The sequence below is a fragment of the Clostridium sp. HBUAS56017 genome, from assembly GCF_007115085.1.
Taxonomy (GTDB): Bacteria; Bacillota; Clostridia; order Clostridiales; family Clostridiaceae; genus Clostridium; species Clostridium cibarium.
This window is the reverse complement of sequence record NZ_SULK01000011.1, coordinates 1-42,284: the sequence shown is the minus strand read 5'-3', so window position 1 is coordinate 42,284 and position 42,284 is coordinate 1. Positions and strand designations below refer to the sequence as shown.

General features: G+C 29.8%; 38 protein-coding genes. 10 read left to right on the top strand and 28 right to left on the bottom strand.

What is annotated here, in order from left to right; translation table 11 throughout:
• Positions 1-786: sugar-binding domain-containing protein (locus tag FAY47_RS10745; RefSeq protein WP_185966797.1), on the top strand; the 786-nt coding region annotated here is incomplete at its 5' end.
• A 15-nt stretch (positions 787-801) separates the two neighbouring features.
• Positions 802-1,446, top strand: a complete 645-nt coding sequence (gene rpe / locus FAY47_RS10740; RefSeq protein ID WP_143316715.1) for a ribulose-phosphate 3-epimerase — start codon at positions 802-804, stop codon at positions 1,444-1,446.
• Between the two features lie 46 nt (positions 1,447-1,492).
• Here the strand turns inward: rpe and FAY47_RS10735 are convergent, their stop codons facing one another.
• The 7 genes from FAY47_RS10735 to ulaG form a co-directional block, all read right to left on the bottom strand.
• On the bottom strand, positions 1,493-2,347 hold the full coding sequence (locus tag FAY47_RS10735; protein ID WP_143316714.1) for an L-ribulose-5-phosphate 3-epimerase: 855 nt from the start codon (positions 2,345-2,347) through the stop codon (positions 1,493-1,495).
• Between the two features lie 14 nt (positions 2,348-2,361).
• On the bottom strand, positions 2,362-3,066 hold the full coding sequence (araD, locus tag FAY47_RS10730; protein ID WP_143316713.1) for an L-ribulose-5-phosphate 4-epimerase: 705 nt from the start codon (positions 3,064-3,066) through the stop codon (positions 2,362-2,364).
• A gap of 54 nt (positions 3,067-3,120) precedes the next feature.
• Positions 3,121-4,149: a hypothetical protein gene (locus tag FAY47_RS10725; protein ID WP_143316712.1), complete on the bottom strand. Its 1,029-nt coding sequence runs from the start codon at positions 4,147-4,149 to the stop codon at positions 3,121-3,123.
• Positions 4,150-4,227: 78 nt separating this feature from the next.
• Positions 4,228-4,521, bottom strand: a complete 294-nt coding sequence (locus FAY47_RS10720) for a PTS sugar transporter subunit IIB (RefSeq protein ID WP_143316711.1) — start codon at positions 4,519-4,521, stop codon at positions 4,228-4,230.
• A gap of 27 nt (positions 4,522-4,548) precedes the next feature.
• The gene (locus FAY47_RS10715) at positions 4,549-6,006 is read right to left on the bottom strand and encodes a PTS ascorbate transporter subunit IIC (protein ID WP_143316710.1); all 1,458 of its coding nucleotides are present in this window, start codon (positions 6,004-6,006) and stop codon (positions 4,549-4,551) included.
• Positions 6,007-6,142: 136 nt separating this feature from the next.
• On the bottom strand, positions 6,143-6,577 hold the full coding sequence (locus tag FAY47_RS10710) for a PTS sugar transporter subunit IIA (RefSeq protein ID WP_143316709.1): 435 nt from the start codon (positions 6,575-6,577) through the stop codon (positions 6,143-6,145).
• Positions 6,578-6,613: 36 nt separating this feature from the next.
• Complete coding sequence (gene ulaG / locus FAY47_RS10705; RefSeq protein ID WP_143316708.1) at positions 6,614-7,678, bottom strand: L-ascorbate 6-phosphate lactonase; 1,065 nt, start codon at positions 7,676-7,678, stop codon at positions 6,614-6,616.
• 364 nt (positions 7,679-8,042) lie between these two features.
• Between ulaG and FAY47_RS10700 the strand changes: the two genes are divergently transcribed.
• Positions 8,043-8,834, top strand: a complete 792-nt coding sequence (locus FAY47_RS10700; protein ID WP_143316707.1) for a DeoR/GlpR family DNA-binding transcription regulator — start codon at positions 8,043-8,045, stop codon at positions 8,832-8,834.
• A 76-nt stretch (positions 8,835-8,910) separates the two neighbouring features.
• Here the strand turns inward: FAY47_RS10700 and FAY47_RS10695 are convergent, their stop codons facing one another.
• Entirely contained in the window at positions 8,911-11,391 is a 2,481-nt protein-coding gene (locus FAY47_RS10695) for a CoA-disulfide reductase (protein WP_143316706.1), read from the bottom strand.
• A gap of 289 nt (positions 11,392-11,680) precedes the next feature.
• Between FAY47_RS10695 and FAY47_RS10690 the strand changes: the two genes are divergently transcribed.
• Positions 11,681-13,027, top strand: a complete 1,347-nt coding sequence (locus FAY47_RS10690; RefSeq protein ID WP_243129600.1) for a jacalin-like lectin — start codon at positions 11,681-11,683, stop codon at positions 13,025-13,027.
• A gap of 54 nt (positions 13,028-13,081) precedes the next feature.
• Here the strand turns inward: FAY47_RS10690 and FAY47_RS10685 are convergent, their stop codons facing one another.
• The 16 genes from FAY47_RS10685 to FAY47_RS10610 form a co-directional block, all read right to left on the bottom strand.
• Complete coding sequence (locus FAY47_RS10685) at positions 13,082-14,653, bottom strand: glycine betaine ABC transporter substrate-binding protein (RefSeq protein WP_143316705.1); 1,572 nt, start codon at positions 14,651-14,653, stop codon at positions 13,082-13,084.
• Position 14,654: 1 nt separating this feature from the next.
• The gene (locus FAY47_RS10680) at positions 14,655-15,779 is read right to left on the bottom strand and encodes an ABC transporter ATP-binding protein (RefSeq protein ID WP_143316704.1); all 1,125 of its coding nucleotides are present in this window, start codon (positions 15,777-15,779) and stop codon (positions 14,655-14,657) included.
• A 142-nt stretch (positions 15,780-15,921) separates the two neighbouring features.
• Entirely contained in the window at positions 15,922-16,554 is a 633-nt protein-coding gene (locus tag FAY47_RS10675) for a GntR family transcriptional regulator (RefSeq protein ID WP_143316703.1), read from the bottom strand.
• A 64-nt stretch (positions 16,555-16,618) separates the two neighbouring features.
• Positions 16,619-17,860, bottom strand: coding sequence for an MFS transporter (locus FAY47_RS10670; protein ID WP_143316702.1), 1,242 nt, complete (start codon positions 17,858-17,860; stop codon positions 16,619-16,621).
• Between the two features lie 28 nt (positions 17,861-17,888).
• Entirely contained in the window at positions 17,889-18,332 is a 444-nt protein-coding gene (locus tag FAY47_RS10665) for a GNAT family N-acetyltransferase (protein WP_143316701.1), read from the bottom strand.
• 257 nt (positions 18,333-18,589) lie between these two features.
• Positions 18,590-19,594, bottom strand: a complete 1,005-nt coding sequence (hypE, locus tag FAY47_RS10660; protein WP_143316700.1) for a hydrogenase expression/formation protein HypE — start codon at positions 19,592-19,594, stop codon at positions 18,590-18,592.
• 15 nt (positions 19,595-19,609) lie between these two features.
• Complete coding sequence (gene hypD, locus FAY47_RS10655) at positions 19,610-20,644, bottom strand: hydrogenase formation protein HypD (RefSeq protein ID WP_143316699.1); 1,035 nt, start codon at positions 20,642-20,644, stop codon at positions 19,610-19,612.
• Positions 20,632-20,874, bottom strand: coding sequence for a HypC/HybG/HupF family hydrogenase formation chaperone (locus tag FAY47_RS10650; protein ID WP_143316698.1), 243 nt, complete (start codon positions 20,872-20,874; stop codon positions 20,632-20,634). The genes hypD and FAY47_RS10650 overlap by 13 nt, the downstream gene beginning before the upstream one ends.
• Positions 20,875-23,127, bottom strand: coding sequence for a carbamoyltransferase HypF (gene hypF / locus FAY47_RS10645; RefSeq protein ID WP_143316697.1), 2,253 nt, complete (start codon positions 23,125-23,127; stop codon positions 20,875-20,877).
• 140 nt (positions 23,128-23,267) lie between these two features.
• Positions 23,268-23,927 carry a hydrogenase nickel incorporation protein HypB gene (gene hypB / locus FAY47_RS10640; RefSeq protein WP_143316696.1) on the bottom strand — a complete coding sequence of 220 codons (660 nt, stop codon included), beginning with the start codon at positions 23,925-23,927 and terminating at the stop codon, positions 23,268-23,270.
• Positions 23,887-24,171, bottom strand: coding sequence for a hydrogenase maturation nickel metallochaperone HypA (locus FAY47_RS10635; protein WP_143316695.1), 285 nt, complete (start codon positions 24,169-24,171; stop codon positions 23,887-23,889). The genes hypB and FAY47_RS10635 overlap by 41 nt, the downstream gene beginning before the upstream one ends.
• The gene (locus tag FAY47_RS10630; RefSeq protein ID WP_143316793.1) at positions 24,164-24,637 is read right to left on the bottom strand and encodes a hydrogenase maturation protease; all 474 of its coding nucleotides are present in this window, start codon (positions 24,635-24,637) and stop codon (positions 24,164-24,166) included. The genes FAY47_RS10635 and FAY47_RS10630 overlap by 8 nt, the downstream gene beginning before the upstream one ends.
• Complete coding sequence (locus FAY47_RS10625; protein ID WP_143316694.1) at positions 24,637-26,040, bottom strand: nickel-dependent hydrogenase large subunit; 1,404 nt, start codon at positions 26,038-26,040, stop codon at positions 24,637-24,639. Before FAY47_RS10625 ends, FAY47_RS10630 begins: the two co-directional genes overlap by 1 nt.
• 15 nt (positions 26,041-26,055) lie before the next feature.
• Positions 26,056-26,877 (bottom strand): hydrogenase small subunit, encoded by an 822-nt coding sequence (locus FAY47_RS10620; RefSeq protein WP_243129604.1) that lies wholly within the window; start codon positions 26,875-26,877, stop codon positions 26,056-26,058.
• Between the two features lie 341 nt (positions 26,878-27,218).
• Entirely contained in the window at positions 27,219-28,046 is an 828-nt protein-coding gene (locus FAY47_RS10615; RefSeq protein WP_143316692.1) for a PRD domain-containing protein, read from the bottom strand.
• A gap of 279 nt (positions 28,047-28,325) precedes the next feature.
• Positions 28,326-30,203, bottom strand: a complete 1,878-nt coding sequence (locus tag FAY47_RS10610) for a prolyl oligopeptidase family serine peptidase (RefSeq protein ID WP_143316691.1) — start codon at positions 30,201-30,203, stop codon at positions 28,326-28,328.
• A gap of 396 nt (positions 30,204-30,599) precedes the next feature.
• On the opposite strand from FAY47_RS10610, the gene FAY47_RS10605 reads away from it, so the two are divergent.
• Together FAY47_RS10605 and cooS are read left to right on the top strand one after the other, a co-directional pair.
• Positions 30,600-31,013, top strand: a complete 414-nt coding sequence (locus tag FAY47_RS10605; protein WP_143316690.1) for an Rrf2 family transcriptional regulator — start codon at positions 30,600-30,602, stop codon at positions 31,011-31,013.
• 157 nt (positions 31,014-31,170) lie between these two features.
• On the top strand, positions 31,171-33,045 hold the full coding sequence (cooS, locus tag FAY47_RS10600; protein WP_143316689.1) for an anaerobic carbon-monoxide dehydrogenase catalytic subunit: 1,875 nt from the start codon (positions 31,171-31,173) through the stop codon (positions 33,043-33,045).
• Positions 33,046-33,113: 68 nt separating this feature from the next.
• Here the strand turns inward: cooS and asnB are convergent, their stop codons facing one another.
• The 4 genes from asnB to FAY47_RS10580 all read right to left on the bottom strand — a co-directional run bounded on the left by asnB (position 33,114) and on the right by FAY47_RS10580 (position 38,546).
• The gene (asnB, locus tag FAY47_RS10595; protein WP_143316688.1) at positions 33,114-35,015 is read right to left on the bottom strand and encodes an asparagine synthase (glutamine-hydrolyzing); all 1,902 of its coding nucleotides are present in this window, start codon (positions 35,013-35,015) and stop codon (positions 33,114-33,116) included.
• Positions 35,016-35,072: 57 nt separating this feature from the next.
• Positions 35,073-36,323, bottom strand: a complete 1,251-nt coding sequence (locus FAY47_RS10590; protein ID WP_143316687.1) for a hypothetical protein — start codon at positions 36,321-36,323, stop codon at positions 35,073-35,075.
• Between the two features lie 80 nt (positions 36,324-36,403).
• The gene (locus tag FAY47_RS10585) at positions 36,404-37,861 is read right to left on the bottom strand and encodes an ATP-binding protein (RefSeq protein ID WP_143316686.1); all 1,458 of its coding nucleotides are present in this window, start codon (positions 37,859-37,861) and stop codon (positions 36,404-36,406) included.
• Positions 37,839-38,546 (bottom strand): response regulator transcription factor, encoded by a 708-nt coding sequence (locus tag FAY47_RS10580; RefSeq protein ID WP_143316685.1) that lies wholly within the window; start codon positions 38,544-38,546, stop codon positions 37,839-37,841. The genes FAY47_RS10585 and FAY47_RS10580 overlap by 23 nt, the downstream gene beginning before the upstream one ends.
• A gap of 178 nt (positions 38,547-38,724) precedes the next feature.
• On the opposite strand from FAY47_RS10580, the gene FAY47_RS10575 reads away from it, so the two are divergent.
• The 4 genes from FAY47_RS10575 to FAY47_RS10560 all read left to right on the top strand — a co-directional run bounded on the left by FAY47_RS10575 (position 38,725) and on the right by FAY47_RS10560 (position 42,203).
• On the top strand, positions 38,725-39,351 hold the full coding sequence (locus FAY47_RS10575; protein WP_143316684.1) for a DUF47 family protein: 627 nt from the start codon (positions 38,725-38,727) through the stop codon (positions 39,349-39,351).
• Positions 39,344-40,342 (top strand): inorganic phosphate transporter, encoded by a 999-nt coding sequence (locus FAY47_RS10570; protein WP_143316792.1) that lies wholly within the window; start codon positions 39,344-39,346, stop codon positions 40,340-40,342. Before FAY47_RS10575 ends, FAY47_RS10570 begins: the two co-directional genes overlap by 8 nt.
• A 249-nt stretch (positions 40,343-40,591) precedes the next feature.
• Positions 40,592-41,218 carry a DUF47 family protein gene (locus tag FAY47_RS10565; protein ID WP_143316683.1) on the top strand — a complete coding sequence of 209 codons (627 nt, stop codon included), beginning with the start codon at positions 40,592-40,594 and terminating at the stop codon, positions 41,216-41,218.
• Entirely contained in the window at positions 41,211-42,203 is a 993-nt protein-coding gene (locus tag FAY47_RS10560; protein ID WP_143316682.1) for an inorganic phosphate transporter, read from the top strand. Before FAY47_RS10565 ends, FAY47_RS10560 begins: the two co-directional genes overlap by 8 nt.
• The last annotated feature ends 81 nt before the right edge of the window (positions 42,204-42,284 follow it).

The following is a 42,284-nucleotide window of genomic DNA, read 5'->3' as shown; positions in this document are numbered from 1 at the left end:
TGGGAAAGAGATATTGATTTAGAAGATCAGATTACAAATATGTTTAATTTAAAAGATATTCGTGTCCTTAATACTAAAAACTCTTCTAGTAACGAAATTCTTTCTAAACTCGGAAGACTTGGAGCATACTACTTAGAAAATATTATAGATAAAGATACTATACTAGGAGTATCTTGGGGTAAAACTATTTTTAACACTATAAATTTCTTAAACAATAATAAAAATATTCCACTAACAGTTGTTCAAATTATGGGGGCTGCTTCTAAAAACAATCCTGAAATAGATGCAATAGATTTAACTAGAAGAATTGCCCAAACTTATGGCGGAAAATATCACTATTTGTATGCCCCTCTTTATGTTGAAGATATAACTTCTAAAGAAACCCTAATTAAAGATCCAATAATAGCTGATACATTAAACTTAGCTAAACACTCAAATATTGTACTTACCGGACTTGGCACTGTTGATAATGAATCAGAGACCACCTTATGGCGCGGCTATCTAAATAGCTATACTAGACATCATCTTCAATCAAAAGGTGCTGTAGGTCATATATGTGCACATTTTATTGACATAAACGGAAACAAGATTGATCTAGATATTGATAAAAAATTAATTGGTCTTGAACTAGATGATTTGAAAAATATTGAAAATGTAATATGTATAGCTAGTGGAGAAAATAAATCTAAAGCGCTTTTAGGAGCTTTAAGGGGTGGTTATATAAAAACTTTAATAACTGATGATAAAACAATACATAAACTACTTCAATATCAAAATAATTATTAAAAAGGAGTTTTAACTATGAAAAAAATTTTACCTTCTGTTCTCTCAGCTGATTTTTTAAATCTAGGTTCTCAAATACAAGAACTTGAAAACAATAATATAGAAACTATTCATATAGATATAATGGACGGCCAATTTGTTCCTAATATTTCTTTTGGTTTTCCCATTTTGCAAGCAATAAGATCTTCAACTAAACTAACTTTAGATGTACACCTTATGATTAATAATCCATCTAATTTTATTAAAGAATTTGTAGATTATGGAGCAGATATTATTACAGTACATTATGAGGGGAATCACCACTTACATAGATTAATACAACAGATAAAATCTTATAACATTAAAGCAGGTATCGCAATAAATCCAGCTACCCCAATAAGTTCACTTAAACATATAATTCATGATGTTGATTTAGTTCTAATTATGAGCGTTAATCCTGGATTTGGTGGACAATCATTTATTCCATTTACTTTAGATAAAATTAATGAACTTAAATCACTTAAAGAAGACTTAAATTTATCTTTTAATATCAGTGTAGATGGTGGTGTGAAATCTTCAAATTATAAAGATATTTTAAACGCTGGAGCAGATTTATTGGTTGTTGGCTCTGACCTATTTAAAAATAATGGTATTAGTAATAATATAAAAGCATTCAGCAAATAAAAAAATGACTGTAGATAACTTACTTTTCTACAGTCATTTTTTAATATTATTTCACATCCTTCAAAGATTCATAAAAATGCTTGTCCATAAATTTTCTTGCTTTAATTATTTCTTCTCTCCAATTATCGTTTCCAACATACCAAAACTCTGCAACATATTTTCTTACCCCAATTAACCATGCGGTTTTAATTATTTCTTCAAAATCCACATGCCCAGTTCCAAAAGGGATTTCTCTAAACTTTCCTGGAACAGTTTCTTTTAAATGCATTGCACTAATATGTCCTTCACCTTTTTTAATATCATCAGTAACACTTGTATTATATAAAAGTGAAGCATTTTTCATATTTCCACAATCAGGATAAACTTGAAGATAAGGAGATTTTATTGAATTAACATAATTCATTGCTTTTTCTACAGTATTCATAAATTCTGTTTCCATAGTTTCAAAGGCTAAAATCACTCCTTTTTTACCTGCAATTTTAACACATTCAGCTAAATTTCTTTTAAATAATTCTCTAGTTTCTCCTGTTGATTCTTCATAATACACATCATATCCTGCTATCTGAATTATTCTTACTCCTAAATCACAAGCTAAGTCGATTGCCTTTTCCATTATTTCAAGTCCACGATTTCTAACATTTTCATCACTACTACCTAAAGGATATTTTCTATGTCCACTAAGACACATAGTTCTTATAGGAAGGCTAGTTTCCATCATCGCCTTAACAATTTCAAGCCTTTCTTCTTTTGACATATCTAACCTACTAAGTTTCTCATCTGTTTCATCTACACTTATTTCAAGAAAATCAAAACCTGATTCTTTAGCGCATGATAATTTTTCTTTCCAAGTTAACTGGTTAGGCATTGATTTTTCATAAAGTCCTAACATATAATCCTTCATATTAATTACCTACCTTACCCTTCAATATTTTTTTGTCCATAATATGCGTTTGGTCCATGTTTTCTCATAAAGTGCTTATCTAATAAACTCTTAGGCATTGAATTTACTGAGGAATTTGTAATTATTTCCGTATTAAAAGCCATCATCGCTACTTCTTCTAATACAACCGCATTATGAACTGCATCAAAAGCATCTTTTCCCCATGTGAAAGGCCCATGATTTTTCACTAATACTGCTGGCATTTGATTGGGATTCAATCCTTTAAAAGTTTCACTAATTACAACTCCAGTATTATATTCATAATTATTTTCTATTTCCACTTTAGTCATATCTCTAGTGCAAGGAATCTGTCCATAGAAGTAGTCAGCTTGAGTAGTACCATAAGCACTTATTCCCTTTCCTGCCTGAGCAAAAATTGTTGCCCACCTAGAATGTGTATGCACTACTCCTCCTATATTTCTAAAATCTTTATATAATTTTACGTGAGTTGGTGTATCTGATGAAGGATTTAATTTTCCTTCAACCACTTTACCTTCAAGATCTACAACCACCATATTATCAGCAGTCATATCGTCATACTCAACACCTGAAGGCTTAATGACAATAAGTCCAGATTCTCTATCAATTGCTGAAACATTTCCCCAAGTAAATGTTATCAATTTATATTTTGGAAGAAGCTTATTTGCTTCATATACTTTTTTCTTTAAATCTTCTAACATATTATTCACTCCACTCTATAAATCTCTAAACTATTTGTTTTAAAAAGTTTAATTTTATTCTCTTGTTATTGTATACACTGCTGCTTTATTATCAGTATGATTAGCTGATACTATCAAATCACAATCCTCTAAATTTATTATGGCAACATTAGCTGGACCAACACCTTTTTCAATAATTGTCTCTTGGCATTTTCCATCAACCCACTGTATATAAAACAACTCCGCCTCTTTGCGTCTTACACCACCAACAAAACTTGGAATGCCACAAAGTGTTGTTCCTACTAATGTATGAGCAAAATCTATTTCATATGGATAAGAATAAATTTCAGTATATTTCCCATCTATAAGTTTATAAATCTTTATTGAATTTCCATGGAATGGTTCAATGGTCATCAATTCATCTTTACCATCATTATCTAAATCACACCAAGCAACTTCACTAACTTGTCCATCCATCAGATGCTTAACTTCCCATTCACTATCTTTGTGAGGAATAACTTCAAATACTCCTTGATCACATCCAAAAGTCCCACATGATTTACCATCAACCATATGACGAGTATATCCATGATTTTTAAACAATCCATCCTTAAGAACCTTAAGTTCCAATCCATCAGTTGGCACTTGTGATAACTTAGCATAATATATTGTTCCTGGATGGCTCCAGTCATCTTTTGAAGCTTTTTCATCAGCTATAGTTGCACATACAACATAAATTTCTCCATCAACATCCCACACATCAAAACGATGTAAATATGGTAACTTTGCAACTGTCTCAGTTACCCATTCTCCATCTACTAAATGTCCCCATACTAAGCGAGCACTACTTGGAGTTTCCTTTAAATAAAAATCACGAACAGCTAAAAATTCATTCTTTCGATTAGGAATTGGAATAATTGACATACATCCTCCACCATTATCCCAAACTGTATGTCGATGATTAAAATCTTTTCCACTATACGAATAGCAAGGATGTCCTTTTTCTTCAGATGCTACTAACAATTGTAATTGACCATCGATTTCTATTGAACTTGCTGCATATGCGCGGAACATTTCATCCAAATGTTTTTTTACTATTTTCATATATCCATTCACCTCATTAAATTTGTAGGATTTATTAAAATACATATATATTTCAATAAATCCTACAAAGTATCTTCTCTATTTTTTATCAACTATATTTTCAGCTATTTTTTGTTCAATTTCTTGTTCAGATAAAAGATTTTTAAGTCCAATAATTATTGTTCCTGATTTTTCTGCTTGGGCAAAATTATTTTTTAATGCTTCCGAACAAAATACCACATCGTAGCTAGATGCCTGAGTTTTTGCTTCTCCAACACTAGTATGATGAATTTGAACATCTATTTTTAACTTTTTGAATACCTTTTCAATTTTCATTTTAATTATTTGACTTGAACCCATTCCATTTCCACAAGCTGCAATTACCTTTAACATAACTAATCCCTCCTACATTTATTAATATTAATTTTCTTTAACCATATCATTTGCATATGCTTCATAATCTTCAGTAACTGTAAAGTAATGTTTTTTATTTTTTCTATATTGAAGTTGTGGTATAGCAAGCATTGCTAAAATAGCTGCAGCAACCCCAAAATATCCACCATATTTCATAAATACTCCAATTACTGGCCATACTGTATCCCAGTCAAAGTTTCCATGCCATCCACCAAATTGTGCTGTTTGGAAGAAGTATGCTGCAAATGCTCCTCCCGCAACTTGGATCATTCCTGATATGAATGGAATAATCATAGCTGCCTTTAGTCCACCTCTTTTATTTGCGAACACTGCAAAAGTTGCATTATCGAAGAACACTGGTACGAATCCAGTGATTATTAATACTGGGCTTTTGAATACAACAAGACCTAATATTATAAGTAGTTGCCCTAATGCTCCAAATATGAATCCAATTGTTATAGCATTAGCATGACCAAATCCATATACTGCTGCACAATCAACTGCTGGAACTGAACCTGGTAATATTTTATTAGAAATACCTTGGAATGATACAGTAAGTTCTGAAACGAACATTCTTACACCAAGCTGTAATATGCTTAAGTAAACTGCAAAGTTTAAAGATTTTTCCATTATGTAGAATCCAAAATTTCTATTTGCTGCAAATCCTTTATCTATTTCATGCATCAAATCTGTTCCTAGTATACCCATTATTACACCAAAGAAAACCATCATTAAAATACCTGTTGCTACAACGTTATCATTAAAGATTGAAAGAAATCCTGGAAGTTTTAAATCTTCTATTTTCTTTCCTTTATTCCCAAACTTTTTAGCAACTTTATCTGTTAACCAAACACCAAACATTTGTTGATGTCCAATTGCAAATCCACCGCCTTCAGTTAATTCTTGAGTTGCTTCAACTGTAAGGTTAGAAGAAATTGACCAATAAGTTCCAAGTAATAAACCTAATAATATTACTGCTTTCATATCTGGAATACCAGGGAAACAGAACAATACCATCCATAAAGCTGTAGAAGATTGTTGAACCATTATATGACCTGTTATAAATACAGTACGAACTTTAGTCCATTTTCTAAGTAGCACTAAGATAATGTTAAATATAAATGCTATAAGTAAAACTATCATCATAAGCGAAAATGATCTTCCTGCTTTTTCTATAGCAGTTTGTGCTGCCGTTTGACCAAAGTACGGGTCTATTACTGCTGCTGTTAAGTTGAACCTATCTTTAAGTCCTGCTAATATTGGTCTAAAGTTACTAACTAATCCTCCCGCTGCAACATTTAATATTAAATAACCAACTGTAGCTTTAATAAAACCTGCTATAGCATCATATATTGGCTTACCTAACAATAAATATCCAATTAATACTATAAATCCTATGAAAAATGCCGGTTGAGTAAGAATATTTGTCTGGAAAAAGTTCCAGCCCATTAATATTATATCCATGTTCACACCCTCCAATTTTTTAATTTTCTGATTATTTAAATAATGATATATTATGTGCTTTCAAAATTAACATCTGATACTATGCTACTACTTAATCTTTGAAAGCACATTTTTCCTTAATTAACGCTCTTTTATTTTAAACTAAGTCTTTAATATCATCATAACAATGTGATTCCAACAATCTTTTAACAATATTTTCATCTTCAATAAATTCAACTAATTGCATAAGATTTTTCATATGCTTTTCATTATCTGTTGAAGCTAATACAAAAAACAGTTGTGCATCATGTTCTGGATCATCGCTAAAATGAACTGGTTTATCTGTTTTCATAAAGCAAATTGCTGTATCATTAACACCTTTTCCTTCTTGTGCATGTGGTATACAGATATTTGGTGCTATAACAATATATGGCCCATGCTTTTTAACTGAATTAATAATTTCATCAACATACTCTGGTAAAGCTACCCCTTCCTCAATAAGAGGTTCTACTGCTGCTTTAACAGCATCTTCCCAATTATCAAATCCCTCATGAAAGGAATATCTTTTTTTCTCCAATAATTCTTTGAACAAAATCCTCACCTCCAAAAATAATAGGGTATCCTTTTATTATAGTAATGATCTAAATGGTAGATCTGGTTCTATTGCAAATGCATCATGGAATCCTCTATCATGATGATATTCCATATTATCTTTATCATTTGGATAAACAAACTTTCCTCCAACTTCCCAAATGAATGGTTTGAATTGATATTTTAGTCTATCCCTTTTCATATTCCACAATACAATTATTTCTTTTGGATCTGCCATGAAGTTTGTCCAAATATCATGATGAAATGGAATAACTACTTTTGTATTTAAACATTCAGCCATTCTTAACATATCTACAGAAGTCATTTTATCTGTCATTCCCCTTGGATTCTCTCCATATGAACCTAACGCAACATCTATTTTATGCTCATTCCCATGCTTTGCGTAATAATTTGAATAGTGAGAATCTCCACTATGATACAAATTTCCACCTGGAGTCTTTATAAGATAATTTACAGCTAGCTTGTCCATATCTTGTGGCATTCTATCCTTTAGAGTAACTCCTTGTGGTGCTGTAACAAGTTCTGTTCTATCAAAAGAATCAAGTGCTACTATTTCTGTATCCTTAATTTTTATAACATCACCTGGTTTCACAGCAATACACCTTTCAGCTGGAACTCCCCATTTTTTCCAAAGCTCAACACAAGCTTCTGGTCCTATAAATTTTACATCTGAAGAGCAATTTTGCATTACCGCAGCTGCAACATTTGCATCAATATGATCACTATGATCATGAGTTGCTAAAATAGCATCTACTTCTTTAATTGCAAAAGGATCAATTACACAAACTGAATTTCTTAAATTTGGCTGCATCGCTTTACAACCAATCATTCTTTGATGTTGATGTTGAGATTTCATTAGCGGATTCGCCTTTGTTTTCTTTCCACTATTAACCCATAAGTCTATACAAAAATTTGCATTTCCTTCAGATTTAACCCATATACCTGTACATCCTAACCACCACATTGCAAATGTACCTGGTTTAACCACTTCTTGTTCTATTTCTTCATTAAGCCATGTTCCCCATTCTGGAAATGTACTTAATATCCATGATTCTCTAGTAATTTCATTAATTTTTCCCATATTAAATTCCTCCTTAAAACTCAGTTGCTTTGTTTAATGTTTATTTAAACAACTCATTCAGCGAACGAATCGTTCATAAAATTAATTGTTATCGTTTTCTTTATGTTAATAATAACTTATTCCTGAACATTAATCAATAGTTTTTTATCAAAAAGCTCACTTTTTTCATAAAAAAGTTCATAAAATGAACATAAAAAGCCTTTTTAAGTTCATTGTTCTTTTAGTTAATCATTTTTTCGAGTCTTTTGATTGATTTTTTCCATATATATATATATAATATAAATAAAGAGACATTTTTAATGATAAATCACTGAAAATCAATTAATAAGTTTATCTTAAAAGTTAGGAGGATTTGTGAATAATTATGAAAAACAGTAATAGTTTGGTATCTAAAAGACAACAACTCATACTACAATATTTAAAAGATAATGAAACAGTGAAAATAGATGACCTTTCAAAAAAATTAGGAGTTTCTCCAATAACTATACGAAGAGATTTACAACTATTTGAACAAAATGGAATAGTTGAAAAGTTTTATGGAGGTGCAAAACTTATATCAAAAGAATTAGATGATGATCCTTCATTCAATCATTCTACTGAAGAATATTTATCACTTAAACATTCAATAGCTAAGCGTGCAGCTGAATTAATAGAAGATGGTGATATAATATTCATAAACTCTAGTTCTACAGCTCTTCTAATACTTGAATATTTAGAAGATAAACATGTTACTGTAGTCACTAATAATGGGAAAGCACTTCAAATATCAACTAGTCCCAATATTGATTTAATTCTAACTGGAGGTGAAGTTAGCAGAAAAAAACTTTGCATGGTTGGAGATTATGCTGCGCAACTGATATCTAAAATTTCCGCAGATAAATGTTTTCTTGGAGTTAGTGGCATAAGTGCTAACTTAGGAATTAGCACTTGTGTACTTCAAGAAACAACTATTAATTCAATGATGTTAAAAAAATGTACTGGTTCAACAATAATTTTGGCTGACAACTCAAAAGTAGGTAAAAATCACAACTTTCTAGTTGGTGAAATTAATAGAATATCTTATTTAGTTACTGATTCAAATGCTGACGAAAAAGAAATTAAACAAATAAAGGATAAAGGAATAAAAGTATTAACAGTAAATGCTTCAAGTGAATAGAATAACTTAATACACAAAAAATACCGTATTGCCTAAAAATACGGTATTTTTATAAATAAAAATTTACTTTTTAATATTAAATAAATAAGTTTAATCCTGAATCTTCAGTAGCTCCTAAATATGAAGCAACTCCACCAATTTCAACTCCATCAATAAATTCTTCTTCCTTAATTCCCATAAGTTCCATACTCATAGCACATGCAGCAACTTTAACTCCCATTTTAATAGCATTTTCTATTAATGTTTCTAAGTCATCAACATTATGCTTTTTCATTATTTGTTTTATCATAGCAGATCCCATTCCCATCATATTCATTTGAGATAATGGCAACTTACCAGGATGTGATGGTAACATCATATCAAACATCTTTTCCATGGAATCTTTGTTAACCTTTGGCTTATTTTTGCTTTTCAATATATTAAGACCCCAAAAAGTGAAGAACATAGTTACTTCTTTTCCCATAGAAGCAGCTCCTGTAGCAATTATAAATGAAGCTATAGCTTTATCTAAATCGCCGCTAAATACAACTAAGGTTGCACCATTTTTTTCAGCTGCTACTACTGCATTACCAGTTTCTTTTTTATTTGTTCCCTTTTGTACATAAGCTACAAAAGCTTTTTCATTCTTATTAAATTCTGATTTTAATAAGAAATTATTAGTTTTCTCACACCATGATTTAATATCCTTACTGAAACCAGGGTCACTAGCCTTAACTTCAAGAACTTCTCCATCTTCCATTTTATTTATTTCTTCAAAAACTCTCCTTATTGGCCCCGGACATTGAAGTCCACAAGCATTTAAACTTACCTTTGCATTTATCTCTGTTATATCTAAATCCTCTAAATCCATAACTGCTACCTCTTCATTTAGTTTTTTATTTTTTATCTGCTGATTTCCTATACTTTCTTCAGCTCTTTTTACATAGGAGTATGTTTTTATACCTCCATCCACATTAATAGCATTTATTCCATGTTGCTTCAATATTTGTGAAGCAACATATCCTCTTAAACCAACTTGACACGTAACATAAATATTTTTATCTTTTGGTATTTGATCTAACCTATCTCGAAGTTTTCCAAGAGGAATATGCATGGAGTTATCAATTTTCCCTGTAACAAGCTCAAATTCTTCTCTCACATCTAATATTATTGATTTTTCTTTATCAATTTTATCTACCTCATGCCACTGAATTGTCTCTACAAGACCTTCCATTATATTCGAAGCATAATATCCTAACATATTTACTGGATCTTTTGCTGAATTATATGGTGGTGCATAGCACACTTCAATATCTTGTAAATCATAAACATTAAGATTACCTTTTATTGCTGTAGCTATTATATCTATTCGCTTTTCAACTCCATCCATGCCTACCCCTTGGGCTCCAAATATATTCCCAGTCTTAGGATCAAATATCATTTTTAATGCTATAGGAAAAGAGCCTGGGTAATATCCTGCATGTGATCCTGGGTGAATATGAATAGTTTTATAATTAATTCCTAGTCTTTTTAGAGTTTTTTCATTGTTTCCAGTTGTAGCTACAGTATAATCAAATACTTTTGAAACTGATGAACCAAGAGTACCTTTATACTCAGAATTTCTTCCACAAATATTATCTGCAACTATTCTTCCTTGTCTGTTTGCAGGCCAAGCTAATGGAATCATTGTAGGTTTTTTGTTTACAAAATCCATAACTTCTACAGCATCACCTAATGCATAAATATTTTCATCAGATGTCTTCATATATTTATCAATTACAATAGCACCTCTATCATTTAACTTTAAATTAGCTTCCTTAGCTATTGTAATTTCAGGCCTTACTCCTATAGACAATACAATCATATCTGCACTTATTTCTTTACCACTATTTAATACCACTTTTCTACCTTTATTTTTAAATGCTTTTACTCCATCTTTTAAAATTAGCTCTACATTTTTGTCTATTAAATGCTCATGAATTATACTTACCATCTCTATATCTAAAGGAGCCATAACTTGTTCACTAGCTTCTACTAGAGTAACATCTATCCCTCTTTCATAGAGATTTTCAGCCATTTCAAGACCTATGAATCCTCCACCTATAACAACTGCATTTTTAGGTTTATGATTATCGACATAATCTTTTATCTTATCTGTATCTGGAATATTTCTAAGTGTAAATAAATTATCACATTCATCAATACCTGAAATTCCTGGTCTTATTGGACTTGCACCTGGTGATAGAACTAGCACATCATAATTTTCTTCATAAATATCTCCTGTTTTATAATTTTTTACAGTAACTTTTTTATTTTCTTTATCTATATTGATAACTTCACTTAGATTTCTTATATCTAAATTAAATTTCCCACTCATTTCTTCTACTGTCTGAACAATTAAATTATCTCTTTCCTTAATTGTCTCTCCTATATAATACGGAAGACCACAATTAGCAAAAGATATATATTCACCCTTTTCAAACATAATTATTTCTGCATTTTCATCTAATCTTCTAAGTCTTGCTGCAGTTGATGCTCCTCCTGCAACTCCACCTACTATAATAATTCTTTTAGCCATAGTAACTCTCCTTATTATTAAAACTTATATAATTAACTTTTTAACAATCTTTTTCTTCTTTTATTTTAGTTTAACCCATATATCTCTTTTCATCTGTGACTTTATCACATAGATAATAAGATAACTTTTTTAACTTTATTTTAAGATAAATTTACTACCATTTAACGATAAATTATCCAATATTGTATAGACTTAACTAAATAGATACTGTACTATTGTTTTATATTTCCAAATTTTAATACATATATGGATTAATATTGGATCAAAAATAATTTGAGGAGGAATTATAATGAATTTATTACGTAAAACAAAATTCACATCAATGCTAACAGCTGCAATTCTAGCTGTTACATTTATACTACCTATAACAAAAATAACTGCACAAGCTTATGAATCGGATAAAACATTTAAAGTTCTATCTCTAAATGTAGCTGGGTTGCCAGCGATGCTTTCTAGCAGTAATCCAAGTGCAAATACTCGTTTAATGAGTCCACTATTAAATAACTATGATCTCGTTAGTGTTCAAGAAGATTTTGCCTATCATAATGATTTAACATCAAAGATTACACTTCCTTACTTAACCCCTACAAGTGGTAATGTCCCAACGGGTGATGGGATGAACTTTATGTCTCGCTTCCCTCTTTATGAAACAACACGCTATAAGTGGAAAGACTCTTATGGGGTTATAACACATGGTGCAGATCAAATGACACCAAAAGGAATCTTATATTCTTCTATGGAAATTGAACCTGGTTACTTTGTTGATATTTATGATATTCACGCAGATGCTGACACTGATGAAGGTTCTCTTAAGGCTAGACGTTCAAACATGGAACAACTTGCTTCCCTTATAAACGAACGTTCAACTGGAAAAGCTGTTATTGTTATAGGTGACACTAACTCACGTTATACAAGAGCTGGTGATAACTTTGAGGATGCTGTTGTTAAAAAATGTAGATTAACAGATGCATGGATTCAACTCATTAGAAATGGTAACGTACCTCAAGATGGTGATGCTTTGATGGACACAGCTCACAGAAATGGCCCAAACAATGAGGTGGTTGATAAAATATTCTACAGAAGTGGTAAAAATGTTAACTTAACTGCTACAAGCTATGCACTTCTTGAAAAAGAATTTACTGATGCCAGTGGTAATCAACTTTCTGACCATTACCCTATTACTACAACATTTAAATACTCACTTAATAAAGAAATTCAAATGAGTGAAACCTTCGGCGGAGCAGGTGGTACTGGATTTAGCTTTAGTGAAAAGATGAAGAATAGTATGCCAACTAAAATTGCTATTAGAAGTGGATCACGTCTTGATTCCATAGCTTTTACCTACAATAACACTGTAGCTCAAGCTGGTGGAACAGGTGGTACTTATAAAGAACTTGTTCTAGGTAAAAATGAATATATAACATCAATGGAACTTTCTAAAGCTCAAAAAAGCACTTTCGGAACAAATAGAATTTCCTATATTAAGCTAACTACCAATTTAGGACATGTATTAGAAGGTGGCACCAAAGATGAAGTTAAAACTTTTACAGCTCCAAAAGGATATGCTATTGCTGGAGTATATGGCTTTGCTGATGATGAAGTTGATAGGCTTGGTGCAATTTATAAAACATTATAATTAAAAAGCCCCTTTTTGTAGGGGCCTTTTTCTATATTATAAACAAACCTTCAATTAAATCAATCCATGTTCTTTTAAAAATTCCTGTGCTACAACATCTGGCTCCATTTGAAGTTCATCAACTTTGTAATTTAACTCCCTCATAACATCATTAGTTAAAGTATCCCCTAATTCCTCAATCAACGGTTGAATTTCAGGGTGTTTTTCTAAAATTTCTTCTCTAATTATTGGTGTGGCATAATATGGAGGAAAAAATTTCTTATCATCATCTAATGAAACTAAATTAAATTTTTTAAGAAGTCCATCAGTAGAAAATGCATCTACAATATCAACCTCTTTATTTAATAGTGCCGTATAACGTGGGGACCCATCTAGACCAATAGTATCTTTAAAATTCAGATTATAGGTTTTAGAAATACCAGGTAGTCCATCAGCTCTATTTAAAAATTCTAAAGTAGTTCCAACTTTCAAATTACTAGTAATATTAGATAGATCACTTATATTTTTTAAGTTGTACTTTTCAGCTGTTTCTTTTGTAACACTTAAAGTATACGTATTATTAAATCCCATTTGCTTTAAAGTCTCAATATTATATTTATTTTTCAAGTCATCTTTTGCAACGTTATATACTTTATCAACATCACTAATAGGTTCATACTTCAATACATCTCCATAAATAGTTCCGCTATAATCAACATACATATCTATGTCTCCTGACTTCATAGCTCCAAAACAAACTTGTGTTCCACCTAAATTTATTTTTCTATTAACTTTAATATCAGTTTTATTTTCAATAACATCAGCTATCATATTAGAAATAATATGTTGTTCAGTGAAATCTTTGCTTCCTATTGTTATAACTTTACTGCTTTCAACTCTATTTGTTAAAGATGTAAAAATAAATATCCCTAAAACTGCCATTGCAGATATAGCTAAGATGCTTTTGTTCCTCCTTTTTTGCTTTTTTAATCTTGCAAAATCTGTATTACTCACTTTTTGTAAACTAATTGGAGTTACAAGTTTTTCAACAAGTGATGCTAAAAAATCTACAAATAGTGCAAGAATACATGCAGGTATAGCACCAGCTAGAATTTGATTTGTATTTACAGTTCTTATACCTGAAAATACTAAATATCCTAATCCTCCAGCTCCAATAAATGCTGACATGGTCATTAACCCTACAGCTGTAACAGCTGAAATACGAACACCAGCCATTATAACCGGTAACGCTAAAGGAATTTGAATCTTCGTAAGAACTTGAAACTTTGTAAGACCAATTCCTTTTGCTGCTTCAATAGTTTGTTCATTAATACTATCTATCCCTGTATAAGTATTTTTAATAATTGGTAACAATGAATATAAAACAACGGTGACAATTGCAGGAAGCGTACCTATTCCTAAAAATGGTATAGCAAATCCTAATAATGCCATGCTAGGAATTGCCTGAACTACATTAGCTGCTCCAAGTATAGGCTTGTTTAATTTTTTTATATAACATATAAATATCCCTAGTGGAACACCAATTAAAATAGCTATTGCAACTGAAATAAAAGTAAGCTGAATATGCTCAATAGTAAGTGAAAATATTTGCGACTTATTTTCAAAAAAATATTCAAAGAAATTCATACTACACATCCTCCTTAATATATGGATCACTAAGAGTTGTAACAAGGCTACTTTTTGTTATCAACCCAACTAGTACTCCTTCCTCGTTTAATACAGGTACATTTGATATATCATTATCATTAATCATATTTAAAATATCAATTAAAGTATCTTTAGGATTAGCATATAGAAACTCTTTGTTAATTATATTATTAACCTCAGTAGTCTTATCACTACTAAGTCGTATATCCTTTGCCTTAATAATACCCTCAAGCTTCTTAGATTTATCTTCAACCACCATAAGAGTATCAACTTTAGAAGATCTCATCTTCTCAATACATTTAAATAAAGATAAATTACTTTGACAGGTTACTGGATTTTCTATCATAATATCTTCAGCTTTAATAAATTCTGGAGAACCCCAAATCCTCTTTCTTCCTACGAACTCTGATACAAATTCATTAATTGGATTCTTTAAAATATTTTCAGGAGTATCATATTGTACTATCTTTCCTTTATGCATGATGCATATCTTATCAGCCAATTTGACAGCCTCATCCATATCATGCGTTACAAAGACTATGGTCTTTTTCATTTTCGATTGAAGATTTATAAGTTCATCTTGCAATCCATTTCTAGTTATCGGATCTAGAGCTGAAAACGGCTCGTCCATCAATATAATATCTGGATCTGTAGCAAATGCTCTTGCTACACCAACCCTTTGTTGTTGTCCTCCACTAAGTTCTGTTGGATATCTATTAAGAAACTTTTCACTATCTAAACCGACCATATCCATAAGTTCGTATGTTCTTTGTGTGATTTTTTTAGTATCTTCTTTTTTTATTTTAGAGATTAATTCAATGTTTTCTTTTATAGTCATATGAGGAAACAATCCAGTTTGTTGAATGACATATCCTATATTTCTTCTTAGTTCTATAACGTCTTTATCATTTATATCTTGTCCATTTATATAAATTTGCCCTGATGTCATTTTTATAAGTTTATTAATCATTTTTAAGGTTGTTGTTTTTCCACAACCACTCCCCCCTATGATTGCCACTAGTTGTCCTTTCTCAATTTCAAAGGAAATATCAGATAAAACTGTACTATTTTTGAATTTCTTCGTAACATTTTTAAATTTAATCAATTTTATTGCCCCCTTTCATAAGTAACAACTTAACGATAACATTAAGTTGTTACTTTTGTCAAATCTCACTTAATTTTTCTAAATAAAAAAACACCTTAATTACACTTATAAAAGTAATAATTAAGATGTTTAATAATTTAAATTATTTCTCTAAAAATAAGAATTTTTGAACTCTCTCAAGACAATCTTTATCACCTATAAAATAAAATACATCATTTTCACAAAAACTTGCATATGGCCCTGGCGACATCAACAAATTACCATTTCTTTTTATTGCTATAATAGTAGCAGCTGTATTATGCCAAAAATTTATATCTGCTGCTGACTTATTCAAATATGGTGTTTCAGCTGTAATTTCAATCTCAAATGGAATAAATGGGTTAGTTGAACGAAATCTATCTGTTTTGTCTACTAAATCTGAAAGAACATTACTAAAATAATCTAATTCTTTCTTCTGTTTATTTACACTTTCAATTATATTTTTCTTTAAACTATCAATAGTTTGAAGATTATCATACTGCCTAATAAATTTAATAGCATTTTCATATGATTTTATGATTACACCACTACCTTTTGTTGTATCAACAATATCTAAATCATCTAAAACACAAATTGCTCTTCTTGCCGTTTCTGATGAAACTCCATACTGACTAGCTAAAGAAGATCTAGCATAAATTTTATCTCCAACCTTATAATGCCCCTCTGCTATTTTGGACGCAATATCAGTTGCTATTTGTTGATACCTTGGAGTCGTTAATTTTATTTTATTTTCCATCTATAATTTTCTCCTATTTTATACTATAAACTTCATAAATTAGTATATCATATCTAATTTAAATTTAATCACTTCTTCTTCTCTTTAATCTAAATATAAATAATAAAATCATTAACATAATTATTATAGAACCACAAGCTATAAAACCTATTCTTGCATCAAAAGTTTCTGTAATAACTCCTGCGTAGAAATTTCCTATAGGAGTAGATCCAGCAAAAACTAAAGTATATACGCTCATTACTCTTCCCCTATACTCATTTCTTGCATTAAGCTGCAAAGTTGAATTTGCACTAGAGCTAAAACAAATAAAAAAGAATCCAGTAAATGCAAGAAAAATCCCTGTCAGTATATAAGCACTACTTATTCCAGTGAAAATTAAAAATCCTCCTACAATTAGTGGTACTACATAAATGAAAATCTTCTTTGGTCCTAATTTACTTAATGTTGCAATAAACATAGCTCCAATAAATGATCCCATCCCCATAAAAGACATAAGAATACCAAATCCAGCTTCATTTTGATTAAGTATTTCTTTTGCAAATACAGGTACAAGTACACTAAAGTTTGGTGCAAATGTCCCCACAATAAAAACAACTATAATTGTATTTAAAAGAATATTATGTTTGTAAATATACTTAAGCCCATCTTTAATCTCATCTATTATCTTAGTATCACTTTTAACCTTTCTTTCCACCTCTTTGGTTTTGATAAAAAATAAACCTACTACAACAGCTGCAAAACTTATTGAATTCACAAAAAAGCATACCTTTACACCATAATATCCCATTACTATTCCTGCAATTGCTGGTCCTATAATTCTAGCTACATTAAAAACCATAGAATTTAATGCAATAGCATTCATCAAATCTTCCTTGCCTACAAGTTCTATAATAAAAGACTGTCTCGATGGCATATCTAAGGTATTAACGATTCCAAGTAACGTGGCCATAAGTAATATGTGCCAGTATTGAACTTGTCCACTCCAAACCAGTATAGCAAGTATAAGAGTAATTATTAGGGAAGTTATTTGAGTAAATATAAGAATTTTCTTTTTGGAAAACTTATCTATAATTACCCCTGCAAATAATGAAAAAATCAACATTGGAGTAAATTGAAGAATTCCAATAAGACTTAATAAAAAAGGTGAATCTGTCAAACTATATGCAAGCCAAGGCTGAGCTATATTCTGCATCCAGGTACCTATAAGTGAAACACACATCCCTATCCAATAATATCTAAAATTTCTGTGTTTTAAAGAAACAAATGGATTATTGATTTTACTTATAACCCCATTCCCAACATTCATCTAACATCCTTCTTTCAACCTTAGTAATTTATATTTTTTCAATAAACATTCTTTGTAAATCCAATCCACTCTTTTCAGATCTAGTTATTGAACCATCACATTTAAATCCAACCTTTATATAAAAATCAATAGTATCCAATCTAGCATTTAAATATAAATAATCTATATTGTTTTTTTTTGCATTACTAATGTGCCTTTTCATCATTTCTAATCCAATTCCTTTATTAATAAAATTAGAACTAACAACAACATTGGTAATCTTACCTTTTCCATTTATATTTGTCATCCTCGAATAAGCTACAACTCTATCTCCACTTAATGCTACTAAATGGAAACTTATTTCATCTAATTTATCATAATCATATTTCTCAATAATATTATATGGCTCAAAAAGTATAGAAAATCTTAAATCAATTACTTGATCAAATTCTCTATCCTTACATGTTATAAATTTATATTTAATTTTATTCATAGCCCCAATTTTCTCCTCTGTCCATTATAAGTTTTATTAGATTTCTATTTTGCTTAATATCCCCAATTTAATTGTTCCCATTTTAATTACATTTAAGTATATTGTAAGCGCTAACATTTCTAGAATCAATGTAATAATATTCCAAAGTGTTCAATACTCTAACTTCATTTATATCAAATATTATTTACATTTTAAAGCAGATAATAAATAAAAAGTGCTGAAGATTATTTGCTCTTCAACACTTTTATTAATGATTATTAACATATTCTAGGTATAAGATCATCTTCCAGCATACCTAAAATCCTTGTTCCATGGATTTTAGTATTTAAATAAACTTTCTCAGCATTATCTTGAATTACTTCTCCTATAATTGCAGCATTTTTACCTAATGGATTACTTCTCATTATCCTAAGTACATCATGCGCCTCTTCTTTAGAAACCACAACAACCAATTTCCCTTCATTAGCTATAAAGAGAGGATTAAATCCCAACATTTCACAAACTACATTAACCTCGTCATTAACTGGAATAGAATTTTCTTTTAATACTACCCCTAGCTTTCTTTCCTTAATTATCTCATTAAGTATAGTAGCTAACCCTCCTCTCGTAATATCCCTCATGAATTTAACTTTCTTAGTAACACTTAAAATATCTTGAACTAAAGGATATAACGCATTACAATCACTTTCTATTTGAGTTTTAAAATTCAATTCTTCTCTTTCGCAAAGTATTGTTATCCCGTGATCCCCTAAAGTTCCATTTACAATAATCTTATCTCCCTCATTTATTGATCTTCCTGATATGTCAAAACTATTTTCAACAATACCTACACCTGCAGTATTAATATAAAGTTTGTCACCTTTTCCTCTTTCCACAACTTTCGAATCTCCAGTAACTATCTTTACATTGCAACTTTCTGCTGTTTTAGCCATAGACTCAACAATTCTTTCAAGTTCACTAATTTTCATTCCTTCTTCTATAATAAATCCAACACTAATATAAAGTGGCCTTGCTCCACTAACAGCTAAATCATTTACTGTCCCACATATTGATAACTTACCAATATCCCCTCCTTGAAAAAATAGCGGTTTTATTACATATGAATCTGTAGTAATAGCTATCTTACCATTTAACTTATCCACTATACCAGAATCTCCTTGCTGTAAAAGTATTTCATTATGAAAATATTTATAGAATATTTTCTTAATCAAATCATGAGTACTTTTTCCTCCGCTACCATGTGATAAAGTTATAATATCCATTCTACAAACCCCTTTCTAATAATTATTTATATATTGATAATATATTTTGCAGGCTCCCTCCCGAGATACCATACAAACTCCAACTGGGCTATTAGGACTACACATATTCCCAAAAAGCATACAATTTTCCGGAGATTTTTCTCCTTTTAATATATCTCCGCATATGCATCCTTTAACTAAAGGGGAATCTTCTATTTTTATATTGAACTTAACTTTTACATCATAATCACTGTATGTTTCTCTAATCTCCAAACCACTATTTTTTATAAGTCCAAGACCTCTCCATAAAGAATCAGAAGGGATGAAAACTTTATTCATTATCTCTTTTGCCTTTTTATTACCTTCAGCTTTCACAAACCTTCTGTAGATATTTGTAACTCCACACTCATTTTTCTTTAGCATATCTATAAGTAAATATATAGCTGCAATAACATCTCTATTTTCAAATCCTGCTATAACTGCTGGTATGCTTAACTCTTTGCTAATGAACTTAAAAGAGTCTCCTCCGATTATAGTACTTACATTACCTGGACAAATGATACCATCAATATTAACTTTTTCATCTTCTATTAGCATTCTAATTACTTGTGGCATTGTTTTCACACCACAAAACACGCTAAAATTCTTTAAATTTTCTATCTTTGCTTTTTCTATAGCGAGAGCAATTAATGGTGCTGTAGTTTCAAACCCAATAGCTAAAAATACAACTTCTTTGTCTGGATTCTTTTTAGCAGTATTTATTGCATCTAACGGTGAATACAGTATTCTAATATCATTACCTAATGCTCTTTCAACCTTTAGTGAGCTATTAGTTCCAGGTACGTTAATCATATCCCCAAAAGTTGTAATAATTATATTTTCCCTTTTACTTAGCTCAATACAAGCATCTATATATCCTTGATTTGTTACACATACTGGACATCCTGGTCCACTAACTATCTTTATATTATTAGGTATAATATTTCTTATCCCACTTCTCAAAATAGCTAAGGTATGAGTGCCACAAACCTCCATTATCCTTATTTCTCTATTTATTTTTAAGCATTCCATATATAGCCTTCTTCAAAAATAGGTAATTCATCAAACAACTCTTGTGTCTTCTTCCCCTCTTTTTTATTTAGTTTCTCTATAGCACACCCTGCATGTACAAGTAAAATATCTCCTAAAACCACATTTTCTAAAAGACCTATATTCACTTTCATACTCACTCCTTTATAATGTACTATTGCCTCATTGCCTTCACATAACTTAATTACTTCTAAAGGAACTGCAATACACAATTATTCCATCTCCCTTGCATTTGCTATTACTATTTGACCCAAAGAAATCCCCCCATCATTACAAGGAACTTGCTTATTAATATAAACTATAAATCCATTCTGTTTTAAAGCATTATATACCCCCTCAAGAAGTATTTTATTTTGGAATACCCCTCCACTAAGAGCAACTTTTTTTATTTTATTGACATTTGATATTTGTAAACATAATTCTAATGTTAACTTTATTATCGTATTGTGAAATTTTCTAGAAATTATCCCCGGTTTGATTTGCTTCTTTATATCTTCAATTACTCCTATAATAATTTTATCTGTATTAATAATATACTTTTGATTTTTTAAATCTATGTCAAAATAATAACTCTCTACTACACCAGCTATAGATATATTCTCTAAATATATTGCAGCCTCTCCCTCATAAGTAACATTTCTATTGAAACCTAATAAATAGGATACTGCATCAAAAAGCCTTCCCATACTGGATGTTTTAGGACAGTTTATGTTTTTTCTTATAATTTGTATATATTTTTTTTCAATAAGATTAAAATTAATTAAATTTAGCACTTCATCTATCTTGTTTTTATACGTCTTATAAAGATATGAAATAGCCATTCTAACTGGTTCTTTCACAGCTTTATCGCCTCCTGGCATCTGCACCGAATTTAAATGCCCAACTCTACTAAATTTTTTGCAATCAACTATTAAAAATTCTCCTCCCCATATTGCTCCATCCTCACCAAAGCCTGATCCATCATAAGCTACTCCTATAACTTTACCCTTTTCTCTATTCTCAAAAAGAACACTTGCTAAATGTGCATGATGATGATAAACTCCAATTTTTTTCCCTTTAAATGTTTTTAAATAGCCCTTTGAAAAGCCACCTGGATGAAAATCATATACTATTAATTCTGGTTTTGCATTATAGATACCAGATAAATTTCTTATTGACATATAATATCTTTTTAAGGTTTCTACATTATCTAAATTACCTATATATTGGCTTAAGATTATATTTTCTTTAGTAACTAGGCAAAAATTGTTTTTCAAATAAGAACCTAAACTTATACTTTCCTTAAATCCATCTCCTTTTAAATATGTTGGCGAATAGCCTCTTCCTCTCCTAATTACTCTTTCTTCTCCTAAGATAACTCTAACTACAGAATCATCTATTGCATTATATATTTCTCTATTATTAATAAGATGATAGTCCACTATTTCAGATAATTGACTAATAGCATCTTCATTTTTATATACTATAGGCATTCCATTAAGATTTGCACTTGTCATAACTAGTACTTCTAACTCTTTTTGAAAAAGCAAGTAATGTATAGGAGAGTATGGCAACATAACTCCTAACGTATTATTTCCTGGAGCTATATTTAAAGGTAACCTATCTTCAATTGTATCCAATACCACTATTGGTCTTTTATTACTTGATAATATCTTCTCTTCTTCTTTTGATAAATAGCAGTATTTTTTTACAGTTTCGATATCCTTAATCATTACGGCAAAAGGCTTTCTCTCTCTATACTTTCTTTTTCTAAGAAGTTCAATTGTATTTTCACTTTTTCCGTTACAAACTAAATGAAATCCTCCTATACCTTTAATTGATATAATCTTATCTTCCTTAAGAAACTTAATAACCTCTTCAATAGGATTTAAAGTATTCACTACCCTTCCTTCATTATCTATTAGTTGCAACTTAGGTCCACAAATGGCACAGCAATTACTTTCTGCATGAAATCTCCTGTTTAATATGTTTTTATATTCTTCATTGCACTCATTACACATATTAAAAAAATTCATAGTTGTTGCAAATCTATCATAAGGAAGTGATTTAATTATAGAGTACCTTGGTCCACATTTTGTACAGTTAGTAAATGGATACATATATCTCTTATTTTCTTTATTCATTATTTCTTTATAACATTCCTTGCAAGTTCCTAAATCAGGTGATATAAAAGTAATTCCTCTACTTTCCTTTGAACTTTTTTCTATTTTAAATACTTTATAATTAATTAATTCTTTATCTTCTATTACTATTTTATCTATACTTAAAGCTTCTGGTCCTCCTTCTTTCAATTGATAAAGAAAATTTCCTATAGAACTTTTTTCTCCTTCAATATCGATTATTACACCAACATTACTATTTTTAACAAAACCCTTCAAATTGTTTTTTAATGCTATTTTATATATATAAGGTCTAAAACCTATTCCTTGTACTAACCCAGTTACTAATATATATTTTCTAACCACCGCACTGCACTCTCCTAGAATCAAAATCTTCTATTATCATATACTTAATAGTTTATTTATTATGACTCATAAAAAGAAAAAACATCACGAAGCTGTGATGTTTTTATAAATAAATTCACATTTTTTAAACACTAATACTATTATTGAGTTTTATCTAGAACTTTTCCTACAAAGTAATTACATAAATCTATTATCCCTTCTCCAGTTCTAGCTGATATCTCAAAAATTTTTATATCTTTATTTAGAGAGTAAATATCTTTATAAAATTCATCTAAATCAAAATCAGTAAAATTCAAAATATCTACCTTATTTAACACTACAACATCTGATTGTTGAAAAATAAATGGATATTTAAGCGGCTTATCATTTCCCTCTGCTATGCTTAATACTGTCATTCTACTATTTTCCCCTAAATCATATGATGCAGGACAAACTAAATTTCCTACATTTTCTATAAGAATCAAATCTAGCTTATCTATATCCAAAGCCTTAATCGATTTTTCTATCATAGATGCATCTAAATGACATGCTCCACAGGTATTGACTTGAACAACAGGAATTCCATACTTTTCAATTCTCTCGCCATCCCTAGTTGTATATAAATCGCCCTCGATTACTGCTAGTGATATTTTATCTTTTAATGTCTTTATTATTTTTTCAAGCATTGAAGTTTTTCCAGAACCAGGTGATCCAAATATATTCATAGTAAATATACCTTTTTCCATTAGCAGCTTCCTATTATTATCTGCGAATTCAGTGTTAGATTGTAATATCCTTTTCTGTACTGCTATGCTCTTCATACTCTTCCCCCTCTATCCCTTCAATTAATAATTCAAAACCTTTAACTGGCTTTATTACTATTTTTGCCCCATCACAAATTGTTCCTTTACTTATTGCCTTAAATGCAAATTTAAGTGAACTTTCGTTTATTCCATTGTAATTTCCAACTACGATAGATATTGAGATTACATTTTTAAGATTGTAGTTTTTTATATTTTCATCAACTATTTTATATATCTCAAAAGCTATAGATGCCTCATGCATTACTTTTTCCTTCCTTATAACATTCCAAACTTTTCTCCTTAATTATTCTAAAAACCGCATTACATATTTCAGAAAATTTTCTTTCCAATCCATCTGAAATTTTTATGCCAAATTTAATATCATGGATCTCTATTCCTAAAATTATTCCTTTTACATCTACGCCCATATTGTTAATTAACCATATTAGATTCATATTATGAGCAGAAAGCAAATGTTTTGAATATTTATCCACTTTGTTTAAAGAAATTTGCGTAATTTGTCCACAATTTAAATTAAATAATGTACTATCTACAATAAATATAAAATCTCCACATTCTATATTATCTAGTGCAAAATTAAAATCAGTTTCAGCTTTTACACACTTTATCCCCAGTTTCTCTAAATCTTCATGAATATTATCAACTACCTTAATTGCAATCCCATCATCACTCATCAATGTATTTCCTATTGCTATAACCTTAATCATCATACAACCCTTATACTAAAGTCCTTGAATTTGTCGCTTATTATATGAGTGGCGCACGAAACACAAGGATCAAAGGATCTTACTACACGACCAACTTCAACTGGATTTTTAACATCTTCCACATAAGTCCCAATTAATGCTCTTTCTATAACCCCCTTATTACCTTTAGAGTCTGTTGGCGATAAGTTCCATCCTGATGGAGTTATTATTGTATAATTTTTTATCTTTTTATTTTCTATAGTTATCCAATGTGCTAAAGCTCCTCTTGAAGTATCTCTAAGTCCTACCCCATTAGCCACTTCTGAAACTTCCCACTTTTCTTGTGAATTTACTGTAACTTCTAATTTATTTATAAGATCCTCAACTATATTACATATTTTTTTTGCTTCTAAAATTCTTGCAATAGTCCTATCTAAAGTTGATATTCCATTAATGTATTCTCCAGATATCCACATTCTTGCTAATGGGCCTACTTCCATAGGAATGCCATCATATCTTGCTGCTTTAACCCAACTATAAGCATCTTTCTTACTTGTGTCTGCTTCAAAATTATTATCTTCATCTAGATTTTTCTTTATATTTGAATAATAAGAATGAGTAATATCTTCATTTATCTTATTTCTATCAAAACTTTTTTTTACATTGTTAATAAACACTCCGCTTTTTACATAAATCATAGGTTCATTTAGATACTCATCAAAAGCTCCATAACTTAAAAAATTACCATACCCTTTTCCATTTTCAAAGTCTTCCAAATAATACTTTGATATTGCACTTATATCTTCTAACATAATATTATTAATAAAATCTTTAATAGAATATAATATAGACTTAAGTTCAATTATTTTTGTAGCATCAATATTAGATGTTGCACCTCCTACGAAAATCCCATGATTGTGAGGAGCTTTCCCCCCTAAAAGAGCTAGCATTTTATGAGCATCTCTACTGTATTTGAATGCTTCTTTGTAATGCTCACTTAACCTTTTATTAGTATCACTAGGCAACTTATACTTTCTTTCACGTCCTTCATCTGCTGGATTAACTTCAATCTGTACATAGTCTGGCATTGTAAATTGATAAAAATGTCTTATATGATTTTGCAGAAATTCACATCCATGAATTATCTGCCTTAGCATACTTCCATTTTTATCAGGTTTAACATTTAATGCATTCTCTAAAGCTGTAGCAGAAACTATTCCATGAGCAGTTGAACATATACCGCATATTCTCTCAGTAAAATAAATAGCATCAAAAGGTGATCTTCCTCTTAACATTTCTTCAAATCCTCTAAATAAGAATCCACTACTTTTAGCATCTATCACTATATTCTTTTCTATAGTTACCTCTATCTGCAAAAAACCACTTATCCTTGTTATAGGATTTATAACAATCTTATCTGTCATAATTTTTTCTCCAATTTATTGATTAAAAAAAGGTTCCATCCCATCAGGAAATCCACTATTTACGCAGCCAATACAAGGAGTATTATCTTCCACAGGCCAATTTACTCTATCATTCCATTTACCAATAGCACAATCTGCCCTTGTAATAGGCCCTCTGCAACCTAGATTAAACATACATTCCTTATCTCCCAATTTTGAAGCAAATATTTTTTTATCAAAATAAGATCTTCTTGAACAATTTGTATGTATTGTTTCTCCATATAAGAATAAAGGTCGTCCATCTGAGTCTAATTCTGGTATTCCGTAAGAAATCAAATGTGCTATAGTACTAATTACCCATCTAGGATTTGCTGGACACCCTGGTACCCTTATTACTTTATAATTATTAATAAAATCAGGTACACTTTCGCTGCCTGACGGATTTGGTCTAGCAGCTGATGGACCTCCATAAGATGCACAGGTACCAACTGATATAATATATTTTGCTTTTCCAGCTGCCAAATTTACTGCCTCTGCTCCTGAAATGAGTTTACCATTGTGTTCAGCAACTATATTATAAATTCCATTATCTTTAGTTGTTATTGCACCTTCTACAACTAAAATAAATTCTGTATCTAATGTTTCTAGAAAGTTATCAAAGGCCCTTTCTCCTTCTGCTCCCATAATGCTATTATTATAAGTCATATTGACCATCTTAGTTAAAAAGTAAGGAACATCTGGATCATTTGCATCTAAAAGAGAAATAATATTTCCTGAACATCCGCAAGCCTCTAACCAAATTAAATTTATTTTTTTTAAATTGTTTTCTTTAATCCTACGAAATGTTGAATTTATTATACCTCTAGGACATTTTTTTATTGACAATTTAGCACCTTCAAATACTTACTCAATGTTAAATCTTATTCTAAATAAAATTATTTTATTCTTAATAATCTTTGCATTAATTAATCTCTAGCGTATATTTCTATAGAAAAAGCCATCTAAATTCCGCAATTTAGCTCCCAAAAATCCCTGAAATGAATGCTTGTATAAATAAAGATTTATACTTCATTCTTTCACTCCTTTGTAGAACACTAAAATAACTAAATAAAAATAAGACTATTAGTATAGATAGAATAATATTTGTCCTATCTATGTTAATAGTCTCACTTACTCAACAGCAAAAACATATAAATTATTTATCTCTGTGTTACACGCTGAATATGTATAGTTAAATATAATTGCTCTTCTTCTGATAATGTCATTTCTAAATACTTTTCTATTTTAAGCATACATTCATATGCCTTTTTATATTTTGATTTAACTTGTTTTAATAAAAAGTCATCTTCTGATTCTATAATTTGTTTTTTATTTAGCCTCTGAAAGAAAAATCTTAAATGTGTAACAAATCTTTCATAGTTTAAGGAATTTTCATCAAGGGTAATATTATATGTATATTTAACAATATTTAATATATCTTGAACCATTTTTGTTTGATGTGCAATATCCTCTACTTTGCTAGTTGAATTATTGACTTGTGCATTTATTAAATGAAGTGCAATATTTCCTGCTTCGTCTTCTGGCAATCTCTTACCAAGTTCACTCTCAATAAATTCTAATGCCTTTACCCCTATTGCAAATTCCTTTTGATAAAACTTTTTTATTTCCCATATTAATACATTTGAATTTTTAATATTTTCATCAAACATTTTTATTGCATAACTAATATGGTCAGTTAAAGTTACGTAAATATAATCATTTAATTCAACACCCAATATATTCTTTGCGTATTCAATAATATCGTAACAAAGCGAAACATGTTCTGTTGGAACATCTTCTAATAGTAATTTAAATTTCTCTGAAGCATCTTTATGTTTAAGGATAAATGTTTTTTCTATCAATGATTCATCAACCTTATCACCAACATTTTTCTTAAATGCTATTCCACATCCCATTACAACGAACTCATGTCTATTTGTATCCTTTGCCAATATGGCGTTATTATTAAATATTTTTTTTATTACCATTCCTATCCTCCCATCTGTTATATTATGTTACCATATAATATAAAAACCTCAACCAATAAAAAGAAATATCATGAATTTCTATTCATCAATTAAGGTATCGCCTGATCGAATCAGTAACAATCTCAATATCCGTTTGTAAGCGTTTAAATTTTAATTTAATGATACATTTATTTATTCCTATTGTCAACATATTTCACTTATTTTCTACTATTTTTTTATCAAATTAAATTAAAAAACATAATCACTAAAAAAACATTACTTCCTAGTGATTATATTTTGTTATTTTGCAGTTAACTTTTTATTCTTTATTGCTATTAATATACCTATTAAAGAAAGCATCATCATTAGCACAATTTTATTTATGTCTAGCAAATCCCCTGTTTTAGGCATAACTTCTCTCATACTCTTATCTAAAGCTGAGTCTGCTATTATAAATTTTGAAAAATGGATTGTCTTAAAAATAACATTATCTCCTTCAACTCTAGTTTCTAAAGCTTCAAATTTATTACTAGACTCATTATAATAAAATACTGATAAGTTATTTCTATCTAACTCCTTCATTTCTTCATCAGTTAAGACAATAGTTATTTCAGCTTGACCTTCGTTAAATCCATGAATTGGTGTCTTACTATCTCCATTAACAACTGATAAATTGAAAACAAATATCTTTTTAAGACCTGTTATATTTCTTGTTATATCTGAATTTTCCTCAACATTAAAATCAAACACTATCTTAGCTCCATTAACCAACAACTTATCATCAATTACTGAAAATGGTAATCTAACAATGTTGTTTTCCGCAACTATTTCAAATGAGCCTTTTCCATCTTTAACTGATTGAACATCAGCTATTTCAACTCTTACTCCACTTTTAAAATCTGGATTATTTATAGTTATCTTATTCACTCCATCTTTATTAGTTATATTACTAACTATATTCTGTGATGAAGTAGAGTTATTATTAAAACCACCTACCGCTTCTTTAGATTGCGAAAATAACCAACTCATCATTTCTTTATTATTTAAAGTAGGTACCCAAGAACCATGAAGAAGCCCACCATATAATTTTAATGAATTCATATATTCTGTAGAATATATTGTAAGCTTAGACTTATCATTTCCCAATCCTTGTAGCTTATTGTAGATATCTTTACTTATTGTACTGCTATTTGTTCCATCTTCTTCTGCATGAAATAACCATATTGGAATATTTGAAATTGTATTCAATTCAGATAAATCTTTTACCGTTCCTCTACTAGCTATTGCAACAGAGGCTGCGAAAAGATTTGGCTTTTCTAATAAAAATCTTAATGTTAATCCGCCTCCCATTGAAGCTCCTGTAAGATATATTCTATTTTTATCTACTTTTCCCTCAGTAACTAACTTATTAATTAATTCTTCATATGCATTAAAGAAATTTTTCATATCTTTTAATTCTGTATCTGTAAGTTCTACTGAAAATTTATATGGATATTGTGCTGCTATAACATTTGTTGCATATCCTGATTCTGCAAATGCTACCGCTCCTCTATTTGCAGTTATTGGTTTAAAATTATCTATTCCCACTTCACCTGATCCATGCATCCATATTACTAACGGTTCTGGCTTTCCTGTATTTACAGTACGTAATCTATACGGAATAGTTACACCGTTACTTCCTTTGAATGTTAGATTTTCAAATTCATCTACAGTACGTGTATTAACCTTTGTAACATTTGTTTGAGTAAAAGATAATTCTGGATACTTGTTGCAAACTACTCCAAAATTAGATACATTTCCTCCTGGATATTTAAATGGTTTAAATGATAACTTAATCTTATTCCCTTCCACTGTAAGATTAATTTCGTCATTAGTATAATTATCTTGTGAAACTTTGCCTTCTGAATTTAACGGGTATCCATCATAATTCCCTGTTATATCAAAATCTGTCGCCTGTAAATCTGCTGTTTTTGACATATCATTAACATCTATTTCAAAAGAATCAACCATTACTCCCATATCACCAACATAGGTATTTGCAGTAATAGCTTGTACAGAAATAGTCTCTGTTATAATTGACTCTGTTGCTGCTTTAATCCTTGTAGATGGTAAAACAAAATTTGTAGTAGCTGCAATTATTGCTAGAGTTGTAAATATCTTTTTAAGATTTTTATTCATTTTTTCTCCCCCTCGTTACTAGATTCACTATATTATTTTACAAACATTTTCATTTTTACCTCATAACATCCCCTCCTTTTGTATATTAATAAAGCAACTCAAAATAAATATTTATAGCAATTTTAAGAAAATAAAAGCCTTAATTAATCGGAAAACGTTTCTTCCAATCAATTAAGGTCTTGCCTAGTCTAACTAGTAACAATCCAACCGCCGTTGTAATCGTTTAATTTTTGTTGATTTTATAATACATTTTCCTATTCCATTTGTCAATAAATTAAAAAATATAATTCAAAATACCTTTGGTTCATAATAGTATATTTTCTACGTATTGACAAAAAATCAAAAGTAATATATCATAAACTATACTAATTAGGTATAGTTTAAGGAGTAGATATTATGAACATAAATCAAGAATCTGATTATGCATTTAGAATAATACTTATGCTCTCAAAAGAAGGTTTAGATAATAGACTAGATGCTAAATCCCTATCGGAAAAAGGAAACATCCCTCTTAGATTTTTATTAAAATTGACTAGAAAACTTACCCAATCAGGAATAGTTAAATCTTTTAGAGGAGTGAATGGAGGTTATGCTCTTGCAAAGGCTCCGATAAATATAACTTTAAAAGATGTAGTTGAAGCTATACAGGGCCCTATTATAGTAACTAGATGCGTTTATGATAAAGAATCATGCAGTGCAAATAAACTGGGTCATTGTTCCATACATAAAGCTTTAATCAATATTCAAAGTACAATGGTTGAAAAATTAGAAAAAGTTAATTTTGAAGATTTAAAAAATGATCCTTGGTAACTTTAAATAATTATCCAAAATATATTAGGCTTTGCCTTTTATATTTTATCTCAAAGTATACCTAGTTAGTATACTTTAAATTTTAATATCTATAGAATCATTAATTTTGTTATAAAACCAATGATTTTTTATAAAAAACTAAAAGGAGTGAATTATTATGTCTATGTGTCAATCAGCAGATTGCAAATTATGTGAATTTTTATCAACTAAAGAAGATGTAGAAACATCTTTCAATAGAGTAGAAACTCAAAAGGCTAAATGTAAATTTGGGAAAGAAGGTATATGTTGTAAGCTTTGTTCAAATGGACCTTGTAAGATAACACCTAAATCTCCTAGAGGAGTTTGTGGAGCCGATGCTGACACTATTGTTGCAAGAAACTTTTTAAGAGCAATAGCTGCAGGCTCTGCATGTTACCTTCATGTAGTAGAAAATACAGCAAGAAACTTAAAAAATATAGGTGAAGGCAAAGGAAATCTTAAAATCAAAAGTCCAGAGACATTAGATAAAATTGCAGAAATCTTTGATATTAAAGAAAATGATATAAATCAAAAAGCAATTAAAGTTGCTGATGAAGTTTTAAAAGATTTATACAAACCAAGATTCGAAAAAATGGAACTAGTAAAAAAACTATCGTATACTCCTAGATTTAAAAGATGGGAAGAATTAAATATACTGCCTGGTGGAGCTAAATCAGAAGTTTTCGATGCCATAGTAAAAACATCAACAAATTTAAACAGTGATCCTATTGATATGTTGCTAAATTCTTTAAGCCTTGGTGTTGCCACAGGTGTGTATGGTCTAATGTTAACAAACTTATTAAATGATGTTATTTTAGGCGCGCCGAAAATAAGACAGGCAAAAGTAGGCTTTAAAGTTATAGACGCCAATTATATAAACATTATGGTAACAGGACATCAACATTCTGATATATCACATCTTCAAGATAGATTAATTGATAAAGATATAAAAGATAAAGCTATAGCTTTAGGTGCAAAAGGTTTTAGGTTAGTTGGATGCACATGTGTTGGTCAAGATTTGCAATTAAGAGGAGAACACTATACTGAAGTATTCTCAGGACATGCTGGAAACAACTACACAAGTGAAGCAGTTCTTGCAACAGGAGGAATAGACTTAATAGTATCTGAATTCAATTGTACGATACCAGGACTTGAGCCTGTAGCAGAAAGATTTAATGTGAAAATGCTTTGTATCGATGATGTAGCTAAAAAGAAAACTGCTGATTTTATAGATTTTAATACAATTAACATAGAAGATTTAAGCGAAAGAATTATAAATGAGGCATTAGAAAGTTATAAAAATAGAAGAAACTCAGTTACTATTGATATTCCTAAAGATCATGGTCATGATGATGTAATTACAGGAGTTAGTGAAGGTTCATTAAAGGAATTTTTAGGTGGCAATTGGAAACCTCTTATAGATTTAATAGCACAAGGAAAAATAAAAGGCATAGCTGGAGTTGTTGGTTGTTCAAACTTAACTGCTAAAGGTCATGATGTATTTACAGTAGAACTTACTAAAGAATTAATAAAAAGAGATATTTTAGTTCTATCAGCTGGATGTTCTTCAGGAGGACTTGAGAATGTTGGACTAATGTCTCCTGGAGCTGCTGAACTTGCTGGTGATAATTTAAAAGCTGTATGCAAATCGCTAGGTATTCCACCTGTTTTAAACTTTGGACCATGCCTTGCTATTGGAAGACTTGAAATGGTCGCAACTGAACTTGCTGAAAATTTACGGATAGATATCCCAGAACTTCCACTTGTATTATCAGCTCCTCAATGGCTTGAAGAACAAGCATTAGCTGATGCTGCTTTTGGATTATCATTAGGATTACCGCTACATGTTGCCATTTCTCCATTTATTGATGGAAGTGAAGTTGTAACTAAAGTTCTAAAAGAAGATTTAGTAAATATTACTGGTGGTAGACTTATCGTTGAAGAAGATGTTATTAAAGCTGCTGACGAATTAGAAAAAATAATTAAAAATAGACGTATTGGAATTAATATTTAAAACTAAAAGAAGTTGCAGAAAACTACCCAATTTATCTAGTATTCTGCAACTTCTTATTTGTAATATGCTTATAATGCAACTTTACCATTTTCATCATCTTCTTGAAACCCATTAATATTTTCTTCTTCTAAAGAAAATTCTTCAGCGTTTTTCTCTATATAAATTTGATGCCAAATGCAAAAAATAAATATAACCCAAATTTTTCTGGAATTATCCCTTTTATGATTCTGATGATCTTCTAGTAACTTTAAAACATACTCTTTATCTATATAATTATTAACTTTTGCATTTATTATTGTTTCCTTAACAATTTGTCCCAATCTTTGATTTAACCACACTCTAATAGGTGTTGGAAACCCAAGTTTTTTTCTATTTACAACATGTTTAGGAACTATCCCTTCAAAAGCTTCTCTTAGTAGTAATTTAGTGTTTTCTTTAGATACTCTTTTATTTAAAGGAATTTTTTCAGCAACTTCAAGCACCTCTCTATCTAAAAATGGTACCCTAAGCTCTATAGAATTTGCCATAGCCATTTTATCTCCCTTAGCTAAAATATCGCCTTCTAACCAAGTGTTGATATCTACATTTTGCATTGTAGTAACATAATTATAGCCTTTTATATTGCTTTCATCAAAAATTCCTTTCACAACATTTTTAAATCCATACTCATCTTTATAATTTACTAAAACCTTCTTGCTCTCTTCATCATCAAAAATTTTTGCGTTGCCTATATATCTTTCCCTAAGTGGTGTAGTACCTCTAATTAAATAATTTTTACCCTTTTTATTAGGTAGCTTCTTTGCTATATAGTTAATAAATTTTTGTATTATCCTTGGAAGCATGAAAATTGGCTTTAATGAAAAATATTCTTTATAAATATTATATCCTCCAAATAACTCATCAGAACCTTCTCCAGATAAAACTACCTTAACATGTTTACTCGCTTCTTTGGTTAAATAATACACTCCTATTGCTGAAGGGTCTGCTACTGGGTCGTCAAATTTATAGACTACCTCCTTAATAGCTTTTATATAATCATCCTCTGTTATATTAATATGAATATTTTCTATATCTAAAATTTCACTGGTCTTTTTTGCAATATCTATTTCATCATAACCAGGTACATCAAAACCTACTGTAAAAGATTTTACTTTGGGATTAGTCTTTTTAACTAAGGCTGCTATTATAGAAGAATCTACTCCACCGGATAAAAAAGTTCCTACTTCCACATCCGAAATCAAATGAGAATTAACAGAATCCTCCATAACTTTATATACATCTTCTTTACTTATATCTTGTTCATTAAAATCAATAGTATGGTATTTCTTAAAAACAAGCTTATTATCTTCAATCTTAAAATAATGAGCAGGTGGAATTTTCTTAATACCTTCTATCATAGTTCTATCACCTGGAACATACTGAAATGATAGATATTCTTGTAGACTTTTTTCATCCACTTTCAGCTCTTTGATAAGTGGCATTAACGCCTTATACTCTGATGCAAAAGCTACAAAATCTTCGTTATCTATATAATATAATGGTTTTATTCCAAACTGATCTCTAGCCCCAAACACTTCCTTTGTATTTTTGTTATATATAATAAATGTAAACATTCCTCTTAAGTCATATATTGATTTTTCTTTTTTTTCAATGTAATTAGTAAGCAACACCTCTGTATCAGAATTAGTTTTAAAATCATAGCCTTTTAATTCCAAATTTTCTTTTATAGATTTATAATTATAAATTTCTCCATTAAACACAATTTCATATGAATCTTTTTCAAAAGGTTGATGACCATTAGCTAAATCAATAATACTTAGCCTCCTAAAGCCTAAAATGGCTTCTTCATCATTATAAATACCTTCATCATCAGGTCCTCTATGAACTATATTATCTAAGCATCTCCTTATTTTGTTTTCATCTATTTTACTTGAATGATTTTTTTTAAAGACTGAAATAAATCCACACATTTTACTACTCCTTTTCTTTTGCTCAACACAAATGAAAAATATTTTCTATTTTATACTCTAGTTATCAAGAGTAACTATATAAGTGCTTATCTTGTAATCACCTGTATTTGAACTTCCATAAGTAAAGGAAAATGATCTACTTGAATCATCCCAATTAATATTGGATATATTCCCAAATACAGTTTTCTCACTAGTTTTCCCAGTATACCCTGTATTTTTATCAATTAAACCCGAATCTTTAATTATTTCTTTTATCTCACCAGTTTTTATGTCTACGACTTTAACTGCAAAATCTTTATCTTTATTACCTAAATTTATCCCATTTGGCCCTTCTACATAAACTGCTTTACTCCCATCTGGTGACAACACATAAGATGTTGACATTCTTCCCATAGGCAAATCTATACTTTTAGTGATCTCACCTGAATCATCAATAATATTGAGTCCAAAACTTCTATTCAAATACACTCCATTAGAAGATTTTTTTCCATTATTCTTATAATAATCTGCTATAATATTTTTCCCTTTTTTATCAGCATAGAAAATCATGTCATTTTTGTATATCATTTTTGTATTTCTAGTTATTATATCTATTGAACATATTTTAGCAGTATTTTTTTCATTATCTATTTGTGTATAGTAAAACTTACCACTTATATTATCTCCAGAGTTTTTTATATCATCTACACCTGTTAGCCGCGCATATCCTGAATTGTTTTCGTAATTACCTTCTATATTAACTTCCCCATCTAAATTAATTATTGCCCACTTATTTAAATAGTTCACTAAAATGTAATTTCCACTTAACCACCTAAGCTCAGCATTGCCATTAGCCATCTCTGTATCAACATCTGTAATTTCACCTGTAAATAAATCCAACGCTTTTATATTCTTATGAAAATTACCTTCTAAATTAATAATTTTTTCACCATAGAGTACATATCTCTTATCTTCTGATACTCCTAAAAAATCAGCTATATCCACATCTTGAAAGTCTTTATGCATCTTAGTATTTAAATTATAAATACTGCAATAACTTATATCTTTAGCCCTTACATCATCCTTTTCTTGTCCATCTTTGCTAGTCAAGGTTAATACTTCATTATTACTTAACCAAGCAATACTTTTAATCTTTTCATACTTATCAATCTGATATCCTCTTTCATTTACTTCCGCAGAAGGTATATATGCCATTACCTTCATTTTTTCTTCATAATCACTTAACACCAGATATTTAGTTATAATAAAACTCATGGTAATTGTAATTCCTAAAGTCAAGATTATAAGTAGAACCTTTTTCCTATTCATCTAATTTTCTCCTTTACCATTCCTATGTTAACAAATATTAATCACAGAAATATAATAAGAATGTCACAATTTTGTAAACTCTATATAGGAAATTCCATAGAAAAAGTAGTTCCTTCATTTATATTGGATTCTACTTCTATAGTTCCATTTAATTTTTCTACTAAAGATTTTACTAATGCTAATCCAAGTCCTACGCCACCTGATTCCCTACTTCTATGACTTTCAACTCTATAAAATGGCTGAAAAATTTTACCTAAAGCTTCTTCTTTAATCCCTATCCCAGTATCTGAAACACTTAACACTATCCTGTCATAATTTTTGTAACATCTAATTTCTATATTTCCTCCCGGCTTATTGTATTTTATTGCATTATCAATTAAGTTAATTACAATATGCCTTATATTTTCTTCATCTACTGTAACTACAATATCCTCAATATCATAGTTCATAGTAAGATTATTCTTTCTAACCTTTACCATCATTCTTTCACAAATATCATGAAAAGCTTCCTTTATATTCACTTCACTCTTTATTACCTCAAAATCATATTTTTCCAAAGCAGATAAATTTAAAACACTATCTACCATCGACGTTAATCTGTCACACTCTTTAGAAATATTTACTGATCCTTCATTAATTAAACTTAAATCGTTGTTGTACATTCCAATTAAATCTGCATATGCTTTTATTGTAGTGATAGGTGTTTTAAATTCGTGAGTTACATTTCCTATAAATTCTTTTTGTTGTTTGTCCATTTCTTCTAATTTATTTACAGCCATACTTAAATAGTCTCTTTCTACTTTTAATTCTGCAATATTCTTTTCAATAGTATTGCTCATAAATAATAATCCTTCACTAAGTTCTCCCAATTCATCATTACGATGCACCTGTTCAACCTTATTGAATTCTCCATTTTGAATGCTTTTTATTGAATTTTTCATTTTATAAATATCTCTTGTAAAATTAAAGAAATAAATAATACCAATTAGTATTCCAAGAATTAATGCCATAAGACCAGTTCCATAAAATAAGTTTTTAATTTTATTATAGAATAGACCATTTTCTTTAACTGAATATTCAAGTTCTAAAATTGCTACAATATCATTTCTATACTTAATAGGTGAATAAAAATAGATTACATCATTAACCTTTATATAAGACACTTTTCCATCAATAGCTACTTTAATCATTTCTTCTTTATCTTTATTCTCATTGAATTTCCCATTTGATTTAAATCCTGAAAGTAATTCTCCCTTTGTATCATATACACTAGCGGGTATTGTTCTAAGCCAAGGTTTATTAAAAATACTTCCTCTAACTGATTGTTGCATCTTATTATTAATCCCATTATTTTCAGCATCAGAGCTTTCACTAAAATATTGTTCAAACATATCTTTTTGTTTAAACAAAGTAGATTCCGCCTCTTTATTTTGGTAATTTTTAATTCCGCTCAGTACCAGAATACTTAAAAAAGATATAACAAGTAGTAGTACTAAAGCTGTAAATGATATAAGTTTAAACTTGATTCCTATCTTCACTTATTTGTTCAACCCCTTTATACCCTACTCCATGAACAGTTTGTATCAAATTTTGATAATCCTCCCCTAACTTTTTTCTTATCCTTTGAACATGTGTATCTACAGTCCTTGTCCCCCCAATATAATTAATTCCCCATACTTTATCTAAAAGCTGTTCTCTAGAATAAGCCACCTCTAAATTAGATAACAATAAATATATCAAATCAAATTCCATTGCAGTAAAATCTATCTTTACTTCTTTTATACTCACAGTTCTTTGCGTTTTGTTAACATATAAATCTCCTATTTTAATTATATTTTTATCTTGTTTTTCGTTACTATTTTTCTTTACTCTTCTTGATAATGATTTTATCCTCGCAAGTACTTCTCTTATATCAAAAGGTTTTGTTAGATAATCATCTGCTCCTAATTCTAATCCTAGTATTTTATCAACAATATCATTTTTTGCTGTAAGCATAATAATTCCTATATTTTTATGTTCTAATTTCTTGCAAACATCATAACCATTAATTACAGGAAGCATTAAATCTAAAATTATAATCTGTGGATTAAAACTTTCTACTTTATTAAGAGCTTCTTGTCCATCATAGGCTCTTTCTACTATGTAACCTTCCTTTTTTAATGCATAGGTTAATACATTTAAAATACTTTTTTCATCATCTACAATAAGTATTTTTTCATTCATATTAGCACCCCCATATCCTATGTTAAATTATAACAAAAGTTATTGGCTATATACAAATATAGCTAAATTAGTTTTTTACAAGTAAAAAAACTATTTCAATTTTTCCACAAAAGGAATATACTTATAGTGTTTGAGTATGTATAAATTGTATTCCTATATTATACGAAGGAGTGACCATATGTTTAATAGTAATCAAAAAGAAGACAAATTCTTTAAAATGTTTTCAGATTCAGCTAAAAATGTAAATGAAGCTGCGCTAATATTAAGAGCAAATCTAGACTCTTTAGCCAATAAGGAAGATGATGTAATAAAAACTGAAAACTTAGAAGACAAGGGAGATGAGTTAGTTCGTAGTGTAATTAAAGAATTAAACGAAGCTTTTATTACTCCCATAGACAGAGAAGATATATATGAAATCGTAAACGAAATGGATAACATATTAGATTTAATTAACTCAACTATGCACAGATTCATAATGTTTAATATAGAAGAATGTACTGATGGATCTAAAATTATTGGTGATTTATTAGTACAAGCTACTAAAGGTCTTGTAGAACTAATGGATGAACTAAGAATACATGGATATAAATCCAAGCATATTCCAGAACAAATTTCAAACATAAGTAAGTATGAAAGTGAAGCAGATAAAATAGGTAGAATAACTATAGCAGAGTTATTTCAAAAAGACACAGATCCATTAACCGTTATTAAATGGAAAGAAATATATCAAATCTTAGAAAACACTATAGACAACTGTGAAAAAGTTGCCAATATTGTAGAGGGAGTTGTCATTAAGAATGCATAGCACCATCATCTTAACAATATTTATAGTAGTATTCACTCTAGCATTTGATTTTATAAACGGATTTCACGATACAGCAACTGCTGTTGCTACTTCTATTACTACTAAAGCCCTAAAACCAAAGAACGCAATACTTTTATGTGCCATATTTAATTTTATTGGTGCCTTTACTGGTACAGCAGTTGCTAAAACTGTAGGTGATGACATAGTAAGCAGTAAAGCTATTCCACAATGGGTTATTCTATGTGTGCTAATCGCAGCTATAATATGGAACTTAATCACTTGGTATTTCGGTATTCCAAGTAGTTCTTCTCATGCCTTAATCGGCGCCTTAGTAGGTGCAGGCATAGCTTATACTTCATCATTTAATATTGTAAACTGGTATAATCTTTTTCATAATGTTGTATTATGGCTATTTCTATCTCCTGTTATTGGTTTTATCGTTGGATATATATTAATGCTAATCCTTAACTGGATTTTAAAGCCATTTAGAATAGGTATAGTAAATAGAATATTCTTAAAGCTTCAGATAGTTGCTGCTGCTTTTGTTGCCCTGAACCATGGTGGAAATGATGCACAAAAATCTATGGGAATTGTTACAATGTCACTGTTAAGTGGTGGTTTTATAAGCACTTTTGACGTTCCTGTATGGGTTATGGCTTGTTGCGCTTTATCCATGGCACTTGGAACTTCTTTGGGCGGGAAAAGAATAATTAAAACTATGGGAACAGGTGTTGCAAAATTAAATCCTGTAAGTGGGTTTGCAGCCCAAACCGGAGCTGCCTCTGTAATCCTAAGCGCTTCCCTATTTCATGCCCCTGTTAGCACAACTCATATAATGACAACAACTATAATGGGCGTTGGAGCATCAAGAAATTTGAAATCAGTTAAATGGGGAGTTGCTAAAAATATAGTTTGGGCTTGGATTTTAACTATACCTGTAACTGCAAGTATTTCAGCACTTATAATATTAGTAGCAAAGCAATTTGTATAAGAAAAATACTAACTAGTTTAATATACATATAAATAAAAAAGTACTAAAGTATAATTTTGCTTTAGTACTTTTTAAATTAATAAGAATTTAACCTTTGTCTCCTTCTGAATATATAAATAAATTGTCTAAAACAATCTATATTCTAATAAAGTAGTAAAAAAAACTATTTTCATTTTCCTTGAAATCGAATATACTTATAGTGTTTGAGTATTAAAATATAATACTATATTGTATAAAGGAAGTGACCAAATGTTTAATAACAAACCAAAAGAAGACAAGTTTTATAGAATGTTTTCAGATTCAGCAAAAAATGTAAACGAAGCAGCACTAATCTTAAGATCAACCTTAAACTCACTAGTTAACAAAAATACCGATGTAAATATGACAGAGGATTGTGAAAATAAGGGTGATGAATTAGTACGTAACGTAATTAGGGAATTAAATGAAGCCTTTATAACACCAATAGATAGAGAAGATATTTACGAACTAGTTACTGAAATGGATAACATACTAGATTTAATCAATTCAACTATGCATAGATTTATAATGTTTAATATAGAGGAATGTACTGAAGGTTCTAAAAAAATATGTGACTTATTAGTGCAAGCTACTACAGAACTTGTTGCCGTAATGGATGAGCTTAGGATTAAAGGCTATAAGTCTAAAAATATATCTCAGCAACTTTCAAACATATGTAAGTACGAAAGTGAAGCTGACAAGGTATTTAGAAAAACAGTTGCAGAATTATTTAATACCGAAACAGATGCACTAACAGTTATTAAGTGGAAAGAAATATATCAAATTTTAGAAAACACTATCGATAACTGCGAGAAGATCGCAAAAATCGTAGAAGGAGTGGTTATTAAGAATGCCTAATGCTGTTATAATAACAACATTAATAGTAATTTTTACATTAATCTTTGATTTTATTAATGGATTTCATGATACAGCAACAGCTGTTGCTACTACTATAACTACAAAAGCCCTTAATCCCAAACGCGCTATACTTTTATGTGCCATATTTAACTTTATTGGTGCTTTTACTGGAACTGCAGTTGCTAAAACTGTAGGTAGTAACATTGTTAGTGGACTCCCACAATGGGTTATACTATGTGTTTTAATTTCAGCTATAATTTGGAACTTAATCACATGGTATTTTGGTATTCCAAGTAGTTCTTCTCATGCATTAATCGGTGCATTGGTTGGCGGCGGAATAGCTTATTTTGCATCATTTAATTCAATTAATTGGTATAACCTTCTAAGTAGTGTTGTTTTATGGTTATTCCTTTCTCCAGTGATAGGATTCGCTGTTGGTTACATATTAATGATAATATTGAACTTTATTTTAAAACCTTTTAAAATAAGCGTAATAAATAGACTTTTTTTAAAACTTCAAGTATTAGCTGGAGCTTTTATGTCTCTAAATCACGGTGGAAATGATGCTCAAAAATCCATGGGAATAATAACTATGGCTCTAGTAAGTGGTGGTTTTGTAAGCGAATTTAAAGTTCCAACTTGGGTTATTGCATGTTGTGCTTTAGCTATGGCACTAGGAACTTCTTTAGGTGGAAAGAAAATAATTAAAACTATGGGAAGCGGTGTTGCTAAATTAAATCCAGTTAGTGGTTTCGCATCACAATTAGGAGCTGCTTCAGTAATCCTTACAGCTTCATTATTTCACGCTCCAGTTAGTACAACCCATATAGCTACAACAACTATAATGGGTGTTGGTTCTTCAAAAAATGTAAAGTCAGTTAAATGGGGCGTTGCTAAGAATATAGTTTGGGCTTGGGTATTAACTATCCCAATAACTGCAATTATTTCTGGAATTCTTATTTATGCAATAAAATTATTTATATAATCGAGTAGGAGGTAGATAATTATTTTATCTACCGACCTCTCACACCACCGTACGTACCGTTCGGTATACGGCGGTTCATTA

Coding starts and splice junctions, on each gene's coding strand:
- rpe (WP_143316715.1), top strand. CDS start 802: ATGAAAAAAATTTTACCTTCTGTTCTCTCAGCTGATTTTTTAAATCTA.
- FAY47_RS10735 (WP_143316714.1), bottom strand. CDS start 2,347: ATGAAGGATTATATGTTAGGACTTTATGAAAAATCAATGCCTAACCAG.
- araD (WP_143316713.1), bottom strand. CDS start 3,066: ATGTTAGAAGATTTAAAGAAAAAAGTATATGAAGCAAATAAGCTTCTT.
- FAY47_RS10725 (WP_143316712.1), bottom strand. CDS start 4,149: ATGAAAATAGTAAAAAAACATTTGGATGAAATGTTCCGCGCATATGCA.
- FAY47_RS10720 (WP_143316711.1), bottom strand. CDS start 4,521: ATGTTAAAGGTAATTGCAGCTTGTGGAAATGGAATGGGTTCAAGTCAA.
- FAY47_RS10715 (WP_143316710.1), bottom strand. CDS start 6,006: ATGGATATAATATTAATGGGCTGGAACTTTTTCCAGACAAATATTCTT.
- ulaG (WP_143316708.1), bottom strand. CDS start 7,678: ATGGGAAAAATTAATGAAATTACTAGAGAATCATGGATATTAAGTACA.
- FAY47_RS10700 (WP_143316707.1), top strand. CDS start 8,043: ATGAAAAACAGTAATAGTTTGGTATCTAAAAGACAACAACTCATACTA.
- FAY47_RS10695 (WP_143316706.1), bottom strand. CDS start 11,391: ATGGCTAAAAGAATTATTATAGTAGGTGGAGTTGCAGGAGGAGCATCA.
- FAY47_RS10690 (WP_243129600.1), top strand. CDS start 11,681: ATGAATTTATTACGTAAAACAAAATTCACATCAATGCTAACAGCTGCA.
- FAY47_RS10685 (WP_143316705.1), bottom strand. CDS start 14,653: ATGAATTTCTTTGAATATTTTTTTGAAAATAAGTCGCAAATATTTTCA.
- FAY47_RS10675 (WP_143316703.1), bottom strand. CDS start 16,554: ATGGAAAATAAAATAAAATTAACGACTCCAAGGTATCAACAAATAGCA.
- FAY47_RS10670 (WP_143316702.1), bottom strand. CDS start 17,860: ATGAATGTTGGGAATGGGGTTATAAGTAAAATCAATAATCCATTTGTT.
- FAY47_RS10665 (WP_143316701.1), bottom strand. CDS start 18,332: ATGAATAAAATTAAATATAAATTTATAACATGTAAGGATAGAGAATTT.
- hypE (WP_143316700.1), bottom strand. CDS start 19,594: ATGGATATTATAACTTTATCACATGGTAGCGGAGGAAAAAGTACTCAT.
- hypD (WP_143316699.1), bottom strand. CDS start 20,644: ATGGAATGCTTAAAAATAAATAGAGAAATAAGGATAATGGAGGTTTGT.
- hypB (WP_143316696.1), bottom strand. CDS start 23,927: ATGAAGAGCATAGCAGTACAGAAAAGGATATTACAATCTAACACTGAA.
- FAY47_RS10635 (WP_143316695.1), bottom strand. CDS start 24,171: ATGCATGAGGCATCTATAGCTTTTGAGATATATAAAATAGTTGATGAA.
- FAY47_RS10630 (WP_143316793.1), bottom strand. CDS start 24,637: ATGATTAAGGTTATAGCAATAGGAAATACATTGATGAGTGATGATGGG.
- FAY47_RS10625 (WP_143316694.1), bottom strand. CDS start 26,040: ATGACAGATAAGATTGTTATAAATCCTATAACAAGGATAAGTGGTTTT.
- FAY47_RS10615 (WP_143316692.1), bottom strand. CDS start 28,046: ATGGTAATAAAAAAAATATTTAATAATAACGCCATATTGGCAAAGGAT.
- FAY47_RS10610 (WP_143316691.1), bottom strand. CDS start 30,203: ATGAATAAAAATCTTAAAAAGATATTTACAACTCTAGCAATAATTGCA.
- FAY47_RS10605 (WP_143316690.1), top strand. CDS start 30,600: ATGAACATAAATCAAGAATCTGATTATGCATTTAGAATAATACTTATG.
- cooS (WP_143316689.1), top strand. CDS start 31,171: ATGTCTATGTGTCAATCAGCAGATTGCAAATTATGTGAATTTTTATCA.
- asnB (WP_143316688.1), bottom strand. CDS start 35,015: ATGTGTGGATTTATTTCAGTCTTTAAAAAAAATCATTCAAGTAAAATA.
- FAY47_RS10590 (WP_143316687.1), bottom strand. CDS start 36,323: ATGAATAGGAAAAAGGTTCTACTTATAATCTTGACTTTAGGAATTACA.
- FAY47_RS10580 (WP_143316685.1), bottom strand. CDS start 38,546: ATGAATGAAAAAATACTTATTGTAGATGATGAAAAAAGTATTTTAAAT.
- FAY47_RS10575 (WP_143316684.1), top strand. CDS start 38,725: ATGTTTAATAGTAATCAAAAAGAAGACAAATTCTTTAAAATGTTTTCA.
- FAY47_RS10570 (WP_143316792.1), top strand. CDS start 39,344: ATGCATAGCACCATCATCTTAACAATATTTATAGTAGTATTCACTCTA.
- FAY47_RS10565 (WP_143316683.1), top strand. CDS start 40,592: ATGTTTAATAACAAACCAAAAGAAGACAAGTTTTATAGAATGTTTTCA.
- FAY47_RS10560 (WP_143316682.1), top strand. CDS start 41,211: ATGCCTAATGCTGTTATAATAACAACATTAATAGTAATTTTTACATTA.